The organism is Micromonospora sp. ATCC 39149 (assembly GCF_000158815.1).
Lineage (GTDB): Bacteria > Actinomycetota > Actinomycetes > Mycobacteriales > Micromonosporaceae > Micromonospora.
Window position 1 is genome coordinate 3824375 of sequence record NZ_GG657738.1, and the last position, 57536, is coordinate 3881910.

51 protein-coding genes and 3 pseudogenes (1 of these 54 cut by a window edge) are annotated in these 57536 nt (G+C 72.4%); 38 read left to right on the forward strand and 16 right to left on the reverse strand.

The genetic code is table 11. From position 1 onward, the window contains the following. Window positions 1-551: pseudogene (locus MCAG_RS34900) on the reverse strand (hypothetical protein); the annotation flags it as partial. A gap of 264 nt (window positions 552-815) precedes the next feature. Next, a complete protein-coding gene (locus tag MCAG_RS16365) occupies window positions 816-2291 on the reverse strand; it encodes a C40 family peptidase (RefSeq protein ID WP_007074093.1) in 1476 nt (491 codons plus the stop codon). Window positions 2292-2530: 239 nt separating this feature from the next. On the opposite strand from MCAG_RS16365, the gene mqnE reads away from it, so the two are divergent. The 3 genes from mqnE to MCAG_RS16380 all read left to right on the forward strand — a co-directional run bounded on the left by mqnE (window position 2531) and on the right by MCAG_RS16380 (window position 4495). Further along, window positions 2531-3700 carry an aminofutalosine synthase MqnE gene (gene mqnE, locus MCAG_RS16370; protein WP_007074094.1) on the forward strand — a complete coding sequence of 390 codons (1170 nt, stop codon included), beginning with the start codon at window positions 2531-2533 and terminating at the stop codon, window positions 3698-3700. Between the two features lie 23 nt (window positions 3701-3723). Continuing rightward, window positions 3724-4158: a hypothetical protein gene (locus tag MCAG_RS16375; protein WP_007074095.1), complete on the forward strand. Its 435-nt coding sequence runs from the start codon at window positions 3724-3726 to the stop codon at window positions 4156-4158. A gap of 70 nt (window positions 4159-4228) precedes the next feature. Then, complete coding sequence (locus MCAG_RS16380; RefSeq protein ID WP_007074096.1) at window positions 4229-4495, forward strand: DUF4229 domain-containing protein; 267 nt, start codon at window positions 4229-4231, stop codon at window positions 4493-4495. Between the two features lie 10 nt (window positions 4496-4505). Here the strand turns inward: MCAG_RS16380 and MCAG_RS16385 are convergent, their stop codons facing one another. Continuing rightward, window positions 4506-5846: a C39 family peptidase gene (locus MCAG_RS16385; RefSeq protein WP_007074097.1), complete on the reverse strand. Its 1341-nt coding sequence runs from the start codon at window positions 5844-5846 to the stop codon at window positions 4506-4508. 215 nt (window positions 5847-6061) lie between these two features. On the opposite strand from MCAG_RS16385, the pseudogene MCAG_RS16390 reads away from it, so the two are divergent. From MCAG_RS16390 to MCAG_RS16405, 4 genes and pseudogenes are all read left to right on the forward strand, one after another. After that, a pseudogene (locus tag MCAG_RS16390) lies at window positions 6062-7372 on the forward strand (M14 family metallopeptidase); the annotation flags it as partial. A 368-nt stretch (window positions 7373-7740) separates the two neighbouring features. Continuing rightward, window positions 7741-8685 carry an ABC transporter substrate-binding protein gene (locus MCAG_RS16395; protein ID WP_007074099.1) on the forward strand — a complete coding sequence of 315 codons (945 nt, stop codon included), beginning with the start codon at window positions 7741-7743 and terminating at the stop codon, window positions 8683-8685. A 107-nt stretch (window positions 8686-8792) separates the two neighbouring features. After that, entirely contained in the window at window positions 8793-9878 is a 1086-nt protein-coding gene (locus MCAG_RS16400; protein WP_007074100.1) for an iron ABC transporter permease, read from the forward strand. A 47-nt stretch (window positions 9879-9925) separates the two neighbouring features. Then, window positions 9926-10741: an ABC transporter ATP-binding protein gene (locus MCAG_RS16405; protein ID WP_007074101.1), complete on the forward strand. Its 816-nt coding sequence runs from the start codon at window positions 9926-9928 to the stop codon at window positions 10739-10741. Between the two features lie 119 nt (window positions 10742-10860). Here MCAG_RS16405 and MCAG_RS16410 read toward each other — a convergent pair whose 3' ends face one another. From MCAG_RS16410 to MCAG_RS16425, 4 genes are all read right to left on the reverse strand, one after another. Then, window positions 10861-11664, reverse strand: a complete 804-nt coding sequence (locus MCAG_RS16410; RefSeq protein ID WP_007074102.1) for a VOC family protein — start codon at window positions 11662-11664, stop codon at window positions 10861-10863. A 270-nt stretch (window positions 11665-11934) separates the two neighbouring features. After that, window positions 11935-12669, reverse strand: coding sequence for a hypothetical protein (locus MCAG_RS29720; RefSeq protein ID WP_157548101.1), 735 nt, complete (start codon window positions 12667-12669; stop codon window positions 11935-11937). Between the two features lie 127 nt (window positions 12670-12796). Next, window positions 12797-14806 carry an AAA family ATPase gene (locus MCAG_RS16420; protein WP_007074104.1) on the reverse strand — a complete coding sequence of 670 codons (2010 nt, stop codon included), beginning with the start codon at window positions 14804-14806 and terminating at the stop codon, window positions 12797-12799. Between the two features lie 116 nt (window positions 14807-14922). After that, on the reverse strand, window positions 14923-16200 hold the full coding sequence (locus MCAG_RS16425; protein ID WP_157548528.1) for an amidase: 1278 nt from the start codon (window positions 16198-16200) through the stop codon (window positions 14923-14925). Between the two features lie 97 nt (window positions 16201-16297). Between MCAG_RS16425 and MCAG_RS16430 the strand changes: the two genes are divergently transcribed. The 3 genes from MCAG_RS16430 to MCAG_RS16440 all read left to right on the forward strand — a co-directional run bounded on the left by MCAG_RS16430 (window position 16298) and on the right by MCAG_RS16440 (window position 19204). After that, the gene (locus MCAG_RS16430; protein ID WP_036377310.1) at window positions 16298-16879 is read left to right on the forward strand and encodes a helix-turn-helix transcriptional regulator; all 582 of its coding nucleotides are present in this window, start codon (window positions 16298-16300) and stop codon (window positions 16877-16879) included. 111 nt (window positions 16880-16990) lie between these two features. Further along, the gene (locus MCAG_RS16435) at window positions 16991-18319 is read left to right on the forward strand and encodes an MFS transporter (protein ID WP_036373739.1); all 1329 of its coding nucleotides are present in this window, start codon (window positions 16991-16993) and stop codon (window positions 18317-18319) included. A 33-nt stretch (window positions 18320-18352) separates the two neighbouring features. Next, on the forward strand, window positions 18353-19204 hold the full coding sequence (locus tag MCAG_RS16440) for a menaquinone biosynthetic enzyme MqnA/MqnD family protein (protein WP_007074108.1): 852 nt from the start codon (window positions 18353-18355) through the stop codon (window positions 19202-19204). A gap of 139 nt (window positions 19205-19343) precedes the next feature. Here MCAG_RS16440 and MCAG_RS16445 read toward each other — a convergent pair whose 3' ends face one another. Continuing rightward, window positions 19344-20306: a hypothetical protein gene (locus MCAG_RS16445; protein WP_050777984.1), complete on the reverse strand. Its 963-nt coding sequence runs from the start codon at window positions 20304-20306 to the stop codon at window positions 19344-19346. Next, complete coding sequence (locus MCAG_RS16450; protein WP_036373741.1) at window positions 20306-21289, reverse strand: hypothetical protein; 984 nt, start codon at window positions 21287-21289, stop codon at window positions 20306-20308. The genes MCAG_RS16445 and MCAG_RS16450 overlap by 1 nt, the downstream gene beginning before the upstream one ends. 372 nt (window positions 21290-21661) lie before the next feature. Between MCAG_RS16450 and paaA the strand changes: the two genes are divergently transcribed. From paaA to paaE, 5 genes are read left to right on the forward strand one after another with little or no spacing between them, the layout of a single operon-like run. Further along, window positions 21662-22732: a 1,2-phenylacetyl-CoA epoxidase subunit PaaA gene (gene paaA, locus MCAG_RS16455; protein ID WP_036373744.1), complete on the forward strand. Its 1071-nt coding sequence runs from the start codon at window positions 21662-21664 to the stop codon at window positions 22730-22732. After that, complete coding sequence (paaB, locus tag MCAG_RS16460) at window positions 22729-23019, forward strand: 1,2-phenylacetyl-CoA epoxidase subunit PaaB (RefSeq protein WP_007074112.1); 291 nt, start codon at window positions 22729-22731, stop codon at window positions 23017-23019. Before paaA ends, paaB begins: the two co-directional genes overlap by 4 nt. Then, window positions 23016-23741, forward strand: a complete 726-nt coding sequence (gene paaC, locus MCAG_RS16465) for a 1,2-phenylacetyl-CoA epoxidase subunit PaaC (RefSeq protein ID WP_007074113.1) — start codon at window positions 23016-23018, stop codon at window positions 23739-23741. Before paaB ends, paaC begins: the two co-directional genes overlap by 4 nt. Next, window positions 23735-24211: a 1,2-phenylacetyl-CoA epoxidase subunit PaaD gene (paaD, locus tag MCAG_RS16470; RefSeq protein WP_007074114.1), complete on the forward strand. Its 477-nt coding sequence runs from the start codon at window positions 23735-23737 to the stop codon at window positions 24209-24211. Before paaC ends, paaD begins: the two co-directional genes overlap by 7 nt. Continuing rightward, window positions 24208-25347, forward strand: coding sequence for a 1,2-phenylacetyl-CoA epoxidase subunit PaaE (paaE, locus tag MCAG_RS16475; RefSeq protein ID WP_036373747.1), 1140 nt, complete (start codon window positions 24208-24210; stop codon window positions 25345-25347). The genes paaD and paaE overlap by 4 nt, the downstream gene beginning before the upstream one ends. Window positions 25348-25364: 17 nt before the next feature. On the opposite strand, the gene MCAG_RS16480 is transcribed toward paaE, so the two are convergent. Both MCAG_RS16480 and MCAG_RS16485 read right to left on the reverse strand, forming a co-directional pair. After that, complete coding sequence (locus tag MCAG_RS16480) at window positions 25365-26270, reverse strand: Fic family protein (protein WP_157548102.1); 906 nt, start codon at window positions 26268-26270, stop codon at window positions 25365-25367. 146 nt (window positions 26271-26416) lie between these two features. Then, window positions 26417-26713: a hypothetical protein gene (locus MCAG_RS16485; RefSeq protein ID WP_007074117.1), complete on the reverse strand. Its 297-nt coding sequence runs from the start codon at window positions 26711-26713 to the stop codon at window positions 26417-26419. A 156-nt stretch (window positions 26714-26869) separates the two neighbouring features. On the opposite strand from MCAG_RS16485, the gene mqnC reads away from it, so the two are divergent. The 21 genes from mqnC to MCAG_RS16590 all read left to right on the forward strand — a co-directional run bounded on the left by mqnC (window position 26870) and on the right by MCAG_RS16590 (window position 50802). Further along, window positions 26870-28060: a cyclic dehypoxanthinyl futalosine synthase gene (gene mqnC, locus MCAG_RS16490; protein ID WP_036377311.1), complete on the forward strand. Its 1191-nt coding sequence runs from the start codon at window positions 26870-26872 to the stop codon at window positions 28058-28060. Window positions 28061-28437: 377 nt separating this feature from the next. After that, window positions 28438-29652, forward strand: coding sequence for a hypothetical protein (locus MCAG_RS16495; RefSeq protein WP_007074119.1), 1215 nt, complete (start codon window positions 28438-28440; stop codon window positions 29650-29652). A 90-nt stretch (window positions 29653-29742) separates the two neighbouring features. Then, on the forward strand, window positions 29743-30453 hold the full coding sequence (locus MCAG_RS16500; protein WP_007074120.1) for a demethylmenaquinone methyltransferase: 711 nt from the start codon (window positions 29743-29745) through the stop codon (window positions 30451-30453). Window positions 30454-30548: 95 nt separating this feature from the next. Continuing rightward, window positions 30549-30776: a hypothetical protein gene (locus tag MCAG_RS16505; protein WP_007074121.1), complete on the forward strand. Its 228-nt coding sequence runs from the start codon at window positions 30549-30551 to the stop codon at window positions 30774-30776. Window positions 30777-30910: 134 nt separating this feature from the next. Further along, the gene (locus MCAG_RS16510; RefSeq protein WP_036373750.1) at window positions 30911-32185 is read left to right on the forward strand and encodes a geranylgeranyl reductase family protein; all 1275 of its coding nucleotides are present in this window, start codon (window positions 30911-30913) and stop codon (window positions 32183-32185) included. 137 nt (window positions 32186-32322) lie between these two features. Continuing rightward, window positions 32323-32688: an NADH-quinone oxidoreductase subunit A gene (locus MCAG_RS16515; RefSeq protein WP_007074123.1), complete on the forward strand. Its 366-nt coding sequence runs from the start codon at window positions 32323-32325 to the stop codon at window positions 32686-32688. Window positions 32689-32702: 14 nt separating this feature from the next. Next, on the forward strand, window positions 32703-33380 hold the full coding sequence (locus MCAG_RS16520) for an NADH-quinone oxidoreductase subunit B family protein (RefSeq protein WP_007074124.1): 678 nt from the start codon (window positions 32703-32705) through the stop codon (window positions 33378-33380). A gap of 55 nt (window positions 33381-33435) precedes the next feature. Further along, window positions 33436-34167 (forward strand): NADH-quinone oxidoreductase subunit C, encoded by a 732-nt coding sequence (locus tag MCAG_RS16525; RefSeq protein ID WP_007074125.1) that lies wholly within the window; start codon window positions 33436-33438, stop codon window positions 34165-34167. Further along, window positions 34164-35489 (forward strand): NADH-quinone oxidoreductase subunit D, encoded by a 1326-nt coding sequence (locus MCAG_RS16530; protein WP_007074126.1) that lies wholly within the window; start codon window positions 34164-34166, stop codon window positions 35487-35489. Before MCAG_RS16525 ends, MCAG_RS16530 begins: the two co-directional genes overlap by 4 nt. Beyond that, window positions 35486-36373: an NADH-quinone oxidoreductase subunit NuoE gene (nuoE, locus tag MCAG_RS16535; RefSeq protein WP_007074127.1), complete on the forward strand. Its 888-nt coding sequence runs from the start codon at window positions 35486-35488 to the stop codon at window positions 36371-36373. The genes MCAG_RS16530 and nuoE overlap by 4 nt, the downstream gene beginning before the upstream one ends. Beyond that, on the forward strand, window positions 36370-37686 hold the full coding sequence (gene nuoF, locus MCAG_RS16540; protein WP_007074128.1) for an NADH-quinone oxidoreductase subunit NuoF: 1317 nt from the start codon (window positions 36370-36372) through the stop codon (window positions 37684-37686). Before nuoE ends, nuoF begins: the two co-directional genes overlap by 4 nt. Next, a complete protein-coding gene (locus MCAG_RS16545; protein WP_007074129.1) occupies window positions 37686-40196 on the forward strand; it encodes an NADH-quinone oxidoreductase subunit G in 2511 nt (836 codons plus the stop codon). Before nuoF ends, MCAG_RS16545 begins: the two co-directional genes overlap by 1 nt. Further along, window positions 40193-41545 carry an NADH-quinone oxidoreductase subunit NuoH gene (gene nuoH / locus MCAG_RS16550; RefSeq protein WP_007074130.1) on the forward strand — a complete coding sequence of 451 codons (1353 nt, stop codon included), beginning with the start codon at window positions 40193-40195 and terminating at the stop codon, window positions 41543-41545. Before MCAG_RS16545 ends, nuoH begins: the two co-directional genes overlap by 4 nt. A 1-nt stretch (window position 41546) precedes the next feature. Next, entirely contained in the window at window positions 41547-42188 is a 642-nt protein-coding gene (gene nuoI, locus MCAG_RS16555) for an NADH-quinone oxidoreductase subunit NuoI (RefSeq protein ID WP_007074131.1), read from the forward strand. Further along, entirely contained in the window at window positions 42185-42955 is a 771-nt protein-coding gene (locus MCAG_RS16560; protein ID WP_007074132.1) for an NADH-quinone oxidoreductase subunit J, read from the forward strand. The genes nuoI and MCAG_RS16560 overlap by 4 nt, the downstream gene beginning before the upstream one ends. 58 nt (window positions 42956-43013) lie before the next feature. After that, window positions 43014-43313 carry an NADH-quinone oxidoreductase subunit NuoK gene (nuoK, locus tag MCAG_RS16565; RefSeq protein ID WP_007074133.1) on the forward strand — a complete coding sequence of 100 codons (300 nt, stop codon included), beginning with the start codon at window positions 43014-43016 and terminating at the stop codon, window positions 43311-43313. A 27-nt stretch (window positions 43314-43340) separates the two neighbouring features. Further along, window positions 43341-45284, forward strand: a complete 1944-nt coding sequence (gene nuoL / locus MCAG_RS16570; RefSeq protein ID WP_036373754.1) for an NADH-quinone oxidoreductase subunit L — start codon at window positions 43341-43343, stop codon at window positions 45282-45284. A gap of 64 nt (window positions 45285-45348) precedes the next feature. Beyond that, window positions 45349-46884 carry an NADH-quinone oxidoreductase subunit M gene (locus MCAG_RS16575; RefSeq protein ID WP_007074135.1) on the forward strand — a complete coding sequence of 512 codons (1536 nt, stop codon included), beginning with the start codon at window positions 45349-45351 and terminating at the stop codon, window positions 46882-46884. A 64-nt stretch (window positions 46885-46948) separates the two neighbouring features. Next, window positions 46949-48502, forward strand: coding sequence for an NADH-quinone oxidoreductase subunit NuoN (gene nuoN, locus MCAG_RS16580; RefSeq protein ID WP_007074136.1), 1554 nt, complete (start codon window positions 46949-46951; stop codon window positions 48500-48502). A 90-nt stretch (window positions 48503-48592) separates the two neighbouring features. After that, a complete protein-coding gene (locus tag MCAG_RS16585) occupies window positions 48593-49675 on the forward strand; it encodes a polyprenyl synthetase family protein (RefSeq protein WP_036373757.1) in 1083 nt (360 codons plus the stop codon). Between the two features lie 347 nt (window positions 49676-50022). Beyond that, entirely contained in the window at window positions 50023-50802 is a 780-nt protein-coding gene (locus tag MCAG_RS16590; protein ID WP_036373760.1) for an IclR family transcriptional regulator, read from the forward strand. A 57-nt stretch (window positions 50803-50859) separates the two neighbouring features. Here MCAG_RS16590 and MCAG_RS16595 read toward each other — a convergent pair whose 3' ends face one another. Next, entirely contained in the window at window positions 50860-52986 is a 2127-nt protein-coding gene (locus tag MCAG_RS16595; protein WP_007074139.1) for a PhoX family phosphatase, read from the reverse strand. 299 nt (window positions 52987-53285) lie between these two features. Between MCAG_RS16595 and MCAG_RS16600 the strand changes: the two genes are divergently transcribed. Continuing rightward, a complete protein-coding gene (locus MCAG_RS16600) occupies window positions 53286-53780 on the forward strand; it encodes a sigma-70 family RNA polymerase sigma factor (protein WP_007074140.1) in 495 nt (164 codons plus the stop codon). Then, window positions 53777-54476, forward strand: a pseudogene (locus MCAG_RS36275) (anti-sigma factor). The gene MCAG_RS16600 and the pseudogene MCAG_RS36275 overlap by 4 nt, the downstream one beginning before the upstream one ends. A gap of 94 nt (window positions 54477-54570) precedes the next feature. Here the strand turns inward: MCAG_RS36275 and rarD are convergent. From rarD to eccE, 4 genes are all read right to left on the reverse strand, one after another. Continuing rightward, window positions 54571-55497 carry an EamA family transporter RarD gene (gene rarD, locus MCAG_RS16610; RefSeq protein WP_007074142.1) on the reverse strand — a complete coding sequence of 309 codons (927 nt, stop codon included), beginning with the start codon at window positions 55495-55497 and terminating at the stop codon, window positions 54571-54573. Next, a complete protein-coding gene (locus MCAG_RS16615; protein ID WP_036373768.1) occupies window positions 55494-55982 on the reverse strand; it encodes a GNAT family N-acetyltransferase in 489 nt (162 codons plus the stop codon). The genes rarD and MCAG_RS16615 overlap by 4 nt, the downstream gene beginning before the upstream one ends. A gap of 33 nt (window positions 55983-56015) precedes the next feature. Beyond that, on the reverse strand, window positions 56016-56402 hold the full coding sequence (locus MCAG_RS16620) for a phage holin family protein (RefSeq protein WP_036373770.1): 387 nt from the start codon (window positions 56400-56402) through the stop codon (window positions 56016-56018). 173 nt (window positions 56403-56575) lie between these two features. Further along, window positions 56576-57536, reverse strand: partial view of a type VII secretion protein EccE gene (eccE, locus tag MCAG_RS16625; protein WP_007074145.1) — the 3' portion only. Its footprint extends 758 nt past the window's final position; the window shows 961 of its 1719 coding nt (coding positions 759-1719); its start codon lies beyond the right edge, outside the window — the gene reads right to left on this strand; it ends in the stop codon at window positions 56576-56578.

A 57536-nucleotide genomic window follows, 5' to 3' on the forward strand; every position in this document is an offset into this window, starting at 1 on the left:
GGCACCGGGACGGGGGTGGGCTCCGGCTCCGGGGTCGGTGACACGGGCGGCTCGGCCGGCGTCGGGGGCTCGCCCGGCTCCGGGGGCCGTGCCGGCTCGGGCGGCTCCGGGTTCACGGGTGCGGATCGGTACACCCTGGCGTTGCCGGGCTTCGCCCCACCCGCCCCCTCGATCCCGGCGGCACCGGCCGCCTCGGTGGCGGAGATCCGGTTCAGGCCGGGGACCGAGGCGCTGGCCCGGGCGGACGCGGAACCGGCGACGACGCTCCGCTGGCCCGGCGCGGTTGCGCCGCGCCGGGCGTTCCCCGGGGTGGGCGTCGCGCCGACACCGGCGTCCGGCGTGGCACCTGCGGCGCCCGCGCCGTCTCCGCCGCTTGTCGGGCCGTGGACCACGCCCGCACCGCCCTGGGCGGGCGGTGCCGGCGGCTGACCCGCGCGCGGGCCGGGAACGGGATCGGCGGCCGGGGCGCCCACGCGGTACGTGGTCCCGCTGCTCCCGGCGGTCGGCAACGCGACGCCGTCGGGCGGGACGGTCACGCTGGTGACGCTCACCCGGGCACGTGCCGTCGCGGCGGGCGCCCCGGACGACCGGTCAGTGGGCGTGGTGGCGACCGGAGTGTGCGCCGGGCCGGCCGTGTCGCCGCCGGGGCCGGGCGGAGATCCGGGGCCGGCCGTTCCCGCCGGAACCTCTTGCTCGCCCATGGTCGTCCTCCGTGCCCACGCTCGCCTCCGTGCCCGAGGCGTCGGACCGGAAGTGTATGGGTGTCACGGTGCCACATTCCCGCCCGGCAGCACAGCCGGAGTGGACGGATGCGCTCAGCCGGCCGCGCTTGTCGAGGCCTCCGGCGGGGTGCTGTCGCTCGGTTCCAGGCTGCTGGCCCCAACGGACGGTTCCGGCGACGGGGTCGGGGACTTCGACGGGCTCGGCGAGGGGCTCGGCGTCGTGGGCTTGGGCGTCGGCGTCGTGGGCTTGGGCGTCGGAGTGGTCGGCTTGGGCGTCGGCGTCGTGGGCTTGGGCGTCGGGGTCGTGGGCTTCGGGGTCGGCGTCGTCGGCTTGGGCGTCGGGGTCGTGGGCTTCGGGGCGGGCACCGCGCCGACCACCCGGGTGGCGGCGTAGAGCCGCGACCAGCCCACGGTGCTGATCTTCACCGTCTGGCCCGTGGTCGGGGCCTGCACCATCTTGCCGTTGCCGATGTACATCCCGACGTGGTGGATCGTCGTCCAGCTACTGCCGGAGGCGAAGAAGAGCAGGTCGCCGGGGAGCAGCGCGCTGCGGCTCACCGTGCGGCTCCGGGTCGCGTAGTACTGGTCGCGGGACACCCGGGGCAACTGGTAGTAGCCCGCCGACCGGTAGGCGGCCCACATCAGCCCGGAGCAGTCGAAGGCGTTCGGGCCCTCGGCGGCCCAGACGTACGGGTCGCCGAGCTGGTCCAGGGCGTAGCGGACGGCGGCCAGCGCGGTCGGGCTCGCGGTGAGGCCGTTTTTGCTCTGCCCGTCGACGTACCCCGCGCCGAGCTGCTGTTCGAGGGCCTCCTGCTGGCGCTCCAGCTCGATCAGCTGCGCGGCGTTGTCCTTGCGCAGCTTGAGCAACTTCTTTTCCTGCTCGCGGAGCGACTTCTCCACGGCGGCGTACTGGTCCCGGACCGAGCGCACCCGGGCGTCGGCCGCCAGCCACGCCTGGTAGGCGACCTGCTCGGCGGCGCGGGCGCGGGCCAGTTCGCCGGCGGCGGCGGTCGTCGCGCCCTCGGCCTCCTCGCCCCGGGTGATCTGCTGGAGCAGGTTGAGCCCGTGCAGGTCCTCGGCGAACTCGCCGGGCGGCAGCGCGGCGGCGGCCTTGAGTGCGCTGGCCGCGGCGGCGTCGGCGCCCTCCTGGGCGCGGGCCAGGGCGTCGCGGGCCGCCTTCAGGTCCCGGTCGGCGGTCGCGAGCTGAGCCTCTGCCTCGGTGCGGGTTTGGCGCAGCCCGAGCAGTTGGTCGCCGAGGAGCCCCACCTGGGCCTCGGCGGCCCCGATGGCGGCGGCGAGCGGGCCGTTGCCGAGCGGCGTCACGGGCGTGCCGGGACCGGGGACGACGGCGCCGTTGAGGCCGGGGAGCTGGAACCCGCCGGTCGCGACGGGGCGCGATCCGGTGTCGGGCACCACGTTGGGCAGCGGCGGGTCGGCGTACACGGGAGTGGCGAGCGCGGCCGTGGCGACGGCGCTGAGCAGGGCGGACCAGAGCATCGGCCGGAGCACCGGGGAGAACAGCGGTGCCCTCCGTCGCTGCCGTCGCTGCCCTCGCGTGCTCTGCACCATTCCGCTCCCCGTCCGGCGTGGCTGGGCCGCGCTCGGGTGACGCGGCGGCGTGGGGCGGCACCTAGTGTGGTGCTCCCCACCCTGTCTTACCGCACCGAGGCAACGATGTCGATGGCGTGGCGGGTTACGGCCAGCTGAGAGTCCGGTGAGGTACGTCGCTGCGGTCGACCGGACCGTCGGTGCGTCGGCGACCCGACGTAGGCTCGACGGGACCGCAGGCGGAAGGGACGTGGCTTTCGATGGACGCCGGACTCAAGCGCGAGCTCGAAGCGAAGGTGTACGCGGGGGAGCGGCTGACCCGCTCCGACGGCATCGCCCTCTACGACAGCGACGACCTGACCTGGCTGGGCCGCCTGGCGCACCACCGGCGCGCGGAGCGTAACGGCGACCGGGTGATGTTCAACGTCAACCGGCACCTCAACCTGACCAACGTGTGCAGCGCGAGTTGCGCGTACTGCTCCTTCCAGCGCAAGCCGGGCGAGAAGGACGCGTACACGATGCGCATCGACGAGGCGGTCCGCAAGGCCAAGGAGATGGAGGACGAGCAGCTCACCGAGCTGCACATTGTCAACGGCCTGCACCCGACGCTGCCCTGGCGCTACTACCCCAAGGTGCTGCGCGAGCTGAAGGCGGCGCTGCCGAAGGTAAACCTGAAGGCGTTCACCGCGACCGAGGTGCAGTGGTTCGAGAAGATCAGCGGCCTGAGCGCCGACGAGATCCTCGACGAGCTGATGGACGCCGGCCTGGAGTCGCTGACCGGCGGCGGCGCGGAGATCTTCGACTGGGAGGTCCGCCAGCACATCGTCGACCACGCCTGCCACTGGGAGGACTGGTCGCGAATCCACCGACTGGCCCACTCGAAGGGCATGAAGACCCCGTCGACGATGCTCTACGGGCACATCGAGGAGCCCCGGCACCGCGTCGACCACGTGCTGCGGCTGCGTGAGCTCCAGGACGAGACGGGCGGCTTCCAGGTCTTCATCCCGCTGCGCTACCAGCACGACTTCGTCGACTCGGCGGATGGCAAGATCCGTAACCGGATCCAGGCCCGCACCACGATGGCGTCGCCGGCCGAGTCGCTGAAGACGTTCGCGGTGTCCCGGCTGCTGTTCGACAACGTCCCGCACGTGAAGTGCTTCTGGGTGATGCACGGCCTCTCGGTGGCCCAGCTCTCGCTGAACTTCGGCGTGGACGACCTGGACGGCTCCGTCGTGGAATACAAGATCACCCACGACGCCGACTCGTACGGCACCCCGAACACCATGCACCGCGACGACCTGCTGCACCTGATCTGGGACGCGGGCTTCCGCCCGGTGGAGCGCAACACCCGCTACGAGGTCGTCCGCGAGTACGCCGCCGCCCCGTCGCTGGCGCAGCGCCGGTCCGAGCCGCAGCAGGTGTGGGCCTGAGCGGCCCCGTACCCTCGTAGGTCATGAGCGAGTCGAGTCGGCAGGGCCAGGGCGGGTTCCCCCGGCGGGACGCCGAGGGGCGGATCGTCGCCCTCGGCGACCTGCTCGGCATCAGCCTCGCCGGTCTGGTGATCGGCCTGCTCGCCCTGCTGCTGTTCGACTGGGGCTTCGCCACAGTGGGCGCGGGGGACTTCGGCCGGGCCAACGGCTGGCTGGCGATCATCCTGCCCGCGTGGCTGTACTGGGAGGACTTCCGGGCCTGGGAGTTCGGGGCGGCCCGGGTGGTGGCCGGGCTGGCGGCGGCCGGCCTCGCCGTGTTGGGCGGCCTGCTGGTGGCCGGCCTGGCCGACGGTCTGCCGCCGCTGCTCTCCGGCGGGCTCGCCGCCGCGACCTTCACCCTGGTGTACGCGGTGGTCTGGTTTCCCGGAGTCCACTGGCTGTCCCGCCGGACAGGCTGAAACCCCGCCCGGCGGGGCCAGCCGGGGTGAACCTTCCGACCGGCGTGCCGGCTGGAGAACGGAGTGCGACGTGAGCGCGGCGGTCAAGTACACGCTGGGCCGGATCGGGCTGTTCGTGGTGGTCATCGCGGCGCTCTGGCCGGTCGACCTGAACATCTTCCTGAAGCTCATGCTGGCGTTGGCGTTCTCCGCCGCGCTGTCGTTCTTCCTGTTGCGGGGATGGCGGGACGAGATGGCCGGGGAGATGGCCGGTGCCGCCGAGCGTCGCCGGGCGGAGAAGGAGCGGCTGCGCTCCGCCCTGGCCGGCGACGACGAGCAGCCCGGCGACGATCGGTAGGCGGGGCCGGTCACCAGTTGGTCGAGCCCGGGACCACCGGCCACGGCTTGTCCGCCGGCTTGATCAGGTACGCGACGCCGCCCGACCCGCTGGCCACCGTCCCGTCGGCCCGGTAGCGCTTGGTGCGCAGCCAGATCTGCTCGAACTGTTCCCGCTGATACACGTTGCGCACCTCCGCGTTCGACGACGACGCCGGGTCGTTGACGATCACGTCGCCGTCGGCGGTGAAGCCGACGACCACGAAGAGGTGCCCGGAGGTGCCGTAGTTCGACCCGTCCAGCTCGGTGCCGAGGAAGGACTGCGAGGTGACGACGGGGATGCCGGCGGCGACGAACCGTTCCACCTCGTCGAGCGAGTGCAGCCGGGTCACCCGGGCGTCGATGCCGGGGAAGCTCGCGGCGTACGCGGTGTTGAACGGCCAGTTGCCCGCGCCCTCGTACTCGTAGTCCCAGGTCATCCGGGCGGCGTGGGCCACCTGGGGGTCGGTGTAGCCGGGGGTGACCCAGGCCAGGTCCTCGGCCGACGGGCCCCGGCCGTAGTACTCCAGCACCATCGTGGTCGACGTCGGGCTGCACCAGACCTGGCCGCCGCCGCCCCACTCGGGGTAGTTGCCCCGGTGGATCATCTGGGAGCGGGCGGGGACCGGCAGCTCCTTCCCCCAGGCGATCCCGCCCCGGCTCGGGGTGACGGTGAACCGGTCCGGCACGTTCGAGCTCATCGCGCCGAGCATCCGGACCCGGGGCGAGGCCGCCTCGCCGGGCTTGCGGTAGAGGCTGAGCCGTAGCTGGTACGACCGCAGCAGGACCCCGGCGTCGGCGTCGTCGATGGCGAACGTGTCCGTCCACACGCTCGACCAGGGGTCGCCCTGGCCGTCCAGGGTGGCGCGCATGATGTCCTGGTCGCCGGCGGCCCAGCGGGCCATCACGTACCAGGGGGTCCGGTCGCCGCTGTTGTACGTGCCCTGGAGCTCGACCTGGAGCCAGGTGCCCGCCGGGGTGTCGGCGTTCCACGAGGCGACCAGCTCGGTGGCGTCGAAGCCGATCCGGGTGACCGGCGAGGTCCAGGTGGCGTACTCCCAGGTGGTGGCGGTGCCGCCGTGCTCGTCGGTGAACTCGGTGGTGCCGGCGGGCCGGTCGATGGTGATCCCGGCGCCACGGCCGGGAACCGCCCGGGTGCCCTGGTGGGTGCCGGAGCGCCAGTCGGGGTGGCTGGACCACTCCTGGAACGTGATCTGCTCGTCGTGTTCGACGGGCGGGTGGTGGTCACCGGCGTGGGCGGGGACGGTCGTGCCGGCGAGGGCGAGCGCGGCGACGCCGGTGAGGGCGATCGCGCGAAGGGCTTTGCTGGCCATGGGATCTCCGCGAGGTGAGGCGGGTCAGGCATGCTTGCCGGTCACTATCCCGCCCGGCGAGAAGTTTCGCCATACCTTCTCGTGAGGAAAGTCATTGCCGACGTGAGGATGCGGTCGGGATGGATCACATAGTGAAAGATATTGATTGATCGTGTGGCAGGTGGTGAAGTGTTGGCCACGAGACGGGATCTCCCCGTCCCCCCAGGAGGTTGTCCATGGCCTTCCGCACCTCGACCCGCCTGCGTCGCGCACTGGTGCTCGCCACCGCCGTCGGCCTGGGCCTCACAGTCCTCACCGGGCCGGTCTCCGCATGGCCGACCCCAGAGCCCGCCGCCGAGCCGGTCGCCGCCGAGTACGAGGTGCTCGGCGTCCGTACCCTGGCCGCCCGCAACGCGATCGCCCGCACCGGCGCGGCCGTCAACGCCGCCGAGCACGGCATCCTGCACGTCACGGCGACCGACGCCGAGGTGACGGCGATCAGGTGGCTCGGCTACCAGGTGAAGAAGCAGGTTGCCCCCGCCCAGGACGGCGTCGGCACGTACGCCTTCCCGCCCGCCGACTCGAACTACCACGACTACGCCGAGCTGACCGCCGTGGTGAACAAGGTGGTCGCGGACCACCCGAGCATCGCTCGCAAGATCAGCATCGGCAGGTCGTACGAGGGCCGCGACCTGATGGCCGTGAAGATCTCCGACAACGTCGGCACCGACGAGGCCGAGCCGGAGATCCTGTTCAACTCCCAGCAGCACGCCCGCGAGCACCTGACCGTCGAGATGGCGATCTACCTGCTCAACCTCTTCACCGACAGCTACGGCGGCGACTCCCGGGTCACCAACATCGTCAACACCCGGGAGATCTGGATCGTCCCCACCGTCAACCCCGACGGCAGCGAGTACGACATCGCCACCGGCTCGTACCGGTCCTGGCGGAAGAACCGCCAGCCCAACAGCGGCTCGACGGCGGTCGGCACCGACCCGAACCGGAACTGGGGCTACAACTGGGGCTGCTGCGGCGGCTCGTCCGGCGTCCCGTCGTCCTCGACCTACCGGGGCCCGTCCGCCTTCTCCGCTCCCGAGACGAAGGCGCTGCGTGACTTCGTCAACAGCCGGGTCGTCGGCGGGGTCCAGCAGATCAAGGCGAACATCGACTGGCACACGTACTCGCAGCTCGTGCTCTGGCCGTTCGGCTACACCACGGCGAACACCACCACCGGGATGACGACGGACCAGTACAACACCTTCGCCACCCTCGGCCAGCGGATGGCTGCCACCAACGGTTACACCCCGCAGCAGTCCAGCGACCTCTACATCACCGACGGCGACAGCATCGACTGGATGTGGGGAGCGCACGGCATCTGGGCGTACACCTTCGAGATGTACCCCGGCTCGTCCGGCGCCGGCGGCGGCTTCTACCCGCCCGACGAGGTCATCCCGGCCCAGACCTCGCGGAACAAGGAGGCGGTCCTGCTGCTTTCCGAGTACGCCGACTGCCCGTACCGGGTGATCAACAAGGAGGCCCAGTACTGCGCCTGACCGCTCGTGGTGCGGGGCCCCGGCGGGCCCCGCACCCGTGTCGGCGGCGTTACCTTCAGTGATAGTCCCTAGAACAGCGAGGTGCCCGGGGCGTGCGCTACGGTGGCACCGACCAGACCGCAGCGAAGCCGGTGTGAATCCGGCGCTGTCCCGCAACTGTGATGTCCCACCCGCGGCGTCCGGCCCCCGGCCGCCGTCGACCCAGGCGTCGGCCGACCGGCCGACGCCGACGTGTGTGGGGCGAGCCAGGTCGCCTGCGGCGCGGTCGCGACACGCGCTCTCGAGGAAGGGCGCCTCGCGGACGGGCACCCACCAGGCTCCTGTCGGCGAAGCACCACACTCCTCGACCGACAGGAGGACAAGTGTTCCGACGTACCCCCCGGATCTTCGCCACGACCCTCGCGGTGGCCGCGCTCGCGCTCGGCGCGTGCGCCGAGAAGAGCTCCGACGACGCCTCCGCCCCCGCCACCGGCGGCACCTCGGCCGCCGCCGCCTTCCCGGCCACCGTCGGCAAGCTCACGCTCGACAAGCGCCCCGAGAAGATCGTCTCGCTCTCGCCGACCGCGACCGAGATGCTCTTCGCCATCGGTGCCGGCAAACAGGTCACCGCCGCCGACGACAACTCGAACTACCCGCCGGACGCGCCGAAGAGCGAGCTGTCCGGCTTCCAGCCCAACGCCGAGGCGATCGCCGGCAAGAGCCCCGACCTGGTGGTGCTCGCCAACGACACCAACAAGATCGTCGAGCAGCTCACCACGCTGAAGATCCCGGTGCTGCTCACCCCGGCGGCGGCCACGCTGGAGGATTCCTACCGGCAGATCGCCGACCTCGGCACGCTGACCGGCCACGCCGCCGAGGCCGCCGACGTCGTCACGCGGATGAAGGACGACATCGCCAAGCTCACCAAGGACCTGCCGCAGCGGCCGGAGAAGCTGACGTACTACCACGAGCTGGGCCCGGAGCTGTACAGCGCGACCAGCAAGACCTTCATCGGTTCGATCTACGCCCTCGCCGGCCTGGAGAACATCGCCGACGCGTCGGACGCCGACGGGCGCAACGGGGGGTATCCGCAGCTCTCCCAGGAGATCATCGTCAAGGCGAACCCCGACTTCGTCTTCCTGGCCGACACCAAGTGCTGCAAGCAGAGCCCGGAGACGGTCAAGGCGCGCAGCGGCTGGGCGGGCGTCACCGCCGTCAAGAACAACCAGATCGTCGCGCTCGACGACGACATCGCCTCGCGCTGGGGCCCGCGGGTCGTCGACCTGCTCCGGGCCGTCGTCGACGCCGTCGCCAAGGTGCCGGCGTGACCCTCGACGAGCCGCGCCGTGCCGTTCCCGTGTCGACGTGTCGAGCCGTTCCCGTGCCGGGGCGCGGTGCGGATCGCGGTGAGGGGCGTTAAGAAGGGGCCCCTGCTATGCGGAAAGCGTTAACGGGGGGCCCCTCCTTCACCGCAGGGCAGCCGGCTGGGCTGCGGCCCGGCTGGCTGGCCGCCGGGGTGGCCGCCGTGCTCGTCGCGCTGGTCGCCGGAGTGTCCCTCGGGCCGGTCAGCCTGCCGCCCGGCAGCGTCGCCGCAGAGCTGCTCAACCTGCTGCCCGGGGTACGCCTCGAAAGCGGGCTGAGCGAGCGCGAGATCGCCATCGTCACCGAACTGCGGCTGCCCCGGGTCGTGCTCGGGTTGCTAGTCGGCGGGCTGCTCGCCCTGGCCGGCGGCTGCTACCAGGGCGTGTTCCGCAACCCGCTGGCCGACCCGTACCTGCTCGGGGTGGCGGCCGGGGCCGGGCTCGCCGTCACCGCCGTGATCTCGCTCGGTGCCGGAGCGGGCGGCGCGCTGACCGGGCTCCCGTTCACCATTCCCCTCGCCGCGTTCGTCGGCTCGCTCGGCGCGGTCGCCATGACGTACCTCCTCGGGGCGGCGGGTGGACGGGGGCACTCCACGGCGACGCTGATCCTTGCCGGGGTGGCCGTGTCCGCGTTCCTCGCCGCCGGGCAGACGTACCTGCTCCAGCGCAACTCCGACAGCATCCAGCAGGTCTACTCGTGGCTGCTCGGCCGGCTGGCCACCGCCGGCTGGCACGACGTCCGGCTGGTCCTGCCGTACTTCCTGCTCACCACCGTCGTGGTGCTGCTGCACCGGCGCGAGCTGGACGTGCTCTCCGTCGGCGACGACGAGGCCAGCAGCCTCGGCCTGCACCCCCAGCGGTCCCGTTACCTGCTGATCGCCGCCGCCTCGCTCGGCACCGCCGCCGCCGTCTCCGCGTCCGGGCTGATCGGCTTCGTCGGGATCATCGTCCCGCACACCGTGCGGCTGCTCGCCGGGTCCAGCTACCGGGTGATCCTGCCGCTGTCCCTGCTGTTCGGCGCGGCGTTCCTGGCGCTGACCGACGTGGTCGCCCGGACCGCCGCCGCCCCCGCCGAGGTCCCGATCGGCGTGGTCACCGCGCTGCTCGGCGGCCCGTTCTTCGTCCTGGTGCTGCGTACCGCCCGCCGGGTGCTGACGTGAGCGCCCCGCCCCCCGGTGGCCCGTCGCCGGTCCCGCCCGCCGGTGGCCTGTCGCCGGTCGCGCCCCCCGGCGGCCCGCCGTCGTGCGCCGCGCCCGCCGTCGAGGTGCGGGACCTGCGGGTCAGCCTCGACGGCGCGCCGATCCTGGCCGGGGTCGACCTCACCGTCGACAGGGGCGAGTGGGTCACCGTGATCGGCCCGAACGGCGCCGGCAAGTCGACCCTGCTGCGCGCCCTCGGCGGCCTGCTGCCCGCGCCGGGCGCGATCCGGATCTTCGGTACGCCGAGCGAGGCGCTGCGCCGCCGCGACCGGGCCCGGATGGTGGCCACCGTCGCGCAGTCCCCGGTCGTCCCGGCCGGCATGACGGTCTTCGACTACGTGCTGCTCGGCCGCACCCCGTACATCCCGCCCCTGGGCCGGGAGTCCGCCGCCGACCTGGCCGCCGTGCGGGACGTGCTGGGCTGCCTCGACCTCGACGGCTTCGGCCGCCGGGAACTGGCCACCCTCTCCGGTGGCGAGCGGCAGCGGGTCTTCCTGGCCCGAGCACTCACGCAGGGGGCGACCCTGCTGCTGCTCGACGAACCGACCAGCGCCCTGGACATCGGTCACCAGCAGGAGGTGCTGGAACTGGTCGACCAACTCCGCCGCGAGCACGACCTCACCGTCCTCGCCACCATGCACGACCTCTCGCTCGCTGGCGAGTACGCCGACCGGATGGTCCTGCTCGCGGACGGCCGGGTTGCCGCCGCCGGCCCGCCGCGTGACGTCCTCACCGAGGACCTTCTGGCGAGGCACTACCGCGCCTCCGTCCGGGTCCTCCCCGGCGAGCACGGCCCCCTGGTGGTCCCCGTCCGCCCCCGCTGAGGTGTAAGGAAGGGCCCCCTATTAACGCTTTCGGTATAGGAAGGGTCCCCTGCAAACACCTAAACCACCCGCGCCCGCCGAGGGGCCATGAGGCTGTTCCGTGCGGGCGAGGATGCCGGTCAGCGCGGAGGGCGGGCGATGACGGAGAAGAGGGCGCCCTGGGGGTCGCACAGCGCGGCGAGGCGACCCTGCGGGGTGTGGCGGGGCGGGACCAGGACGGACCCGCCCAGCTCGGCGGCCCGGGCGGCGGTGGCGTCGGCGTCGCAGACGGCGAAGTAGACGGCCCAGTACGCCGGCAGGTCGGTCGGGAAGTCGTCGGACAGCGGTGGCGTCATCCCGCCGACGATCCGCTCGCCGCACCGCCATCCGGTGTAGGAGGTGCGGTCGAAGTCCCCGCCGGTCGCCGGCGTGACCGGCATTGCCGGCTGCTCCTCCTCCGGACGCCAGCCGAAGACCAGCTCGTAGAAGACCTTCGCGCCCTCCGGGTCCGGGGTGACCAGCTCGTTCCAGCTCATCGCCCCGGGAACGTCGAACAGTTCCGCCCCGGGATGGGCCATCGGCTGCCAGACGCTGAACACCGCGCCGGCCGGGTCGGCGAAGACCGCCATCCGCCCCTGGTCGAACACGTCGAACGGGGCGACCAGTACCTGCCCGCCGGCCGCCTCGACCCGGGTGGTGACCAGATCCGCGTGGTCGGTCGCCACGTACGTCGACCAGATCGGCACCTGGTCGGCGGCGGCCGGCGGTCCGGCACCGGCCACCGCCCGCCCGTCGAGCAGGAACGTGGTGTAGCCGGCGGCCTCCGGCTGCGGCGCGATCCGGGTGGTCCAGCCGAACAGCTCCGAGTAGAAGCGCCGGGCATCCGTCAGGCCCGGCGTGGCGAGGTCGGCCCAGCACGGCGTGCCCGGCGGGACGCTGCTCACACTGACCCCTCTCGGCAGGGGCGGCCCCCGGCGGGACGCCCTGCCCGCATCCTGGCACCACCACCCGGCCAACGGGCGGGAATAGGACGAATCGCGCCGCCCGGGCGGCGGCCGACCGTGGTGGGCGCGCGTGCGTACGGTCAGACGATCTGGGCCACCACGATCGCCGTCTTGCTCGGTAGCGCGTACCCGATGGCGAGCCCCATCAGCGTGAACGGCACGGAGATCAGCCCGATCACGGCCGCGGGGTGGTCGCGTCGGGTGCGGGGCTCAGCGCGGCAGGGGCCGGGCCAGCGCCGGGCCGCCCGGCAGCGGGGTCGCCGGCAGCGGGGCCGGCGTCCGGGCCGCGCCCGCGCCCCGCGCGTTGGCCGAGCCGGACAGGGCGGTGACCAGGAACGCGCTGGTCGCGGCCCCGATGGGGTCGGGCTCGCCGGGCACCTGGTAGTGAGTGACGTTCGTGCCGAGGGTCACCTGACGGGAGCCGTCGGGGGCGTGCAGCGAGATCGTGGCGTGCCCGAAGACCAGCCCGTCGTGCCCCCAGAACCGACCGCCGGGCAGCGCCAGCCACAGTAGACCGAGGCCGTACCCGCCGGCCTCCGGACAGCGCGGGGTCGAGCGGCACGGTGGTCCGCATCCGGGCCAGCTCGGCCGGGCGCAGCAGCCGGCGCCCGAGCAACGCCACGGTAGAAGCGGTTGAGGTCGGCCGCCGTGGAGATCAGCGCCCCGGCGGTCCACGCCCATCGGTCGACCGGTGTCGAGGTCGGCGACGCCGCTCGCGCCGCGCCACCACCGGTCCCGGCCGTCGAGGGCCTCGGCGAGCGCCCCCACCATGCCGGCTTCGGTGATCGCGTCGAGTCCGGCGTCGAGCGCGTCGGCCGGCAGCCGCCCCGCTGCCGTCCCCGGGTGGGTGGGCGCGGCCGTTGCCGGAGCGGCGGTCAACAGGGGCATCGCCGCCAGCGCCGTGCCGGCCCCAGCGAACAGGAAACCACGGCGCGACAGGTGCATGCCGCCTCCCTTGTGGGCGAAGTACACCCATCGTCACCGATCGCCGCAACCCGCCCCCCACGCGCGGTGGCTCGGCCCGTAAGAAGGGGACCCTTCTCTACCGCAGGCGTTAACAGGGGGCCCTTCCTTACAACGGGGCGGGGAGCGGGGCGGTGTGCAGCACCGTCAGCCGGGAGACCGCCCGGGTGAGCACCACGTACAGCCGGTGCAGGCCGCGCGGCTCGGCCGCCACGATCGCCGCCGGCTCGACGGTCACCACGTGGTCGTACTCCAGGCCCTTGACCAGCGTCGCCGGGACCACGGTGACCCGGGTCGAGGCCGCCACGTCGTCGGCGGTCGCCGTGTCGATCCCGGCGTCGGCCAGCGCCGCCCGCAGCCCGCCGACCGCGTCGTCGGCGGCGATCACCCCGATCGAGCCGTCGTGGGCGAGCGCCGCCCGCACCTCGGCCACCGTCGCCGCCACCAGGTCGGTCGCGGTACGCACGTCCAGCGCGCCGTCGCGGCGCAGCGACTCGGCCGGGGGTACGTTCACCGCCAGCGCCGGCAGCAGCCGGTTGGCGAACGCCACCACGGCCGCGGGGACCCGGAAACCGACGCTCAGCGGCACCACCGTCGCGTCCGGCTTGCCCAGGTGGGCCAGAGACTCCCGCCAGTCGCGGGCGGCCCACGGCGCGGTGCCCTGCGCCAGGTCACCGAGCAGGGTGATCGATCCGTGTTCGCTGCGCCGGGCGATGGCCCGGCACTGCATCGGGGAGAGGTCCTGCGCCTCGTCGACCACCACGTGCCCGAAGCCGGCGGGGCGCTCCAGCAACCCGGCCACCTCGTCGATGAGCACCGCGTCGGCGGCCGTCCATCGCGTGACCTTCGGGGTGCGGGGCGGCTTCGCCCAGGTCAACAGCGCCTGTTCGGCCTCGGTGAGCACGCCGTCGGCCGCCGCCGCGAGCGCCGCCGGGTCGGCGAGCAGGGTGTGCACCAGCCCTTCCGGGGTGAGCGCCGGCCAGACGGCGTCCAGGAAGTCGGCGACCGGGCGGCATCTGCCCATCCGGCGCAGCCAGGCGTCGCTGGGCGACTCGGCCCGGCGGGCCTCGGCCTGGCGTTGCAACAGGCCCACCACCCGGGCCCGGACCCGGTCCCGCCCGGTGGCGTACGGCAGCCCCTCCCGGCGGGTCTCCTCGACCACCCGGTGCAGCGGGTCGAGGCCGATCCGCCAGCGGAACGACCCGTCGGAAACCATGATCGGCTCGGTCGGGGCGGCGATGCGGGCCGCGACCGACCGACGCAGCACCTCGGCCATCCGCGCGTCGTGCTTGAGCGCCGCCACGGCCGGGTCCTCGGCCGCGCGCACCGGCACCCGGGCGATCAGGTCCTCCACGGTCGCCTGCTCGACCTCGACCTCGCCGAGCGCCGGCAGCACCGCCGCGATGTACGACAGGAAGGCCCGGTTCGGTCCCACGATCAGCACCCCGGACCGGCGCAGCCGCTCCCGGTGCAGGTAGAGCAGGTACGCCGCCCGGTGCAGGCCGACGGCGGTCTTCCCGGTGCCAGGCGCGCCCTGCACGCAGATCGACGCGGCCAGGTCGGCGCGGACCAGCTCGTCCTGCTCCGGCTGGATGGTGGCGACGATGTCGCGCATCGGGCCGACGCGGGGGCGTTCGATCTCGGCGGTGAGGATGCGGCTGGCCGTGCCCAGCTCCTCACCGCGGTCCAGGTGCTCGTCCTCGAAGCTGGTCAGCGTTCCGGCGCTGAACCCGAACCGGCGGCGCACGGTCACGCCCTGCGGGTCCCGGGCACTGGCCCGGTAGAACGACCGCGAGATCGGGGCCCGCCAGTCGAGCACCATGGGCTCGCCGAGATCGTCGGTGACGTGGCGGCGGCCGATGTGGTGCTCCTCGTCGCCGAACGTGAGCCGGCCGAAGAACAGCGGGGTGTCGGGCTGGTCGGCCAGCTCGGCGACGCGGCGGGACAGGGTGCGCCCCAGGGTTTCCGCCGTGTACGCGTCGCCGGCGACGTTGTGGCCGGTGGCGAAGAGGGCCTCGGTCCGTTCGCGCATGCGGGTCAGCGCGGCCCGGGACGCGTCCAGGTGGGCCCGTTCGGCGGCCAGTTCGGTGTCCAGTGACATGGGGGCGTGCGGGGTCATCCGACCTACTCCTCGGCGCGGGGGACAACGCTGCCGCTCGCGTTTCCGGCACGGGGGCCGGCGCGGGGACGTCCGCTGCGGTGCTTGACACCGCGGCCGTCGGCGGGGCGAACAGTTTACTCCGCGCCGCCGCGCCGGTCAGCGGGTTTATTCGGCCCCGCCTGCCCCGGCCCCGCCTGCCCCGGGCCGGGCGGCGGCCAGGGGCGCAGCGCCTCCAGCGCGGCGGCCGTCCGGATGAGCAGGTGCTCGTGATGGTGGGGGGCGACGATCTGGAGGCCCACCGGGGTGCCGTCGGGGGCGAACCCGGCCGGCACGCTGGCAGCGGGGTGCCCGCTGACGTTGAACGCCCAGGTCAGCGCCACGCTCATCCGGTCGCCCGGCCCGGCGTGGCCGTGCGCCGGGTCGGGGGTCGTCGGGGTGAGCAGCACATCGGCAGCGGCGAAGAGCCGCGCCAGACGCGCGTCGTTGCCGGCCCGTACGGTCGCGGTGGCGGCCCGGCCACCGGGTGCCCGCAGGGCCCGCCAGGCCGGCGCGGGGTCGGCGAGGACCAGGTCGTGCTCGACCCACCGGAGGATCCCCGCGTCCGCGAGCCGGTCGGCGGCGGCGACGGCGGGGCCCACGACGGCGGGGGCGACCTCGGCATAGCCCAGCGTGGCGGACCAGACCGCCCGGAGGGGCCCGCCGCGCGCCGGGTCGAGGTGGCCGGCGAGGCGGGTGCCGAGAACGGCGTCGAGGTACGCGGCGGCGTCGACGACCGTGCGGGCCAGCGGGCCCGGCGCGTTGAGCCCAGCCGCGTCGCGGGCGGGCAGCCGCCCATTGGTGACCTTGATGCCGACCACGCCGCACCAGGCGGCGGGGATGCGCACCGATCCGGCCCCGTCGTTGCCGGTGGCCAGGGGCACGAGCCCGGCGGCGACGGCGGCTGCGGAACCGGCCGACGATCCGCCGGGCGTGCGGTCGGCGCGCCAGGGGTTGGTGGTGGGGCCCCGGTCGGTGTGACCCCACGTCTGCCAGGGCGTGCCCCGGGGGACGGCGGTGGCCCCGATCGGGATGCAGCCGGCGGCGGCCAGTCGGCGGGCCTGGGGCGAGTCGACGCCCTCGGTGGCCTTGACGCCGAGCGGCACGCCGGCCAGCGGCAGCGGACCGGCGGCGAGGCTGCGCTCCAGCTCGCGGGCGGCGTGCCGGGCCCGCTCCGGCCACGTCTCGCGGAAGGCCCGCAGCGCGGCGTCGGCGGAGCCGATGCGGGCCAGGGCCGCCTCGACGACCTCGAGGGGGCGAAGCCGGCCGGCGTTGACCAGCTCCGCGAGCTCGACGGCGGCCCAGGGGGCGGCGGACTCACCGGAGGCGGCGGGATCGTCAGGGGCTGCGGTGTCCTCAGGGGCTGCGGTGTCCATCGTGGCGGCCTCGCTCGGCACCGTGCTGGCGGTCGTGCCGCCGAGCGTAGCGGCGGGGCCGATGGCAGGGGCGTGCGGCGGGCGGGATCATGGGCACATGACCGAGGCACGGCCCGAGCGGCAGCGGGTGACGATCAGCGATCCGCAGGTGATGCGGGCCCTGGCCCACCCGGCCCGGCTTGCGATCATGGAGCATCTCGCCTCGATCGAGTCCGGGGCCACCGCCACCGAGTGCGCGCAGATTGCCGGTCTGTCGCCGAGCGCGACCAGCTACCACCTGCGTGCGCTGGCGAAGTTCGGCCTGGTCGAGCAGGCCCCGAGCCGGGGGGATGCCCGGGAGCGGGTGTGGCGGGCGTTCAGCCCGTCGTACAACGTGGAGGCGGGGCGGGCGGCCGGCTCCGAGGCGCGGGCGGCCGAGTTGGCCCTCGTGGAGGCGCACCTAGCCCGGGACGCGCAGCGGACCCGGGACTGGTTCCGCCGGGCGCCCGAGGAGCCGGCGGAGTGGTACCGCGCCGGGTGGTTCAGCGACACTGTGCTGCTGCTCACCGCCGAGGAGTTGTTGGCGCTCAACGAGGCCGTCCAGGACCTGATGGCACCGTACCGGCGTCGGGTGCGGACGGACCCACCCTCCGGGGCGCGCCCCGTGGCAGTGCAGTACCGGTCGGTGCCCGTCGACTGACTGGCCGCTCGGTGCCCGTCGGTTGAACGGCCCCGCTGCCGGCGGCAGCGGGGGGCCACCCGCGCGACGAGGGGATTGCCCTACCCAAGTGTGAAGGATTATTTTCGAAGTATGTCCTTCGCTCCCGGTCGGTCGCGCTGGTCCGACGTCTGGCTCGCCACCGCCGCCCGGGGCGTCTCCAGTTGCGGGGACTTCCTCGCCGCGAGCGCCCTCACCCTCGCCCTCCAGTCCGCCGGTGCCGGCGGCCCGGCCGTGGCGGGGCTGCTGATCGCCGCGAGCCTGCCGCTCGTCGCGCTCGCCCCGCTGACCGGCCGGCTCGCCGACCGGGTGGACTCCCGTGCCCTGCTGGTCGCGGCCGGCGTGGTCCAGGCGGCGATCTGCCTCGCCCTCGCGTACGCCGAACATCCGGCCCTGGTGACCGGCCTGGTGGCGCTGCTGGCCGCCGGCCTCGCGGTAACCCAGCCGGTGCTCGCCGCCCTCGTTCCGGCGATGGTCACGCCTGGGGACCTGCCCCGGGCCAGCGCCCTGCACCAGACGGCCGGCACCCTCGGCGCGCTGGCCGGTCCGGCGCTGGCCGGGGTGCTGGTGGGGCAGTTCGGCGCTCGCGTGCCGCTGCTCCTCGACGCCGTCAGCTACCTCGCTCTGGTGGCCGCCGGCCTGCTGATCCGCACCCGCCGGGGCGGTGCCCGGACGGTCCGCGACGTCCACCCGGTGCCCGCCGGTGCGGTCGGTGACGGGCACCCGACGCCCGCCTGCGGCGACGGGTCGGCCCCACGCTGGCGACTGCGCCCGGATCGGCTGCTGTTCGCGATGGTGGCCTCGCTCGCCGGGGTGGTCGGCGCGGTCGGAGCGATCAACGTGATCGAGGTGTTCTTCATCCGGGAGACACTGGGCAGCTCCACAACCGTCTATGGGCTGGTCACGGGGGCCTGGACACTCGGCATCGTGGCCGGGGCGTGGGCGCTCGCCCCGCTGGCTCGCCGGCTCACCGACGACGGTCGACTGCTCGGCACGGGGCTACTCCTGCTGGGCGGGTGCTGCCTTGCGGTCCTGGGCTCCGCCGCAGTGCCGTCCGCGTGGCTGCTGATGCCGATCTGGCTGATCGGCGGGGTGCTCAACGGCGGGAACAGCGTCGTCAGCAACGTGCTGCTCGCCCGCCGGGTGCCCGAGGCGGCGCGCGGTCGGGCGTACGCCGTCTTCGGCGCGTCGGTCCAGGGCGCGAGCATGGTCGGCCTCGCGGCCGGCGGCCTGCTGCTCGACCTGGCCGACCCCCGTCCGCTGGTGGCGGCATGCGGCGTCGCGGGGCTGCTCGTGGTGGCCGCGTTCGCTGTCCCGGTCGTTCGGGCCGGCCGCTCCGAACGGTCCGCCGCCACCCACGCGGCGACCCCGGCCGGTAGGCCGCCAGGTGCGGGATTGGCCACTCCGGAGGCCGCCCGCTGAGCCCCCGACGGCCAACGGGGATACGGTCGCAGCATGGCTGACCGCATCGCCCGTCCCCGGGTCGGACACATCCAGTTCCTGAACTGCCTGCCGATCTACTGGGGTCTGATGCGCTCCGGCGCCCTGATCGACGTCGACCTGCACAAGGACTCGCCGGACCGGCTGAGCGCCGCCCTGGTCGCGGGCGACCTGGACATCGGGCCGATCTCGCACGTCGAGTACCTGCGCCACGCCGACGAGCTGCTGCTCCTGCCCGACCTGGCGGTGGGCAGCGACGGCCCGGTGCTCTCGGTCAACGTGGTGTCCACGAAGCCCCTCGCCGAGCTGGACGGCGGCCGGGTCGCCCTCGGCTCGACGTCCCGCACCGGCGTGCTGCTCGCCCGGCTGCTGCTCGGCGAGCGGTACGGGGTGCGCCCCGACTACTTCCGCTGCCCGCCCGACCTGACGCAGATGCTGCTGGAGGCGGACGCCGGGGTGCTGATCGGCGACGTGGCGCTGCGGGCGCTGCACGAGGCGCCCCGCCGTGGGCTGGAGGTCACCGACCTCGGGCAGGCCTGGCGGGACTGGACCGGGCTGCCGATGGTCTTCGCCGTCTGGGCGGTACGCCGGGACTTCGCCGCCGCCCATCCCGGCCTGGTGAAGGAGGTGCACGAGGCGTTCCTGCGCTCCCGCGACCTGTGCCTGGCCGAGCTGGACCGGGTCGCCGAGGCCGCTGCCCGGTGGGAGCCGTTCGACGCGGCAACCCTGGCCACGTACTTCCGGGCGCTGGACTTCTCGCTCGGAAAGCGGCAGGTGGCCGGGCTGCGGGAGTTCGCCCGCCGGGCGGCCGAGGTCGGCGAGGCCCCCGCCCTGCCGGCGGACGGCCCGCAGTTCTTCGCCGGCTGACGGCGCGACCCGGCTGACGGGGCGTGCCCTGAGCTGACGGCGCGACCCGGGCTGACGGGGCGTGCCCTGAGCTGACCGCGCGACCCGGGCGGGCACGCCGGCAACCGCCCGCCGCTCGACGGCGGTCACCGGCCGCGCGTCAGGTGCCCGAGCGCAGCACCGCTTCGGTGATCTTCTGGCAGTTCTTCATGCCGTACTCGTAGCCCATGTTGATCGGGTAGCGGACCATCACGCCCATCGTCCAGTTGTCGCCGATGGCGAGGCAGTTGATGTGCATCTCCTGCTCCCTGGTCCGGTCGATCCAGCCGTTCTTGATGGCGATCTTCTTCTGCTCGGCCGCCGGGAACGCCTTGCGGATGCCGAAGTCACCGGAGCCGCGCACCAGCCGCATCTCGTTGATCAGCCACTTGGTCCACTCCGGCCCGGCGGCCCGACCGTCCTTGATGCACGCCCCGAGGCGGGCGGTGTCCCGGGGGGAGAGGTTCGTCCGGCTCCAGCCGCCGTCGGCGGCGGTGCTGCTGTCGGTGGTCTTGCAGATGGAGATCATGCGCTTGATCGACGCGGACCGGCCCACCGAGTTGTAGAACTGCTCGGCGCGGGTGTTGTCGCTGTCCCGGATGATCCTGGTGGCGTCGGCGAGCTTGGCGTCGCTGGGCTTCTGCCCCGCCTCGTCGGCGCGGCGCAGATAGTCGGCGACGATCCAGGACTTGATCAGCGATGCGGTGGTGCTCGTCTCGGCCATGTTCTTCGAGCCGAAGATCTTCCCGGTGCGGGTGTCCAGGACGCTCCAGGCGTACCAGCCCTCGATGTCGAGGTCGATCTGCTTGTCCGCGAACGGCAGCGGCTCCAGCGACGGCGAGGGGCTGGGCGAGGCCGGGGGGCGTGAGCGGCGGTCCGAGGTCGCGTTGGCGGCGCGGTCGACCGGCGCGGACGGGGCGCCCCACTGGGCGGCGGCGGCCGACGACAGCGGGGAGCCCGGCAGCAGCCGCAGCGACACCAGCACCAGCCCGATCAGGACGGCCGCGATCGCGATCAGCCGCAGCGGCGACGCCTCGCCGCCCGCGGAGCCCCCGCCGCCGTCCCGCCGCCGGCTGCCCGCCATCAGAGCTTCCCGATCGGCTGCTGCGGCACCTTGAGGGCGGCACCGGGCTGCGGGGTGACCAGCTGGGTCGCGACGCTGGCGCAGACCTTCGCGCCGTACGACAGCCCGTTCTTCTGCGGGTAGCGCAACATGACCGCGAGGCTCCACTTCTCGGTGACCGCAAGACAGTTCACGTGCCAGTTGCCGTCGTAGTTCAACGGGGTCCAGCCGTTCTTGATGCTGACCGGTCCCTGGGCCTTGATCGCGGCAGGTAGGCCGTCGACGATCCCCCACTTCCCACCGCCGGACTTTAGCCGCTGGTCCTTGATGCCGCCGCGAACCTTGCTCATCTCGTCCAGCACCCACTTGGTCCACTTCGGCCCGGCCGCCTTGCCGTTGGCAATGCAGTCGCCAAGCCGGACGGCGTCGCGGGGGGACATCCGGGTGAAGCTCCAGTAGCCCTCGTACCCCGCGACGTTGCCGCGCTTGGTGTCGGTGAGGCCGCAGATGCTGATGGCCCGCTTGATCACCGGATTCGGCTGGCCGTTCGGGTACGTCTTGTACGAGCCGCCCGCGGCGGACCAGACGGCGTTCGCGGCATCGTCGTTGCTGTCCCGGATGGCGAGGCTCGCCTGTTTCTTCAGCGTGGCCGAGGGCGCCTTGTCGCCGAGCTGTCGCAGGTAGTCGGCGACGATCCAGGCCTTGATCATCGACTCGGTCGAGCTGGTGCTGGTGAGGTTCTTCGAGCCGGAGATCTCGCCGCTCTCCCGGTCCATCAGTGCCCAGGAGAAGAACTCGCCGGAGAAGTTCACCGAGACGGGCCCGGCGCGCAGGGTCGGCGGTGGCGGGGCGGTCGGCTCGGGGGCCGCCACGCTCTCCGCGCCGCCCCCGCCGGATCCGCCGCTGTCGTCACCGGAGAGCTTGGCGTACGCGGCGGGCACCAGCATGGCGCTGCCGAGGAGGACCGCCACGACGGCGAGCACCATGGCCACGCGAGGTCGCATGAGTGGGTGAGCTCCAGATGTCAGGGCCGGGGGGCCGGCTGTTTTCCGAGCGAGCTCGACCTGATCGCCGTGGGCCGGGGGAGTGGCCTGCGTCATACCCGGCGATCGCCAGCAGCCGATCGGTGTGACCGGGAAAGTTTACGTCCGGACAGCCGCCACGCCAGAACCCGACGCCTGTCAAGTTGCTATGAAGGCGGGATTATGGCCGCATATGCCCTGATTGGTGGAGTTCACCTCTGCTTAGTGAGCCATGTCATAGCTGTGCGCCGACCTGCGGCAATGCCGAAGCGGGTCGTTTCGTCACGGAAGGTTAGTTCCGAATTCTATGACACCCTCTGGCGTCCGGGATCGCAAGCTGTAACACTTGTGGTCATGTATGGCAACGACTTCTCCGCCCCGCAGGACGCGTCCGGCGGTGGCCTGCTCGGCGAGGTGGAGGCGGCGGAGGCGGAGCTGCGGGAGGCGGCGGCCCGGCAGCGGGGCGGTGCCGCCCCCGGTCCGGACGCCGACCTCGCGGCGTACTTCGCCGACGTGATCGACGCCGACCAGAAGATCGAGCCCCGCGACTGGATGCCCGAGGCGTACCGCAGGACGCTGATCCGACAGATCGCCCAGCACGCGCACTCCGAGATCATCGGGATGCAGCCGGAGGGAAACTGGATCAGCCGGGCCCCCTCGCTCAAGCGCAAGGCGATCCTGCTGGCCAAGGTCCAGGACGAGGCCGGGCACGGCCTCTACCTGTACGCCGCCGCGGAGACCCTCGGCGTCAGCCGGGACGAACTGGTCCAGCTCCTGCTCGACGGGCGGCAGAAGTACAGCTCGATCTTCAACTACCCGACCCTGAGCTGGGCCGACGTGGGCGTGATCGGGTGGCTCGTCGACGGCGCCGCGATCGTCAACCAGGTGCCGCTGTGCCGTTGCTCCTACGGGCCGTACGCCCGGGCCATGATCCGGGTCTGCAAGGAGGAGTCCTTCCACCAGCGCCAGGGCTTCGAGATCCTGCACACCCTGGCCCACGGCACCCCCGGCCAGAAGGCCATGGCCCAGGACGCGGTGGACCGCTGGTGGTACCCGTCGCTGGCCATGTTCGGCCCGCCCGACGGCGACTCCACCCACTCCGCCCGCTCGATGGCCTGGAAGATCAAGCGGTTCTCCAACGACGAGCTGCGCCAGCGCTTCGTCGACATGTGCGTGCAGCAGGCCGAGATCCTCGGCCTCACCCTGCCCGACCCCGACCTGCGCTGGAACGAGCAGCGTCAGGCGTACGACTTCACCGAGCCGGACTACGCCGAGCTGATGCGGGTGATCTCCGGCGAGGGCCCGTGCAACCGGCAGCGAATGGAGCACCGGCGCCGCGCCCACGCCGAGGGCGCCTGGGTACGCGAGGCCGCCGCCGCGTACGCGGCCAAACGGGCGCAGGCGAAGGAGGCGGTCGCGGCATGAGTGCCACCGACAACACGCCGCTGTGGGAGGTCTTCGTGCGGGCCCGGCGCGGGCTGTCGCACACCCACGTCGGCAGCCTGCACGCCCCTGACGCCGAGCTGGCCCTACACAACGCCCGGGACCTCTACACCCGCCGCCAGGAGGGGGTGTCGATCTGGGTGGTGCCGGCCGCCGCGATCACCGCGTCCAGCCCCGACGAGAAGGACGCATTCTTCGACCCGGCGGCCGACAAGGTCTACCGCCACCCCACCTTCTACGAGGTGCCGGACGGGGTGGCCCACCTGTGACCGGCCCCTTCGACTTCGCCCTCGCCCTCGGCGACGACGCGCTGGTCGCCGCGCAGCGGCTCGGCGAGTGGACCAGCCGCGGCCCGGAGATGGAGGAGGACGTCGCGCTGGCCAACATCGCCCTCGACCAGCTCGGCGCGGCCCGGCTCCTGCTCACGTACGCGGGCGAGCTGGAGGGCGCCGGCCGCGACGAGGACGCGCTGGCGTACCTGCGCGGCGACCGCGAGTTCCGCAACTGCCTGCTGGTCGAGCTGCCCAACGGCGACTTCGCGGTGACCATGGCAAAGCTGCTGCTGCTGTCGGCGTACCAGCTCCCGCTCTACGCCGCGCTGGCCGGCTGCGCCGACGAGCGGCTCGCCGCGATCGGGGCCAAGGCGCGCAAGGAGTCCGCGTACCACCGGGACCACGCCGCGCTGTGGGTGCGGCGGCTCGGCGACGGCACCGCCGAGTCGCACCGCCGGATGCAGGCCGCCGTGGACCAGGTCTGGCCGTACGCGCACGAGCTGTTCGCGCCGTGGCCGGGCGCGCCGGTCGACCCGGCCACCCTGCGGGGCGACTTCGACGCGTACGTCGGGCCGGTGCTGGCCGAGGCGACCCTGACCCGGCCGGCGGACGGCTGGGCCCCGGCCGGCGGACGGGACGGCCTGCACACCGAGCACCTGTCGTACCTGCTGGCGGAGATGCAGGTGTTGCACCGCGCCCACCCGGGGGCGAAGTGGTAGACCCGAGGGAGGCCGTGGCGGCGGTGGTGGACCCGGAGATCCGGGTGATCACCATCGACGAGCTGGGCATCCTGCGGGCGGTCGAGGAGGACCGGGCTACCGGCCGGGTCACCGTGACCATCACCCCCACGTACACCGGCTGCCCGGCGATGGACGTGATCCGGGCCGACATCCGCCGGGCGCTGGCCGCCATAGGGCACCCGGACGCCGAGGTCCGCACGGTCTACAGCCCGGCCTGGAGCACCGACTGGATCTCCGCCGCCGGCCGGGCGAAGCTCGCCGCCGCCGGCATCGCCCCGCCGCCGGCGACCCGGGCCGGCACCGTCGTGCCGCTGACCCTCGCCGTCCGCTGCCCGCGCTGCGGGGCGGCGGAGACCGAGCAGGTCAGCCGGTTCGGCTCCACCGCGTGCAAGGCCCTGTGGCGCTGCCGAGCCTGTCGTGAACCCTTCGACCACCTGAAGGCGCTGTGACTGTCACGATCACCCGTCCGGTCCGCCGCCGGCCGGCCTTCCACCCGCTGCCCGTCGCCGCCGTCGACCGGCTCACCGCCGACGCCGTGGCGATCACCTTCGCCGTGCCCGAGGAGCTGCGGGCGGCGTTCGCGTTCTCCGCCGGCCAGCACCTCACCGTGCGGCTTCCCGCTGGAGGCGGGCTCACCGGCTCCACGGGTGCTGACGGGGCGGACGTGCGCCGGTCGTACTCGATCTGCTCGACGCCCGACGACCTGGCCCGGCACGGCCGGCTGCGGATCGGGGTGCGGGAGGTCCCCGGGGGCGCGTTCTCCGCGTACGCCTGCCGGGCGTTGCGGCGCGGCGACACCGTCGAGGTGCTGCCCCCGCTGGGGCACTTCACCACGGCGTTCGACCCGGGCCGGGCCCGCCGCTACGGCGCGGTGGTCGCCGGCTCCGGCATCACCCCGGTGCTCGCGCTGGTCGCCACGGCCCTGGCCGTCGAGCCGGCCAGCACCTTCACCATCGTGTACGGCAACCGCACGGCGAACTCGGTGATGTTCGCCGAGGAGCTTTCCGACCTGAAGGACCGGTACCCGACCCGGCTGCACCTGGTGCACGTGTTGTCCCGGGAGCGGGGCGAGTCGCCGCTGCTGTCGGGGCGGATCGACGCCGAGCGGCTAGGGCGTCTGCTGGGCACGATCGTGCCGGGCGACGCGATCGAGGAGTGGTTCCTCTGCGGCCCGTACCCCATGGTGGTCGACGCGAAGGCGGTGCTCGCCGCACGGGGCCTGCCGGAGTCGGCGGTGCACACGGAGCTGTTCCACGTCGCCGAGGCGCCCGCCCCGCCGACGCGCCGCCCCGCCGACGCGCCCGGGGCCGGTGCAGAGGTGACGATCGTGCTGGACGGCCGATCGTCGACCTTCACGATGGGCCGCGAGGAGCGGGTCCTCGACGCGGCGCTGCGGGTGCGCGGCGAGCTGCCGTACGCGTGCAAGGGCGGGGTCTGCTCCACCTGCCGGGCGAGGGTGGTCTCCGGCGCGGTGACGATGGCCCGCAACTACGCCCTGGAGCCGGACGAGGTCGCCGCCGGGTACGTGCTGACCTGCCAATCCACCCCAACCACCGACACCCTCACAGTCGACTACGACGCCTGACGCGGCCGTTCGGAACGTCAGCGCCGGTACGGGTCGGTGATCTCCCGGGGCCGCAGCGCTGGAGCGGCGAGTTCGCGCAACGTAGTGGATGCGACGTAGTACCTGCCGCGGGTCTGACCGTGCTGCTGGAGGAATCCCGCCTTCACCAGGGCGCGAAGGTCGCGAACGGCCTGGTCGTCGGTGAGGGTTTCGTCGCGCTGGTAGACGGTGCGGCGCACCCTGCCGCCGGTCGCCGCGAGTTGTAGGGCGCTGACCACGCGCTCGGGGAGCCCGTCCTGGCGTGCCCGGACGTCGAGCAGTTCCCACAGTCGGGCGGCCTGGTCGATGCGCTGCCGAACCAACTGCGCCTGCTGGTGGTGGGCGCTCAGGCAGAACCGGACCCACGGGCCCGTGTCGTTCGCCGGCTGCCAGCCCGGGCCGCCCACCTCGCCCAGCACGTCGTAGTAGGCGTAGGCGTTCCGACCGTTGCCCAGCCACTCCTCGATGGAGGAGAACTCGGGTGCGAGGACGCCGTCGCGGGCGAGGACCAGGGTGTGCAGGCACCGCGACATGCGCCCGTTCCCGTCGCGCCATGGGTGGATCTTGACCAGGTTCAGGTGCGCCATCGACGCGCGCACGAGGAGTGGGCTGGCGGGTTCCCCGTCGGCCAGCCAGTCGACCAGTTCGGAAACCAGGGACGGCACCTCGTCGGCGTCCGGGCCCGTGTAGACGCGCCGGCCCGTGTGGGCCTCGTCGACGTAGATGTCACCGGGGCGGTACCGCCCCGGCCACTTGGCCAGCTCGTGTCGCATCATCATGAAGTGCAGGGCGTTGAGGAGCATGTGTTGCCAGGCGTACTCCCGGGAGTGGCCGAGCTGCTGCACGTAGGTGAGGGCGTCCCGGTACCCGGTGATGACGTCCCAGGTGCCCGGACTGGTTTCCATCGGGTCTTCCCGGTCACTGCGGCGACGGCGTCGTCCAGGCCGACCTGGTAGCCCTCGATCGAGTTGGAACCCTGGATGGCGTGGGCGATCAGGGACCTGCGCAGGCGGAACGCCGAAATGATTAAAGGATTCTCGGCTGCGGGGGGTCAGGCATCCTCGCGTACGTGTGCCGTCCAGCAGGTGAGGTCGGAGTGGTGCTCGGTGAGGATGATCGGTTCGCCGCAGGCTTCCTCGATCATCTTGGCTGCGTCGTCCAGGTGTGCCGGCTGGTGATCCCAGTCGTCGTCCCGGAACAGGTGCAGGCCGACCTCGCCCCGGTCGTCGCCGAGCGCCTCGGCGGCCTCGGGTGACACCAGCACGACGGTGTAGCGGGACGCCTCCCGCTCCGCCTCGGTGGGTGACGGCCGCCCCGCACGGCCCTGCCGGCCGAATCGGGCGATCACCGAGGGGATCGGGCCGGGCGAGTCCGCCGGGTCGCAGGCTGGTCGCGGTCCTACAGGCGGGGCAGCTCCAAAGGACGCAGACAGAGGGGTGCCGTCCGGTTGCCGGCCCGGACCACCCTGCGGGCCTGGACCGCCGGTCGGCGTACCCTCGAACGCGTGACGGTGAGCCGGGAGATCGACGACATCCTGCAACGCGGCGCGGACGGCGGGCGGATCACGCCCGAGGAGGCCCTGCTGCTCTACACCGAGGCGCCCTTCCACGCTCTCGGCGAGGCGGCCGACGCGGTGCGGCGGCGGCGCTATCCCGACAACATCGTCACGTACCTGATCGACCGCAACATCAACTACACGAACGTCTGCGTGACGGCGTGCAAGTTCTGCGCCTTCTACCGTGCCCCCAAGCACAAGGAAGGGTGGACCCACCCGACCGAGGAGATCCTGCGCCGCTGCGGCGAGGCGGTCGAGCTGGGCGCCACCCAGGTCATGCTCCAGGGCGGCCACCACCCCGACTACGGCGTGGAGTACTACGAAAAGCTGTTCTCCTCGGTCAAGCAGGCGTACCCGCAGCTCGCCATCCACTCCATCGGGCCGAGCGAGATCCTGCACATGGCCAAGGTCTCCGGCGTCAGCCTCGACGAGGCCATCGCGCGGATCAAGGCGGCCGGGCTGGACTCGATCGCGGGGGCCGGCGCGGAGATGCTGCCGGACCGGCCGCGTAAGGCGATCGCCCCGCTCAAGGAGTCCGGCGCGCGCTGGCTGGAGGTCATGGAGCTGGCCCACCGGCAGGGCCTGGAGTCGACCGCCACGATGATGATGGGCACCGGCGAGACCAACGCCGAGCGGATCGAGCACCTGCGGATGATCCGTGACGTGCAGGACCGCACCCGGGGCTTCCGGGCGTTCATCCCGTGGACGTACCAGCCGGAGAACAACCACCTGAAGGGCCGCACCCAGGCGACGACCCTGGAGTACCTGCGCCTGGTCGCGGTCTCCCGGCTCTTCTTCGAGACCGTCCCGCACCTACAGGCGTCCTGGCTGACCACCGGCAAGGACGTCGGTCAGCTCGCCCTGCACATGGGCGTGGACGACCTCGGCTCGATCATGCTGGAGGAGAACGTGATCTCCTCGGCGGGCGCCCGGCACCGCTCCAACCTGCACGAGCTGATCGGCATGATCCGCTCGGCGGACCGCATCCCCGCCCAGCGGGACACCCTCTACCACCGGCTCGCGGTGCACCACACCCCCGCCGACGACCCGACCGACGACCGGGTGGTGTCGCACTTCTCGTCGATCGCGATGCCGGGCGGCGGTGCCGGGAAGTCGCTGCCGCTGGTCGAGGCGAGCTGACGCTGCGCGCTGCGGCGGGCACGGTGGGCGAGGACGGGCCCCCCGGTCGGTGGGTGATCCGATCGGCGGTCCGGACAGTTCTGTTGGTCCTGTCGGACCTGGTGTGCGTCCTATCCCGCCAAAGGGTCGCGCAGGTCACCCCAGGTCGCTAACGTCCCCCGCGACGTGTCCGAGGTTCAGTCCTCCATCGGCCCGTGGGGGCCGTTCACATAATGCACCGCAACGAGGGCGGGATGGGCGACCATCCCGCCCTCGTTGTCGCGACGAGTGGTGGCCGGACAGATGAACAACCCATGCCGTTGCTGGCGCAAACGATCTACCTCGGATAACGTCCGCTCGGTTCCGCAACCTTCCTCCTTCCCAAACCCGGGGGATCCATGACCTCGTTTTACCGTTCGGCGCTGGCCCGTGCCGGTGCCGCGGCGCTGCTGGCCGCCGGTGGCCTGGCCACCGTGGCGGCCCCGGCGCAGGCGGCCGACCAGGCCGACCTGGCACTCGTCCCGCTCAGCCAGAACCTGGCCAGGGGCGTGGAGGCGGCCAAGGCCAAGCCGTTCAAGTTCACCGTCGACAACACCCGCAGCTCGGCGGCGGCCCGGGACGTGCGGGTCACTGTGGAGACGAAGGAGCTGACCCGGCGGGTGGGCTTCGTCGTCCCCGAGGGCTGCGACGTCTCCGGCACCACGTTCACCTGCCTGCTCGGCGACCTCGCCGGCGGCACCACCGAGGACTTCGGCATCCCGCTGTTCAGCACGGGCGGACGGGGCAAGGGCGGCGCGCTGACGGTGACGATCGCCTCGGCCACCGCAGACCCGAACACCGACGACAACACCGAGACGGTCGACATCACCGTCACCCGCCCCGGCTACGACCTCACCTCCTGGGTGCAGGACGGGTACGCCAACGTCGTGGTCGACGGGGCGCAGAACAGCGAGCCCGAGCTCAAGCCGATCCCGCGCGGCGGGACCGCCCCGCTGGACTGGGCGGTCTACAACGACGGCAGCCGCAAGGCGACAGGCATCTTCTACGCCCTCGCCCTGCCGGCCAAGGTCAGCTTCGCGAAGCTTCCCGAGAACTGCGTCGAGCAGGAGATCGGCGGGCTGGCCCAGGCGTTCTGCGAGGACGCCGGCGCGGTGGTGGAGCCGGGCGAGTACTACACCGACGAGGTACGGGTGAAGGTCGCCGAGGACGCGGCCGAGCCGGTCCTGCGCATCGGTGAGCTGTACGCGTACGGGCTGGACGGGGCGGAGGGCGCCCCCGAGGAGGAGCCCCGCGTCGCCTCCTCGGCGCAGCGCCGTGCCTTCACCGAGACGGACGAGGTCGACAACCAGGCGGTGTTCGACGTGTTCGTGGACCTGGCCGTCCAGCCGACCCCGACCCCGACGCCGACCGCCACGCCCTCCGGGCAGCCGACGGCCAGCCCCTCGCCGAGCACCGGCGGTGACGACGGCGGGCTGCCGGTCACCGGCGTGCAGGCGGGCCTGATCGGTGGCGTCGGCGCGGCCGTGCTGGTGGTCGGCGGCGTGCTGCTGATGCTGGCCCGTCGTCGCCGGGTGGTGCTGGTGACCCCGCAGGACGAGAAGTCCACCGACTGACGCGGTCGCGGCACGGCACGACTGGTACGGGCGGGGTGGGCGACCACCCCGCCCGTACCGCGTCCGGGCGGTGGCTGGCAGAGTGGAGGGGTGAGCCGTACCCCGCAGGGCCAGCGCGCCAGCCTGGACAAGCAGCCGCACGAGGTCGCCGCGATGTTCGACGGGGTGGCGGCCCGCTACGACCTGACCAACACGGTCCTCTCCTTCGGGCAGGACCGGTCGTGGCGGCGGGCCACCCGGGCGGCCCTCGGGCTCGGCCCCGGCGACCGGGTGCTGGACGTGGGTGCGGGCACCGGCGTCTCCACGGAGGAGATGGCGCAGTCCGGCGCGTACGCGGTCGGTGCCGACCTCTCCCTCGGCATGCTGTCCGCCGGCAAGCGGTCCCGCCCGGCGGTGCCGTTGCTGGCCGGGGACGCGTTGCGGCTGCCCTTCGCCGACGCCAGCTTCGACGCGGTGACCATCTCCTTCGCGTTGCGTAACGTGTCGGACACCAACGCCGCCCTGCGCGAGCTGGCCCGGGTCACCCGGCCCGGCGGCCGGCTGGTGGTCTGCGAGTTCAGCACCCCGGTGAACCCGGCGTTCCGGACGGTCTACCTGTCGTACCTGATGCGCTCGCTGCCGGCGGTGGCCCGCACGGTGTCCAGCAACCCGGAGGCGTACGTCTACCTGGCCGAGTCGATCCGGGCGTGGCCCGACCAGTCGGCCCTCGCGGCGCGGATCGGCGCGGCCGGCTGGGAGCGGGTGGCGTGGCGCAACCTCACGGGTGGCGTGGTGGCCCTGCACCGCGCGACCCGCGCCTGACCCGTCCCGCGTCCGCCCGTCCCGCGCCCGCCCAGCTTGTGCGTCTCTTCCCGATTGTGGCGAAATAGAGCGCTTTGCTCGCTTAGACTCCCTCCATGACCGGAGCAGAGCAGGCGGGCGACGTGCCGCCGGACGACGAGACGGCGGAGCTGGTCGCCCAGCTCAGAGAGTTGGCCGGCGCGAATCCCGCCGACGTCCGTCGGGTGGTGGCCGACGTGCTGGCCGCGCTCGACCGGGTGCCCGGGAGCGCGCTGCGCGAGCATCTGCCCGAGTCGATCCGGGCCGACGCCGGGCTGGATGTCACCGCCCCCGCCCCGCGCTGACCGCCGAAGTGGACCTTGGTGGCCCTCACCTCGACAAGTTAGGGCCACCTAACCGGGCGTGGATGTTACGCCGGTCATAGACTCCTCCCGACTGGCTTGTGAAGCATTTCACGAGCATGCGGGAGGAGGCGCAGATGACCGCGGTGGAGAACGACGCCGACGTGATCGTCGTGGGCGCCGGTCCCGGTGGCTCGGCGACGGCGTACCACCTGGCGCGGCACGGCGTACGGGTGCTGCTGCTGGAGAAGACCGAGTTCCCCCGGGAGAAGGTCTGCGGCGACGGGCTGACCCCGCGCGCGGTCCGGCAGCTCATCCGGATGGGCGTGGACACCTCGCCCGAGGCGGGTTGGCTGCACAACCGGGGCCTGCGGGTGATCGGCGGCGGCATCCGCCTGGAGCTGGACTGGCCCGACCTGGCCAGCTTCCCCAGCTACGGGCTGGTGCGCACCCGGCTGGACTTCGACGACCTGCTCGCCCAGCGCGCCGTCTCGGCCGGGGCGAAGCTGCGCACCGGCGTCACCGTGGCCGGCCCGGTGCTCGACGCCGACGACCGGGTCGTCGGCGTGCAGGCCGAGGTCGGTCCGGAGAAGGAGCCCGCCACCTTCCGCGCGCCGCTGGTGGTCGCCGCGGACGGCGTCTCCGGCCGCTTCCCGCTCGCCCTCGGGCTGGCCAAGCGGGAGGACCGGCCGATCGGTGTGGCCGTCCGGCGGTACTACCGCTCGCCCGCCAAGCACGACGACGACTACCTGGAGTCCTGGCTGGAGCTGCGCGGCAAGGGCAGCGACGCGCTGCTGCCCGGCTACGGCTGGATCTTCGGCCTCGGCGACGGGCGGGTCAACGCCGGCCTCGGCATCCTCAACTCCTCCACCGCCTTCGGCAAGACCAACTACCGGCGGCTGCTCACCGACTGGCTGGCCAACACCCCGGAGGACTGGGGGATGACCGACGAGGCGAACGCCGAGGGGCCGATCCTCGGCGCGGCGCTGCCGATGGGCTTCAACCGGGTGCCGCACTACACCCGGGGCGTCATGCTGGTCGGCGACTCCGGCGGCATGGTCAACCCGTTCAACGGCGAGGGCATCGCGTACGCGATGGAGTCCGGCGAGCTGGCCGCCGAGGTCGCGGTGCAGGCCCTCGCCCGGCCGGCCGGCGCCGAGCGGGAGCGGGCGCTGATGGCGTACCCGCAGGAGTTGAAGGCCCGCTTCGGCGGCTACTACCGGCTCGGCGGGATCTTCGTGAAGCTGATCGGCCGTCCGGAGATCATGCGGATCGCCACGAAGCACGGCATGCCGCACCCCGCCCTGATGCGCTTCGTGCTCAAGTTGCTGGCGAACCTGACCGACCCGCGCGGCGGGGATGCGATGGACCGGGTCATCAACGCGATGACGAAGGCGGCGCCAGCCGTCTGAACCAACGGTCGGCTGGTCGACGACGACCCGCCGGCCGGCAGGGATCGACCCCCGCCGACAGCCGTCGTGAGGGACGTGAATAGTGTGATTTTGGCCCACCACCGCCGAGGGCAGGGAAGGACGAGCAGGAGACCACGATGACGCTCTCGCCTTACGCACCCATTGTCGGGCTGTTCGCCCTCGCCGCGGCGTTCTCGCTGTTCTCCGTGGCCGCCGCCCGCTTCGCCGGCCCGCGCCGGTACAACAAGGCCAAGCTCGAGGCGTACGAGTGCGGCATCGAGCCCAGCCCGCAGCCCGTCGGGGGCGGCCGGTTCCCGGTCAAGTTCTACCTGACGGCGATGCTCTTCATCGTCTTCGACATCGAGATCATCTTCCTCTACCCCTGGGCGGTCTCGTTCGACGCCCTGCCGATCTTCGGCTTCGTGGAGATGGTCCTGTTCATCGTCGCGGTCTTCGTTGCGTACGCCTACGTGTGGCGGCGCGGCGGCCTGGACTGGGACTGAGGGAGGTACGTCAGATGGGTATCGAGGAGAAGCTTCCCGCCGGCGTCCTGCTCACCTCCGTGGAGAAGCTGGTCAACTGGTCGCGGAAGTCGTCCGTCTGGGGCGCCACCTTCGGCCTGGCCTGCTGCGCCATCGAGATGATGGCCGCCGGTGGCCCGCACTACGACATGGGCCGCTGGGGCATGGAGGTGTTCCGCGCCTCGCCCCGCCAGGCGGACCTGATGATCGTGGCCGGCCGGGTGAGCCAGAAGATGGCCCCGGTCCTGCGCCAGATCTACGACCAGATGGCCGAGCCCCGTTGGGTGCTGTCGATGGGCGTCTGTGCCAGCAGCGGCGGCATGTTCAACAACTACGCCATCGTGCAGGGCGTCGACCACATCGTCCCGGTCGACATGTACCTGCCGGGCTGCCCGCCCCGGCCGGAGATGCTCATCGACGCGATCCTCAAGCTCCGCGAGAAGATCATGTACGAGCCGCTGGGCCCGAACGGCCGCAAGATGCTCCAGGCCCGCCAGGAGCGCGGTGACGTCCCCGTCGTGCCGTACGGCTCGATGCCGTCGTCGTACCGCAACGACAAGGCCCGGCGCGCCGAGTGGACCCGGGCGGTCCGCGAGGGGCGCGAGGAGCAGTTGCGGATCGAGAACTGGATGAACGCGCAGAACCACCTCCACCCGCACGGGGGCCCCAAGTGAGCGCGAGAAGTGCAGCGGAGCGGAGCCCCGCAGTCGCGATCGGAGGGCAGGCACAGTGACGAGCGACAGGAACAGCACCGGCGGCGTGCCCGTACCGGTGACGCCGGCCGGCGCCAGCAGCGGTGCCCCGGCCGAACACCCGCCGTCCAGCCCGGCCGGGCGTGGCATGTTCGGCACCCACGGCTCCGGCGACGTCTCCGGCTTCGGCGGCCTGGTCCGCCAGCGCCAGCCGATCGAGGAGGCCCCCCGGCCGTACGGGGGCTACTTCGACGAGGTCCGCGACGCGCTGGAGGAGGCGTACCCGTACTTCGGCGACGCGATCGAGAAGGTCGTGGTCGACCGGGGCGAGTTGACCCTGCACGTGCGCCCGGAGCGGATCGCCGAGGTCTGCCAGGTGATGCGCGACGATCTCGCGCTCCGCTTCGAGCTGTGCTCCTCGGTGTCCGGGGTGGACTACCTCGGCGCGGACGAGCGCCGGCTGCACGTGGTCTACCAGCTCACCTCGATGACCTACCGCCGCCGGGTGCGGCTGGAGACCGCCGTCTCCGCCGAGGCCCCGCACCTGCCGAGCGTCACCGCCGTCTACCCGACCGCCGACTGGCAGGAGCGGGAGACGTACGACATGTTCGGCATCGTCTTCGACGGCCACCCCAACCTGACCCGGATCCTCATGCCGGACGACTGGGAGGGGCACCCGCAGCGCAAGGACTACCCGCTCGGCGGCGTGCCCGTCGAGTACAAGGGCGCGGAGATCCCGCCGCCGGACCGACGGAGGTCGTACCAGTGACGACGTCGAACTACGCCACCGAGCGCAAGACGACCGAGGGCAAGGTCTTCACCGTCACCGGTGGGGACTGGGACCAGGTGGTCTCCGGCACGGACCCGATCAACGACGAGCGGATCGTCGTCAACATGGGTCCCCAGCACCCGTCCACCCACGGCGTGCTCCGGCTGATCCTGGAGCTGGAGGGCGAGACCGTCCGGGAGGCCCGGTCGGTCGTCGGGTACCTGCACACCGGCATCGAGAAGAACCTGGAGTACCGCAACTGGGTCCAGGGCTCGACGTTCGTGACCCGGATGGACTACCTCTCCCCGCTGTTCAACGAAACGGCGTACAGCCTCGCGGTGGAGAAGCTGCTCGGCATCACCGACGACATCACCGAGCGGGCCACCACCATCCGGGTCCTGATGATGGAGCTGAACCGGATCTCGTCGCACCTGGTCTGGCTGGCCACCACCGGCATGGAGCTGGGCGCGATCTCGATCATGCTGTACGGCTTCCGCGAGCGGGAGTACATCCTCGACATCTTCGAGACCATCACCGGCCTGCGGATGAACCACGCGTACATCCGGCCGGGCGGCGTGGCGCAGGACGTGCCGGACGACGCGATCGTCAAGATCCGCGAGTTCCTGAAGATGATGCCGAAGAAGCTCAAGGAGTACGAAGACCTTCTCTCCGGCCAGCCGATCTGGGTCGAACGCACCAAGCACGTCGCGGTGCTCGACGTGACCGGCTGCCTGGCGCTGGGCATCACCGGCCCGGTGCTGCGCTCCGCCGGCCTGCCCTGGGACCTGCGCAAGACCATGCCGTACTGCGGCTACGAGACGTACTCCTTCGACGTGCCGACGCACCCGGACGGCGACGTCTGGGGCCGCTACCAGGTGCGGCTCGCCGAGATCCGGGAGTCGCTGAAGATCGTGGAGCAGGCGCTGGACCGGTTGAGGCCGGGCCCGGTGATGGTGGCCGACCGCAAGATCGCCTGGCCGGCGCAGCTCGCCATCGGCGTGGACGGCATGGGCAACTCGCTGGAGCACGTCGCCAAGATCATGGGTCAGTCGATGGAGTCCCTGATCCACCACTTCAAGCTCGTCACCGAGGGCTTCCGGGTCCCGCCGGGCCAGGTGTACGTCGGCATCGAGTCGCCCCGCGGCGAGCTGGGCGTGCACGCGGTCTCCGACGGTGGCACCCGGCCGTACCGGGTGCACTACCGGGAGCCGAGCTTCGTCAACCTCCAGGCCCTGCCGGCGATGGCCGAGGGCGGCCTGATCGCCGACGTGATCGCCGGCGGCGCCTCGCTGGACCCCGTGATGGGTGGTTGTGACCGATGAGTGTTTTCACCGAGCAGACGCGGGAGCGGGCGCGCGAGATCATCGCCCGGTACCCGGCCGACCGGTCCCGGTCGGCGCTGCTGCCCCTGCTGCACCTCGTGCAGTCGGAGGAGGGGTACGTCTCCCCGTCCGGCGTCGAGTTCTGCGCCGAGGTGCTCGGCCTGAACAAGGCCCAGGTCGGCGCGGTCGCCACCTTCTACACGATGTACAAGCGCAAGCCGACCGGCGACTACCTGGTCAGCGTCTGCACCAACACCATGTGCAACGTGCTCGGCGGGCAGGAGGTCTACGACACCCTGGCCGAGCACCTGGGCGTCGGGCACGACGAGACCACCGCCGACGGCACGGTCACCCTGGAGCACGCCGAGTGCCTCGCGGCGTGCGACTACGGCCCCGTCATGACGGTCAACTACGACTTCTTCGACGGCGTCGACCCGCAGACCGCGCTCGGCGTGGTCGAGGAGCTGCGCTCCGGCGGCCGGCCGATGCCGACCCGGGGCGCCCGGCTCTGCACGCTGAAGGAAATGTCGGTGCAGCTCGCCGGCTTCGCCGACGAGCGCGAGGGCGCGGTCGCCGACGGCGGTCCGGGCGAGCCCACCCTGCGGGGCCTGCGACTGGCCGAGCAGCACGGCATCTCGGTGCCGGGCTACGACCCGAACACCCCGATCCGGAGCAAGGCCGAGGCCGACCGGGCCGCCGCCGAGGCGAAGGCACAGGCCGACGCCGACAAGGCCGCCGCCGAGGCCGAGGCGAAGCGGGCCGAAGCCGCCAAGGCCCAGGCCGCCGGGGTCGCCGCGAACCCGCCGGCCAGCGACGGCAAGCCCGCCGGCGACGACGCCGACGCCCAGGAGCGCTCCCTCAAGGAAGCGGAGGCCCAGCAGTGACGACTCCCCGGCCGGAGACCCTGGCCAAGCTCACCCCGGTGCTCACCAAGCGCTGGCTGTCGCCGGACGCCTGGCGGATCGGCACCTACGAGAAGCTCGACGGCTACGCAGCCCTGCGCAAGGCGCTCAAGGCCCACCCGGACGACCTGATCCAGCTCATCAAGGACTCCGGGCTGCGCGGTCGCGGCGGCGCGGGCTTCCCGACCGGCCTGAAGTGGGGGTTCATCCCGCAGGGCGACGGCAAGCCGCACTACCTGGTGGTCAACGCCGACGAGGGCGAGCCGGGCACCTGCAAGGACCTGCCGCTGATGACCCACGACCCGCACTCGCTGGTCGAGGGCGTGATCATCGGGTCGTACGCGATCCGGGCCAGCCGGGCGTACATCTACATCCGGGGCGAGGCCGTGCACGCCGCGCGCCGGCTGCGCAACGCGGTCCAGGAGGCGTACGCCAAGGGCTATCTCGGGCGCGACATCCTCGGCTCCGGGTTCGACCTGGAACTGGTGGTGCACTCGGGCGCCGGAGCGTACATCTGCGGCGAGGAGACCGCGCTGCTGGACTCGCTGGAGGGCTTCCGGGGTCAGCCCCGGCTGCGCCCGCCGTTCCCGGCGACCCACGGCCTGTACGCCAGCCCCACAGTGGTCAACAACGTCGGCACCATCGCCAGCGTGCCGTACATCGTGCTCGGCGGGGCCGACTGGTGGAAGACCATGGGCACGGAGAAGTCCTCCGGGCCGATGATCTACTCGCTCTCCGGCCGGGTCGCCAACCCGGGCCAGTACGAGTGCACGATGGGCGTCACGCTGCGCGAACTGCTGGAGCTGGCCGGCGGCATGCAGCCGGGCCACAACCTGCGGTTCTGGACCCCGGGCGGCTCGTCCACCCCGCTGCTCACCGCCGAGCACCTGGACGTGCCGCTGGACTTCGAGGGGGTGGCGGCAGCCGGCTCGATCCTGGGCACCACGGCCACCCAGATCTTCTCCGACCAGGACTGCCCGGTCTACGCGACGTACCGGTGGCTGGAGTTCTACCACCACGAGTCGTGCGGCAAGTGCACCCCGTGCCGCGAGGGCAACTACTGGATGGTCCGGGTCTACCGGCGGATCCTCGCCGGCCAGGGCACCCACGAGGACCTGGACACCCTGCTCGACACCTGCGACAACATCCTCGGCCGCTCGTTCTGCGGCCTGGGTGACGGTGCGACCAGCTCGGTGACCTCGTCGCTGAAGTACTTCAAGCAGGACTACCTCGACTACATCGAGGGACGTACCGCGCCGAAGCTGTCGGACAAGCAGCTGGTGGGAGCGCACTAATGACCGACGTAGCGAAGAAGACCGAGACCGTCACGCTCACCATCGACGGCGTCGAGGTCACCGCACCCAAGGGCGCGCTGCTGATCCGGGTCGCCGAGCAGCTGGGCACCGAGATCCCGCGCTTCTGCGACCACCCGCTGCTGGCCCCGGCCGGCGCGTGCCGGCAGTGCCTGGTCGAGGTGGAGGGCCAGCGCAAGCCGGTGGCCTCCTGCACCCAGACCGTCGCCGAGGGCATGGTGGTCCGCACCCAGCTCACCTCGCCGGTCGCCAAGAAGGCGCAGGAGGGGGTCATGGAGCTGCTGCTCATGAACCACCCCCTCGACTGCCCGATGTGCGACAAGGGCGGCGAGTGCCCGCTACAGAACCAGGCGATGTCCACCGGCCGCACGGACTCCCGGTTCCACGAGCACAAGCGGGAGTACCCGAAGCCGCTGCCGATCAGCACCCAGGTGCTGCTCGACCGCGAGCGCTGCGTGCTCTGCCAGCGCTGCACCCGGTTCTCCGAGGAGATCGCCGGCGACAAGTTCATCGACCTGATGGGCCGCTCGTCCGCCGAGGAGATCAACATCTACCGGGACGAGGCTTACGGGGAGGAGGGCGACTCCGGCGACGTCCCGTTCAACTCGTACTTCTCCGGCAACACCGTGCAGATCTGCCCGGTGGGCGCGCTCACGGGCGCGCAGTACCGGTTCCGGGCCCGCCCGTTCGACCTGGTCTCCAGCCCGAGCGTGTGCGAGCACTGCTCGGCGGGCTGCGCGCAGCGCACCGACTGGCGGCGCGGCAAGGTGACGCGCCGGCTGGCCGGCGACGACCCGCAGGTCAACGAGGAGTGGAACTGCGACAAGGGCCGCTGGGGCTTCCAGTACGCCCGCGCGTTCGACCGGCTCACCACCCCGCTGGTGCGCGACGCCGAGACCGGTGAGCTGCGCGAGGCGTCGTGGAGCGAGGCGCTGACCGTCGCCGCCGAGGGGCTCGCCGCCGCCCGGGACTCCGCCCGGGGCACAGCGGTGCTGACCGGCGGTCGGCTCACCGTCGAGGACGCGTACGCGTACGCGAAGTTCGCCCGGGTCGCGCTGCACACCAACGACATCGACTTCCGGGCCCGGCCGGTCTCCCGCGAGGAGTCCGACTTCCTGGCCAGCTCGGTCGCCGGGCGCACCGACGTCACCTACACGGACGTGGAGAACGCCCCCGCGGTGGTGCTGGTCGGCCTGGAGCCGGAGGAGGAGTGCCCGATCCTCTTCCTGCGGCTGCGCAAGGCGTACCTGAAAAAGACGCTGACGGTGTACGCGATCGCGCCGTTCGCCACCCGCGGCCTGGAGAAGCTCGGGGCCAAGCTGGCCCGGGTGGTGCCGGGCGAGGAGGCGAGCGTGCTCGCCGAGCACGCCACGGTGGCCGAGGCGCTGAGCACCCCGGGCGCGATCCTGATCGTCGGTGAGCGGCTGGGCGAGGTGCCCGGCGGCCTGTCGGCGGCGGCGGACGTCGCCCGGCGTACCGGCGCGAAGCTGGCCTGGGTGCCGCGGCGCGCGGGCGACCGGGGCGCGGTCGACGCCGGCTGCCTGCCGAACCTGCTGCCCGGCGGACGGCCGGTCACCGAGCCGGCCGCCCGGGCCGAGCTGGGCGAGGTGTGGGACATCCCGGCCGGCGTGATCCCGAGCCAGGCCGGCCGGGACACCGACGCGATCCTCGCGGCGGCGGCCGGCGGTCAGCTTGGCGCGCTGGTGGTGGCCGGGGTCGACCCGGCCGACCTGGCCGACCCCCGGCTGGCCGAGCAGGCCCTGGACGCGGTGCCGTTCCTGGTCAGCCTGGAGCTGCGGATGAGCGCGGTGGCCCGCCGGGCGGACGTGGTCCTCCCCGTCGCCCCGGTGGCCGAGAAGGCCGGCAGCTTCCTGGACTGGGAGGGGCGGCTGCGCCCCTTCGAGGTGGTCCTGCACACCTCCGCGATGACCGACGGTCGGGTGCTGGACGCCATCGCCGCGCTGCTCGACGTGCGGCTCGGCACCGGCGACGTGCTCAGCGTCCGTCGTGAGCTGGGCGGCCTGCCGCCGACCCGGGCCGACCGGCCGTCCGCGCCGTCGGTGCAGCCGGCCACGGTGCCGCAGCCCGGCGCCGGGGAGGCCGTGCTGGCCACCTGGCGCCAGCTCATCGACCTGGGCAGCCTCACCGACGGCGACGAGCACCTCGGCGGCACCGCCCGCCCGCCGGTGGCCCGGCTGGGCAAGGGCACCGCGGAGGCGCTCGGCGTCGCCGACGGTGACCCGGTGACGGTGGGCACCGACCGGGGGGCGATCACCCTGCCGGCGGCGATCACCGAGATGCCCGACGGCGTCGTCTGGCTGCCGACCAACTCACCCGGCTCCACCGTCCGGCGCGGCCTCGGCGCGACGTCGGGTTCGGTGGTGCGGATCGCCGCCTCCGCAGCGACGGAGCCGGCCACGACCGGCCCGGTCGCCGCCGACGCGGCCGGCCGCCCGGGTCCCCTCCTCAACTCCGGGGGTGTTTCCCAGTGAACGCGGTCTACCTCGCGCAGGACCCGACGCTGGCCGACTTCGGCAAGGACCCATGGTGGCTGGTCCTGATCAAGGTCGTCTTCGCCTTCGCCTTCGGTCTGCTGGCCACGCTGCTCGGCGTGTGGTTCGAGCGGCGGATCGTCGGCTACATGCAGGTGCGGCCCGGCCCCAACCAGGTCGGCCCGTTCGGCCTGCTCCAGACCCTCGCCGACGGCCTGAAGATGGCCTTCAAGGAGGACATCCTCCCGAAGGCGGCGGACAAGGTCGTCTACTTCTTCGCCCCGACCATCTCGGTGATCTGCGCGGTCACCGCGCTGTCGGTGGTGCCGTTCGGCCCGATGGTGAGCATCTTCGGCCACCAGACGCCGTTGCAGGTCACCGACGTGCCGGTGGCGGTGCTGGTGCTGCTGGCCTGCTCGTCGATGGGCGTCTACGGCATCGTGCTCGGCGGCTGGGCGTCCGGCTCGACGTACCCGCTGCTCGGCGGCCTGCGCTCCAGCGCCCAGATGATCTCGTACGAGGTCGCGATGGGGCTGAGCATCGTGGCGGTGTTCATGACCGCCGGGACGATGTCGACCAGCGGGATCGTCGCCGCCCAGGGCGACGCGACTCGGCTGACCATCGCCGGCGTCGAGGTGCCGGCTCCCGGCTGGTACGCGATCCTGCTGCTGCCGAGCTTCATCATCTTCTTCATCGCCACCGTCGGTGAGACGAACCGGGCGCCGTTCGACCTCCCCGAGGCCGAGTCCGAGCTGGTCGCCGGCTTCATGACGGAGTACAGCTCGCTGAAGTTCGCGCTCTTCATGCTCAGCGAGTACGTGGCGATGGTGACCATGTCCGCGGTCACCACGACGCTGTTCCTCGGCGGCTGGCGGGCTCCCTGGCCGATCACCCTCTGGGCGGGGGCGAACTCCGGCTGGTGGCCGATGCTGTGGTTCTTCGGCAAGGTCCTGGTCCTGGTCTTCGTCTTCGTCTGGCTGCGGGGCACCCTGCCCCGGCTCCGGTACGACCAGTTCATGCGGTTCGGCTGGAAGGTGCTGCTGCCGATCAACCTGGTCTGGATCCTGGTCCTGTCCGGCCTGCGCTCGATCGAGGGTTGGCAGACCCGGGACCGGCTGCTCGCCACGGGCCTCGGCGCGGGCGTGCTGCTGCTGGTGACGCTGCTGTGGCCGAGCCGCAAGAAGGCGCCGCAGCCGTCGTTGCAGGAGCAGGTCAACAGCCGTCCACACGGCAGCTTCCCGCTGCCACCGATGGACCTGCAAGTGCCACCGAGCCCGCGCACCAAGCGCGTGGTCGCCGAGCGGGAGCCGGCCAACGTCGCCGCCGGCTCGGACTCCAGGGAGGTGTGACGTGGGCGCGATCACCGGAACGTTCAAGGGCTTCGGGGTCACCTTCTCGCACATGTTCAGGAAGGTCGTCACGACCGACTACCCGTTCAAGCCGCCGGTTTCGGCGCCGCGCTACCACGGGCGGCACATCCTCAACCGGCACCCGGACGGCCTGGAGAAGTGCATCGGCTGCGAGCTGTGCGCCTGGGCCTGCCCGGCCGACGCTATCTACGTCGAGGGCGGGGACAACACCGAGGAGAACCGGCTGTCCCCAGGTGAGCGGCATGCGTCCGTCTACCAGATCAACTACGCCCGCTGCATCTTCTGCGGGCTCTGCATCGAGGCCTGCCCGACCCGGTCGCTCACCATGAGCAACGAGTACGAGCTGGCCCGGGACAACCGGCAGGATCTGATCTTCACGAAGGAGCAGTTGCTCGCGCCGCTGCTGCCGGGCATGGAGCAGCCGCCGCACCCGATGCGGCTCGGAGACAGCGAGAAGGACTACTACATCGGCGCGCTGAGCAACCCGGGCACCTCGGCCGGGGCCGAGCACGCGGCCAACAGCCCCGGCCGGTACCAGGTCGAGGAGCACCCCGGGGTGACCTTCCCCGGTGCCGAGCAGCAGGCCCAGCGGGCGGCGGCGGGCAAGGGGGACGAGGCATGACCACGCAGACGGTGCTCGCCGCGGCGGGCGGGGTCTCCGGCGGCGAGGAGGTCACCTTCTGGATCCTCGCCCCGCTGGCGCTGCTCGGCGCGATCGGCATGATCGCCGCACGCAACGCGGTGCACTCGGCGCTCTGGCTGGTGCTGACCATGCTCTGCCTGGGCGTGTTCTACGTCCTGCAGGCCGGGCCGTTCATCGGCATGGTGCAGATCATCGTCTACACCGGCGCGATCATGATGCTCTTCCTGTTCGTGCTGATGCTGGTCGGCCGGGACGCCTCGGACTCGCTGATCGAGACGCTGCGCGGCCAGCGGATCGCCGCCGTCGTGCTCGGCCTCGGCTTCGCCGGCCTGGTCGGCGGCGGCCTCTACCGGGGGCTCGGCGGCGTCTCGGCGGTCGGCCTGGAGCAGGCCAACGCCGAGGGGAACGTGCAGGGCATCGCCCGGCTGCTGTTCACGAAGTACGTCTTCGCCTTCGAGCTGACCTCGGCGCTGCTGATCACCGCGGCGGTCGGCGCGATGGTGCTGGCGCACATCGAGCGGCGCCGGGAGGACAAGATGGACCAGATCGCCACCATGAAGGCCCGCTTCGCCCCGGGCAACTACCCCGGCCCGAAGCCCGGCCCGGGCGTCTTCGCCACCTCGTCCTCGGTGGCCACCCCGGCCCGCCTGCCCGACGGCCGGCTGACCGAGCGCAGCATCCCGGAGATCCTGCCGGCCCGGGAGCTGACCGCCGAGGAGACCACGCTGAAGGGGACGGACCGGTGAGCGCGAGGAGTGCAGCGAAGCGGAGCCCCGCAGTCGCGAACGAAAGGCTGGCCCAGGCATGACGCCGGACTACTATCTCGTGCTCGCCGCGGTGCTGTTCACCATCGGCGCGGTGGGGGTGCTCGTCCGCCGGAACGCGATCGTGCTGTTCATGTGCGTCGAGCTGATGCTGAACGCGGCCAACCTGACCCTGGTCACCTTCAGCCGGATCAACGGTGACCTGAACGGCCAGATCATGTCGTTCTTCGTGATGGTGGTGGCCGCGGCCGAGGTCGTGGTCGGCCTCGCGATCATCATGTCCATCTTCCGGACCCGGCGCTCGGCCAGCGTCGACGACGCCAACCTGCTCAAGTACTAGAGGGGCCCTGCGGTGGGAGAGATTCTGATGAACGCCCCGGCTGAGCCGGCAGGTGCCGTCGCCTACGCTCCGGCGAGCGGGCTGCTGGGCAGCTTCTGGCTGCTGGTGGCGATCCCGCTGGCCAGCGCGGCGATCCTGCTGCTGCTGGGCCGGCGGGCCGACCGGTGGGGGCACTGGCTCGGGGTGGCCGCGATCGGTGCCTCCTTCGTGCTCGGCCTGACCTACTTCTTCCAGCTGCGTGGCCTGGAGAACAAGTCGGCCGAGCTGAGCCTGTGGGACTTCATCGCCGTCGGCGACTTCAAGGTGGACTTCGGCCTGCTGTTCGACCCACTGGCCGCGGTCTTCGTTCTGCTGATCACCGGGGTGGGTTTCCTCATCCACCTGTACGCGGTCGAGTACATGGCGCACGACGAGGGACGCCGACGGTTCTTCGGCTACTTCAACCTCTTCGTGGCCGCGATGCTCCTGCTGGTGCTCGGCAACAACTACGTGATGCTGTACTTCGGCTGGGAGGGCGTCGGCCTGGCGTCGTACCTGCTGATCTCCTTCTGGTACGGGCGGCCGAGCGCGGCCACCGCCGGCAAGAAGGCGTTCCTGATGAACCGGGTCGGTGACGCGGGCCTGGCCATCGGCATCTTCATCATGTTCGCCACCCTCGGCACCACCCAGTACGACGAGGTGTTCAACGGGGTCGGCTCGCTGACCTCGACCACGGTGCTGGTGCTCGGCCTGCTGCTGCTGCTCGGCGCGGCCGGCAAGTCCGGCCAGTTCCCGCTCCAGGCGTGGCTGCCGGACGCGATGGAGGGCCCGACGCCGGTGTCGGCGCTCATCCACGCCGCCACGATGGTCACCGCGGGCGTCTACCTGATCGCCCGGTCGAACCCGGTCTTCTCGGCCAACTCGACGCTCCAGCTCGTGGTGGTCAGCGTCGGCGCGCTGACCCTGCTGCTCGGCTGCGTCATCGGCGCGGCCAAGGACGACATCAAGCGGGTGCTCGCCTGGTCGACGGTGAGCCAGATCGGCTACATGTTCCTCGGCGTCGGCCTCGGCGGCGGGGCGTACGCCCTGGCGATCATCCACCTGCTGGCGCACGGCTTCTTCAAGGCCAACATGTTCCTCGGCGCCGGCTCGGTGATGCACGGCATGCACGACCAGGTGGACATCCGCCGCTTCGGTGGCCTGTCGAAGTACATGAAGATCACCTGGATCACGTTCATGATGGGGTGGCTCGCCATCATCGGCCTCCCCCCGCTGTCCGGCTACTTCTCCAAGGAGCCGATCATCGCCGCCGCCTTCTCGCGGGACGACTGGACGGCCTGGCTGTTCGGCGGGGCGGCGCTGCTCGGCGCCGGGCTCACCGCGTTCTACATGACCCGGCTGTTCGTGCTCACCTTCCACGGCCCGAAGCGGTGGACCGAGGACATCGAGCATCCGCACGAGTCGCCGAAGCTCATGACGATCCCGCTGATCCTGCTCGCGATCGGCTCGGTGGTCGCCGGTGGCCTGATGGTGTGGAACGACGGCCTGGCCTCCTGGCTGACGCCGGTGCTGGGCGAGGCCGGCGAGGAGCACCACCCGGTGCTGTCGCACACGTTGATCACGATCCTGTCGCTGGTCGTCACGGTCGCCGGTGCGGGGCTGGCCTGGTCGCTGTTCCGCAACGGCACGGCCACGGAGCCGCAGCCGGCGGGTGTGCTGGTCACCGCCGCCCGGCGCAACCTCTACACCGACGCCTTCAACGAGGCGGTCTTCGAGAAGCCGGGGATCTTCCTCACCCGGGCGCTGGTCTTCCTCGACAACCGGGGCGTCGACGGGCTGGTCAACGGCCTCGCCGCCGCGGTGGGCGGGGGCTCCGGCCGGCTCCGGCGGCTACAGACCGGCTTCGTCCGGTCGTACGCGACGTCCATCCTGACCGGCGCGCTGCTGGTGGTGGCGGCGTTCCTGGCCGTGCAGGCGGGGTGGCTGGCGTGAACGACCTCTCTACGGCCGCCCCCGCCGGCGGACCACGCTGTGACGACGGAGGTAAGGCCGCATAATGTCCAACTTCCCGTTCCTCTCGGTGCTGACCGTGGCGCCGCTGGTCGGCGCGCTGGTCGTGGCCGTCCTGCCGCGCCGCCGGCCGGACCTGGCCAAGCAGGTGGCCTTCGGTTGGTCGCTGCTGGTGCTGGCCCTGTCGGTGGTCATGTGGCTGGAGTTCTCCACCGGCGGTGAGCGGCTCCAGTTCCGCGAGTCGTACACCTGGATCCCGCAGTGGGACGCCCGGTTCACCTTCGCCGCCGACGGCATCGCGCTGGTGATGCTGATGCTGATCGCGGTGCTGGTGCCGCTGGTGATCCTGGCGTCCTGGCACGACGCCGAGTCGTCCAAGCGCTCGGTGCCGGTCTACTTCGCCCTGCTGCTCGTCCTCGAATCTACGATGATCGGCGTCTTCGCCGCCGCCGACGTCTTCCTGTTCTACGTGTTCTTCGAGGTCATGCTGGTGCCGATGTACTTCCTGATCGGCAGCTACGGCGGCCACCAGCGGCAGTACGCAGCGGTGAAGTTCTTCCTCTACTCGCTGGTCGGCGGCCTGTTCATGCTGGCCGCGGTGATCGGCCTGTGGGTCGTCGGCGGGAAGACCTTCGACTGGCAGGCGCTGACCCAGGTGGACATCTCCACCGGGACCGAGCGCTGGCTGTTCCTCGGCTTCTTCCTCGCCTTCGCGATCAAGGCGCCGTTCTTCCCGTTCCACACCTGGCTGCCGGACGCCGGTGGGGCCGCCCCCGCCGGGGCCGCCGCGCTGCTCGTCGGCGTGCTGGACAAGGTCGGCACGTTCGGGATCCTGCGGTACTGCCTGCCGCTGTTCCCGGAGGCGTCGAAGTGGTTCGCGCCGTGGGCGCTCGCGCTCGGGGTGATCGGCATCATTTACGCCGCACTGCTGGCGGTCGGCCAGAACGACCTGAAGCGGCTGGTGTCGTACACCTCGATCGCGCACTTCGGGTTCATCGGGGTCGGCATCTTCGCCTTCACCACCCAGGCCGGCACGGGCGCGGTGCTCTACATGCTCAACCACGGCCTCGCCACCGGCCTGCTCTTCCTGGTCGTCGGCATGCTGGTGGCCCGGCGCGGCTCGGCCCTGATCAGCGACTTCGGCGGCGCCGGAAAGCTGGTGCCGCTGCTGGCCGGGGTGCTCTTCTTCGCCGGCCTGGCCTCGCTGGCTCTGCCCGGCACCGCGCCGTTCGTCTCGGAGTTCCTGGTGCTGATCGGCACCTTCACGGTGAACAAGCCGGTCGCGGTGATCGCCACGCTCGGCATCATCCTGGCCGCCGCGTACGTGCTGTGGATGGTGCAGCGGACCACCCAGGGCACCCTCAACCCGGCCCTGGCCGAGGTCGAGCCGATGCGCCGCGACCTCAACCTGCGCGAGAAGGTCGTGGTCGCGCCGCTGATCGCGCTGATCGTGCTGCTCGGCTTCTACCCCAAGCCCGTCACCGATGTCATCAACCCCGCCGTCCGGGCCACCATGGAGGACGTCGGCAGGACCGATCCGGCCCCTGAGGTCGGCGGGGTCGTGCAGGAGGCTCACCGGTGAGCGCGAGGAGTGAACGAGCGGAGCGAGTGAGCCCCGCAGTCGCGAACGAAAGGCGGCACGCGAAGTGACCGAGCTCAAGTTGCCGTCGATCGACTACGCGGCGCTCGCGCCGATCCTGATCATGTTGAGTGCCGCCCTGCTGGGCGTGCTGGTCGAGGCGTTCGTGCCCCGCCGGCACCGGCATCCCGTGCAGCTCTCGCTGGGGCTGCTCTCGGTGCTCGCCGCGCTGGTGATGGTGATCTTCAACGCCGACGACCGGCTGATCACCGCCGGTGGGGCGCTCGCCGTGGACGGGCCGACGCTGTTCCTGCAGGGCGCGATCCTGGTCCTCGCCGCGATGTCGCTGCTGCTCATCGGCGAGCGCTCGGTGGAGCGGGGCGGGGCGTTCGTCGCGCACGCCGCCGTCACCGCCGAGTCGGTAGAGGACCGGCGGCAGGCCGAGGGCAGCAACGGCGCGACCGAGGTCTACCCGCTGGCCAGCTTCGCCATCGGCGGCATGCTGATCTTCGTGGCGGCGAACGACCTGCTGACCATGTTCATCGCCCTGGAGGTCTTCTCCCTGCCGCTCTACCTGCTCTGCGCGCTGGCCCGCCGCCGGCGGCTGCTGAGCCAGGAGGCGGCGATGAAGTACTTCCTGCTCGGCGCGTACGCCTCGGCGTTCTTCCTGTTCGGCGTGGCCCTGGTGTACGGCTTCACCTCCGGCATCCCGGGCCGCCCGGCCGGCGTCGACTTCGCCACCATCCACGCGGCGGTGACCGAGTCCCCGGCCAGCCAGGTGCTGCTCTTCGCCGGTATGGCGCTGCTCGCCATCGGCCTGCTGTTCAAGGCCGCCGCCGCTCCGTTCCACGTGTGGACCCCGGACGTCTACCAGGGCGCCCCGACGCCGATCACCGGCTTCATGGCGGCCTGCACGAAGGTGGCCGCGTTCGGCGCCCTGCTGCGGGTCTTCCACGTGGCGTTCTCCGGGGCGGCGTGGGACTTCACCCCGGTCCTCGGCGCGGTGGCGGTGCTGACGATGCTGGTCGGCGCGGTGCTGGCGGTCACCCAGACCGACATCAAGCGGCTGCTGGCGTACTCGTCGATCGCCAACGCCGGGTACCTGCTGGTCGGGGTGCTCGCGCCGAGCAAGGACGGGCTCGCCGGCACGATGTTCTACCTGGCCGCGTACGGGTTCTCGGTGCTGGCCGCGTTCGCGGTGGTGACCCTGGTCCGCGACGCGGACGGGGAGGCCACCCACCTGTCCCGCTGGGCGGGGCTGGGGAAGCGCTCGCCGTTCTTCGCGGCGATCTTCACCTTCATCCTGCTCGCCTTCGCCGGTATCCCGCTGACCAGTGGGTTCATGGGCAAGTTCGCCGTCTTCGCCCCGGCCCTGGACGCCGACCAGGCGTGGCTGGTGGTGGCCGGCGTGCTGACCAGCATGGTGCTGGCGTTCCCGTACCTGCGGGTCGTGGTCATGATGTGGCTGTCCGAGCCGGGGGAGTCCACCCCGACGGTGGCCGTGCCGGGCGGGCTGACCTCGGCGGCCCTCATGATCGGCGTGCTGGCCACGCTGGTCTTGGGCGTCGTGCCGGGCCCGCTGCTCGACCTCGCCAACGGCGCCGCCGAATTCGTCCGATGACCGACGTTTCCCCGCGACGGGGCCGGTACGCGACAGCGGGCCGGCCCCGTCGCCGCGTCCCCCGCCCGGAGCAGGTCGAACGGGTGTGGCATGGTGGATAGCGTGGTGAATCCGGCTGGCGAGCGTTCAGGTGCCACCGGCTCCGCTCGGCGGGGTCGGGAGAGCACGGGTCAGTTCAGCGCGCTCGGCCTCCACTTGGCCGATCCGCGCGTCGAGGCGTCCGTGCTGGGCGTGCTGGAGTCCGTCGAGGCGGAGCTGCGGGCCAGCGTGGCCAGCGCCGACCCGCTGGTGACCGAGGCCGCCCGGCACCTCGTGGAGGCCGGCGGGAAGCGGTTCCGCCCGCTGCTGGTCGCGCTGGGCGCCCAGTTCGGCGATCCGACCGACCCGCAGGTCGTCTCCGCCGCCGTGGTGATGGAGCTCACCCACCTGGCGACGCTCTACCACGACGACGTGATGGACGAGGCCGCCGTGCGGCGCGGCGCGCCGAGCGCCAACTCCCGCTGGACCAACTCGGTGGCGATCCTGGTCGGCGACTACCTCTTCGCCCGCGCCGCGGACATCTCGGCGGACCTGGGGCCGGAGGCGGTGCGGTTGCAGGCGCGTACGTTCGCCCGGCTGGTGCACGGCCAGATCGCCGAGACGGTCGGTCCCCGAAACGGGCAGGACCCGGTCTCCCACTACCTGCACGTCATCGCCGAGAAGACCGGCTCGCTGATCGCCACCTCGGCCCGCTTCGGCGGCCTGTTCGCCGGGGCCTCCGCCACGCACACCGAGGCCCTGGCGGGGTACGGCGAGACGATCGGCGTCGCCTTCCAGCTCTCCGACGATCTGCTCGACATCGCCAGCGAGTCGGTGCAGTCGGGCAAGACCCCCGGCACGGACCTGCGCGAGGGCGTGCCGACCCTGCCGGTGCTCTACGCGCTCGCCTCGGACGACGCCGACGCCGCCTCGGTGCGGCTGCGGGAGATCCTGGCCACCGGCCCGCTCGTCGACGACGCCCTGCACGCCGAGGCCCTGGGCCTGCTCCGCGAGTCCCCGGCGCTCAAGCGTGCCCGGGAGACTGTCCGCAGCTACGCGGAGGACGCCCGGGAGCGGCTGGCCACGCTTCCGGACAATCCGTCCCGCCGCGCCCTGGAATCCCTCTGCGACTACATCGCCGACCGCACCAGCTGACCCCCGCCCCACCCGGCCCGCTTGAGCTGGTCAACGGGTCGCGTCTGCGTGGGCCCCGATCCCGACACACCCCTTGACTACGAAGGTGGATGCGGGAGGGTGGGGTGAGAGGCGGCGGGTGGCGGTGGGCATGAGGCCCGCTGAGAGGAGCATCGGGCGGCGGCGTGGGGCGCGGAGGGCTGGCGGCGCGTCGTGGTCCCGCGACCTACGCGAGCCCGCCTCGGACAACTGACCGTGTCGCTTGAGGCACTGACCGTCTAAGATGATCTGGCACCGTCGACCCCAACAGGCATTTCGCCGAACGCCTGGATTTCATATGGTGTAAGTCCCCGGCGGCGGAGGTGGTTGTGCGCGACCCCTTGGCGGAACCTTCGGATCTCATCCGAAGTGTGTCCCGCGCGCTACGCGTGCTCGAATCGGTCGGTCGCGCCCCGAAGGGGCTGACCGTCAAGCAGATCGCGCGGCGCTGTGAGCTGACCGTGGCCACCACGTACCATCTGGTGCGCACGCTGGCGTACGAGGGCTACGTGATCCGTCGGGAGGACGGCACGTACATCGTGGGGTTGGAGATCGCCGACCGTTACCGCGAACTCGTCACCGCGTTCCGCGGGCCGGCAGCCGTCGGCGACTGCCTGCGCCGCGCCGCCCTGGACACCGGCTACAGCCACTACCTGGGGCGCTTCGTGGGCGGACAGGTGGCTGTCACCGCCGTGGCGGAGGGGCACCGCTCCCCGTACCTGGAGGACCTGGTCCCCGGCTTCGACGAGGGGGCGCACGCTACCGCGCTCGGCAAGGCCCTACTGGCCACCCTCACCGCCGAGCAGCGCTTCCGCTACCTGCGGGAGTACGGCATGCGCCCGTTCACCAACGCCACCCTCACCAGCCCCGAGGCGTTCGAGGCGGACCTGGCGGCCGGCGACCGCCGGGGGATGCAGCTCGAACTGGGGCAGTTCCGGCAGGGCGTGGCGTGCGCCGCCGTGCTGGTCGTCCCCGACAAGGACATGGAACGGCGGATGGTGTTGGCCTGCGCGCTGCCGGCCAGCGAGATGATGACCTCCGCCCGGGTGGTCCGGGCCAAGCTGCTGACCGTCGCACGCGCCGTCGCCGACGCCGTCGCCGAGACCTGAGACGGGGACGGGCCCCCTCCCTGGTGGGGAGGAGGCCCGCCGCGACGCCCAGCGGAATCAGCTGCCGATCGGGCCGCCGTCCAGCCGCCAGGTGACGACCACGCCGGGCTTGGCGTGGTCACCGTCCGGCCAGGTCGAGGCCGGGTTCTCCACGGTCGCCCCGGTGAGCTCACCCGGGTGCTGCACCGCCACGAACACCGACCGGTTGTCGTCGGTGATGAACGGGCCGCAGGCCTCTGCGCCCAGCGGCACCGTGAGGAACTGCTTGAGGTGCCCCCGCTCCGGGCCCTCCACTGCGGTGGCGAACAGGCCGTCGTTGCTGCCCAGCGCGTTGCCGTCGGTGGAGATCCAGAGATTGCCGGTGGCGTCGAAGGCGACGTTGTCCGGGCAGGAGATCGGGGAAACCTTCGTTCGGTCGTACCCGGCGAAGTGGGTCGAGGGGTCGGTCGGGTCGCCGCAGACGATCGGCAGCGACCAGGCGAACGTCTCGGCGGCGTTGTTGTTGCCGTCCTCGACCAACTCCAGGATCTGGCCGTGCTTGTTGAGGTTGCGCGGGTTGGCCTCGTCGGCCGGGGCCTTGCCCGCCTTGCCGCGGTCGGTGTTGTTGGTCAGCGCCAGGTACACCTTGCCGGTCAGCCGGCTCGGCTCGACGTCCTCCGGGCGGTCCATCTTGGTCGCACCGACCTTGTCGCCGGCCAGCCGGGTGAAGGTGAGCACGTCCGCGGCGGTCATTCCGTCGACGTACGAGCGGTTGCCGCTGACCAGCTTGATCCAGCGGCCCCGGCCGTTGAACGCCCCGTCGGCGGGAAGCTTGCCCGAGCCGTCGATCTCGGCGGCCGAGTTGCCCTCGAGCTGCGCCACGTACAGGGTGCCGGACTCCAGCAGGGTCAGGTTGTGCTTGCGGGCCACCCACGAGTCGCCGGCCATGAACTTCTTGTCGGAGACGAACTTGTACAGGTAGTCGAACCGCTCGTCGTCGCCCATGTACGCCACCACGTGGCCGCTGCGGGCGACGATGACGTTCGCGCCCTCGTGCTTGAACCGGCCCAGGGCGGTGTGCTTGCGCGGCCGGCTCTCCGGGTCGAACGGGTCGATCTCGACGACCCACCCGAAGCGGTTCGCCTCGTTCGGGTGCTTCGCCAGGTCGAAGCGCTCGTCGGCGCGGTCCCACTTGCGGTTGCCGTTCGGGTACCGTTCGGTGATGTTGATGCCGTAGCGGGCCAGCTTCGGCTTCAGCTCCTCCGGCGCGGCGTCACCGCCGACGAAGTACTGGTTGAAGTTCTCCTCGCCGGAGAGCACGGTGCCCCACGGGGTGACGCCGCCCGCGCAGTTGTTCAGCGTGCCGACCACCGTCCGGCCCTTCGGGTCGGCGGCGGTACGCAGCGACGCCGAGCCGGCGGCCGGGCCGGTCAGCTCGAACTTCGTGGCCAGCGCGGTGACCCGCCGGTTGTACGGCCGCCGGCCGCCTTCCACGGGCCGCCACTGCCCGGTGCCGTCGACCCGCTCCAACTCGACCACGGACATGCCGTGCGCCGCCATGGCCACCTTCACCTGCTCGACGGTGAGCGCGTCCAGGCTGGTGAAGCCGGGGAACATCAGGTCCTCGTTGGTGTACTCGTGGTTGACCACGAGCAGCGCCCGGCGGCCCCGCTTGTCCAGCGGCAGCACGCCGACGAAGTCGTTGTTGTAGCCGAACTGCTTGGCCTGCTTCGCGGCGGTCTGTGCGTGCAGGTCGAACTCCGGTGCACCCGGCACCACCGGGTCGCCCCAGCGGATCACGACGGAGTGGTCGTACCCGTTGGGCACGACCAGCGCGTCGAGCTTGTTCGGCGGGATCGGCCGGAAGGTCAGCGCGCCGCTGCCCACGCCGCCCGCCGGGCGGCCGAACCCGGCTGCCTCCGGCACGACCGGGTTGGCCGGCGCGGCGGACGCGGCACCCGCGCCGGCCAGCGCCCCGACGGTCGCGCCGCCGAAGCCGAGTACGAGCGCACCGACCGCGCCGGCCCGGACCACGCCGCGCCGGGACACCTCGGCGTTCACGATCTCGCCGAGGTACGGGTTGTCGGAGGTGTTGGGCACCGGGTGGTCGCAGGCGTTGCCGCACCGGTAGAGACAGGTCATGGCGTCACGGCTGCCGTGGCGGGTGGCGCCCAGCAGGGGGAGCAGCCGGGGACGGTCGCTCATCGGGAGGTGCCTCCAAGGAAGTCGGTGCACGCCGGGGTCAGCCCTCCGACGTGCGTACCCGGCGGACGCTAGGAGGGCGTGGTGAGCGCGGGTCGGCCCGAACATGAACCGGATGTGAACACCTGCGCCGGCAGTTCCCCGCCGACCTGCGCCTGACCTCCCCGCCGACCTGCGGGATGAACCGATCGGAGTCACCGCACGTACTGTCGGGCGAACGCATCGCTGGACGCGTTCGACAGCGGGAGCCGCTGGACTCCGGCGACAGCGAGGAGGTCGTCATCAGCGACCACGACGCCCAACTGCTGCGCGCGCTGCACGACGAGCATGCCGACGCGCTGTACGCGCACGCCCTGCGGCTGGTCAACGGCGATCGGACCCGGGCCGAGGACCTGGTGCAGGAGACGCTGCTGCGGGCCTGGCGGCACCCGGAGTCGCTCGACCCGACGCGCGGGTCGGTGCGGGCGTGGCTGTTCACCACCGCCCGGAACCTGGCCATCGACGCGTGGCGGCGACGCTCCACTCGGGTCGGCGAGATCTACACCGACGAGCTGCCGGAACCCCCGGATACGGTCGACGAGGCCGAGCGCGCGGTGGAGGCGTGGACGGTCGCCGAGGCGCTGAACCGGCTCAGCCCCACCCACCGGGAGGTGCTGATCGAGTGCTTCTACCAGGGGCGTTCGGTGGCGGAGGCGGCGTCCCGGCTGGGCGTACCGCCCGGCACGGTGAAGTCCCGCACCCACTACGCGCTGCGCTCGCTGCGGCTGGCGCTTGCCGAGATGGGGGTGACGGGGTGAGCCGTTGCGAGTTCGCGCACGACGACGGTGCGTACGTGCTGGGCGCGCTCGCCCCCGCCGACCGGGCCGCCTACGAGCGGCACCTCGCCGGCTGCGCGTCCTGCCGGGACGCGGTGGCCGAGATCGCCGTGCTTCCCGGGCTGCTCGGCCGGCTCGACCCGGCGGGGCTGGAGCAGTTCCTGGAGCCGCCGGCCGAGATCTCCCGGGTGCCCGCGCTGCTCGACGCCGCCCGTCGCCACCGTCGCCGCGAGCGGTCGGCCGCCCGCCGCCGGTACGCCCTGACCGCGCTGGCCGCCGCCGTACTGGCGCTGCTCGCCGGGTTCGGCACGGCCACCCTCCGGCCGGCCGTCGAGGTCACCCCGACGCCCACCCCGCAGGTCGCGCTGGCGTCCATGCGGCCGGTAGCCGGCACGGTGCCGGTGCACGCCGAGGTGGGGCTGACCGGCACGCCGTGGGGCACCGAGGTCACCATGCGCTGCGGGTACGACCGGCGGGCCGGGCACCGCGAGGCGTACACCTTCCGGCTGGTGGCGCACGGCCCGGACGGCGCGACGGAGCAGATCGGCTCCTGGCTGGCCGCCCCCGGCGACGAGCTGCGCCTGAACGCCACCACCCACTTCACCGACGGCGAACTGGTCCGCCTGGAGCTTCTCCGCGCCGACGGCACCCCCGGTCCTCGCCTACGACGCCCGCTAACCCCTCACCCCTCGACCACCCCCACCCCACCCCCCCGCCCCCACCCCACCCCCGCTCTCCGCGATCTTGCACTTGCGGCCCTGGTGAACCGGGATCAATGCCGCGAAACAGGGGCCACAACTGCAAGATCGGCGGGGGGTCGGGGGTGGGGAGGCGGGTGGCGGAGGGCGTCGGTGGTGAAGGCCAGCAGGGCCAGCCAGACCAGGGCGAAGCCGGCGAGCCGGGCCGGGGGCATCGGCTCGTGGAAGATCAGCACCCCGCAGCCGAGCTGGAGGATCGGGGCGAGGTACTGGAGCATGCCCAGCGCGGTCAGTGGCAGCCGGTTCGCCGCGCCGGCAAAGAGCAGCAGCGGGATCGCGGTGGCCGCGCCGGCCAGCACCAGCAGCGCGGTGTGCCCGGCCGAGACGTGGCCGAACGTCAGGCCGCCGGTGGCGCCGAGCCAGCCGAGGTAACCGAGGGCGGGCAGGGCCAGTGCCGCGGACTCCGCGAACAGCCCCTCCGCCGGCGGCAGCCCGAGCCGCTTCTTGACCAGCCCGTACCCGGCGAAGCTGACGGCCAGGGCGAGCGCGAGCCAGGGCAGCCGGCCGTAGTCGACGGCGAGCACGGCCACCGCCGCCGTGCCGATGCCCAGCGCCACCCACTGCCCGCGGCGCAGCCGCTCCCGCAGCACGGTCACCCCGAGCAGCACCGACACCAGCGGGGTGATGAAGTAGCCGAGGGCCGTCTCCACCACCCGCTCCGAGTTCACGCCGTAGATGTAGGTGCCCCAATTGACCGCGATCAGCGCGGCGGCCACGGCGATACCGGCCAGCGCCCGGGGCCGGCGTGCCAGCGTACGTAGGAAGCCGACGTTGCGCAGCGCGGCGAGCAGTAGCGCCACGAACAGCACCGACCAGACGATCCGGTGCGCCAGGATCTCCAGGGGGCCGGTCGGCCTGAGCAACCTGAGGTAGAGCGGGAAGAACCCCCAGAGCAGGTACGCGCCGATGCCGTAGAGATATCCGAGCCGGAGCGGGGTCACCCCTCCACCGTAAGGAATGAACCCGCCTCTGGCTCCTTTCCGGTGACTCGGTTCACCCGTCCGTCGTGCTCCATCCAGCGACCCGGGTCGACCGGGGCGAAGCCCACCCTGGCGTACACGCCGTGGGCGTCGACGGTGGCCAGCACGATCCGGCGTACGCCGAGGGTGGCCAGGTGGTCGCGGACCGCACCGGCCAGCCAGGTGCCCAGCCCGCGACCACGGGCCGACCGGTCCACGTAGACGTCGCAGAGCCAGGCGAACGTCACGCCGTCGGTCACCACCCGGGCCACCGCCACCTGCCGGCCGTCGCCGGGTCGGTAGACGCCGAACGGCAGCGAGCCGGCGAACGCCCGCCCGACGGTTCCACGGTCGCGCCCCAACGCCCAGTACGCGTCGGTGGAGAGCCAGTGGTGCACGAGGTCGAGGTCGAGCCGAGCCGGGTCGGTGCTGATCTGGTGGCCGTCTTCGCGGGTCAGGGTGAACACACCTGCGACGCTAGCGCGGCCGCCCCGGTGGGCTCAGTCGCGGTCGAGGACCGCGCCGAGGAGCCAGGTGACCACGCCGACGAGCAACGCGCCGAGCACCGCCTCCGGCCAGAAGCCGTCGACGTGGAACGGCAGCCCGGCCTCGCCCGCGATCCAGCTCGTCAGCAGGAAGAGCAGGCCGTTGACCACCAGCGCGATCAGGCCCAGGGTCAGCAGGTAGAAGCCGCAGCCGACAGTCTTGACGATCGGCTGGAGCACGGCGTTGACGACGCCGAAGATGACCGCGACGAGAAGCAGCGTGGTGATCGCCTCGGTGACCGAACCCGTGTCGAGCGTGATGCCCGGGATGAGCAGGGTGGCCAGCCAGAAGGCCACCGCCGTGCCGCCCAGCCGGATCAGAAGACCCTTCAGGAAACCCATGGCCACGGATCGTGCCACGCAGCCGCCACCGGGGGAACCCGCCGATCGCGCCGGCCACCGTCAACCCCGGCCCGGCCGGCCGATCAGCTGCGACTCGATGGGGGTCGGCGAGAGCAGCGCCCAGCGCAACGCCCGGCGGTTCACCACCGCCACCATGTCCTCCCGGATGCGGGTCAGCCACTCGGCCGAGCCACCGAGGCCGAGGGCGGCACCGGCCAACGCGGCCTCGGCGGGGCGCAACGGTTGCAGCACGACCAGGTCGGCCCGGCCCAACTGGTCGACGTCGGAGGGGGTGAGGCCGTCCCGGACCACCAGGGTGGACTGCCAGGCCGGCCCGGGACCGGCGTCGGCGGGCACCGGACCGGCGTCCCACCACGAGCAGCACCGGGCGCAGCGGGCGAACCGGCCACCCCGTCCACCGCCCGCCCCGGCGGCAGCACCGGGATCGGCCCGTCGGGCGTGCCGACACCCCGGACGAAGGGCTCCCACACCCGGGGCCGGGTCGTCTGGACCGCCACCCGGGCACCCAGTGCCAGCGCCCGCAGGGCCACGAGCTGGGCGGCACGCACCCCGCCGACCAGCATCAGCCGGGTGCCCTCCGGCCGGAACAGCCGGATCGTCACCGCCGCGCCGCGCCGGTTGGCGCCGACCATCAGCCCGGCGGCACCGACCGGCAGCTCCAGCTCGTCGAGGACCGCCGGGTCGGCGGCAGCGCCCGGGACGGCGAGGGCGAGCGGCAGCGTGCCGGCCAGCGCCGGAAGCTGCTGGCCGTCGAGCCGGTCGACCTCCGCGCCCGCGTCGTCGGCCAGCCGCCGCAACGCCTGTGCCGCCGTCGCCAGCTCGGTCGGGGCCCAGGCGGCCAGCCGTACGGTCAGCTCGGCCGGCGCGGTCACGCCGCCGATCCCGGTGCGCGGCCCCACGCAGAGCGAGACCGTGGTCGCGGCGGCCGGCAGGGTGAGCAGCCGGGGCACCAGCCGCCGCCCCGCGTCGGTCCGAGGGTCCGGCCCGCGCCGCACCCGGAAGGTGGCCTGGAACAGCTTCCCGGTCCGCACAACCGGCCAGGACTCCAGCACCGGCCCGCCGCCGTCGTGATGGGCCAGTTCCATGAGTACGCGCAGCGCGGCGTGCTCGCCG

Coding starts and splice junctions, on each gene's coding strand:
- nuoE (WP_007074127.1), top strand. CDS start 35,486: ATGAGTGTTTTCACCGAGCAGACGCGGGAGCGGGCGCGCGAGATCATC.
- MCAG_RS16595 (WP_007074139.1), bottom strand. CDS start 52,986: ATGAGCGACCGTCCCCGGCTGCTCCCCCTGCTGGGCGCCACCCGCCAC.
- MCAG_RS16375 (WP_007074095.1), top strand. CDS start 3,724: ATGAGCGAGTCGAGTCGGCAGGGCCAGGGCGGGTTCCCCCGGCGGGAC.
- MCAG_RS16385 (WP_007074097.1), bottom strand. CDS start 5,846: ATGGCCAGCAAAGCCCTTCGCGCGATCGCCCTCACCGGCGTCGCCGCG.
- MCAG_RS16575 (WP_007074135.1), top strand. CDS start 45,349: ATGTCCAACTTCCCGTTCCTCTCGGTGCTGACCGTGGCGCCGCTGGTC.
- MCAG_RS16510 (WP_036373750.1), top strand. CDS start 30,911: ATGACCGCGGTGGAGAACGACGCCGACGTGATCGTCGTGGGCGCCGGT.
- MCAG_RS16520 (WP_007074124.1), top strand. CDS start 32,703: ATGGGTATCGAGGAGAAGCTTCCCGCCGGCGTCCTGCTCACCTCCGTG.
- MCAG_RS29720 (WP_157548101.1), bottom strand. CDS start 12,669: ATGCACCTGTCGCGCCGTGGTTTCCTGTTCGCTGGGGCCGGCACGGCG.
- nuoL (WP_036373754.1), top strand. CDS start 43,341: ATGAACGCCCCGGCTGAGCCGGCAGGTGCCGTCGCCTACGCTCCGGCG.
- MCAG_RS16400 (WP_007074100.1), top strand. CDS start 8,793: ATGCGGAAAGCGTTAACGGGGGGCCCCTCCTTCACCGCAGGGCAGCCG.
- MCAG_RS16435 (WP_036373739.1), top strand. CDS start 16,991: ATGTCCTTCGCTCCCGGTCGGTCGCGCTGGTCCGACGTCTGGCTCGCC.
- MCAG_RS16425 (WP_157548528.1), bottom strand. CDS start 16,200: ATGGACACCGCAGCCCCTGAGGACACCGCAGCCCCTGACGATCCCGCC.
- nuoK (WP_007074133.1), top strand. CDS start 43,014: ATGACGCCGGACTACTATCTCGTGCTCGCCGCGGTGCTGTTCACCATC.
- paaB (WP_007074112.1), top strand. CDS start 22,729: ATGAGTGCCACCGACAACACGCCGCTGTGGGAGGTCTTCGTGCGGGCC.
- MCAG_RS16620 (WP_036373770.1), bottom strand. CDS start 56,402: ATGGGTTTCCTGAAGGGTCTTCTGATCCGGCTGGGCGGCACGGCGGTG.
- MCAG_RS16445 (WP_050777984.1), bottom strand. CDS start 20,306: ATGGCGGGCAGCCGGCGGCGGGACGGCGGCGGGGGCTCCGCGGGCGGC.
- MCAG_RS16545 (WP_007074129.1), top strand. CDS start 37,686: ATGACCGACGTAGCGAAGAAGACCGAGACCGTCACGCTCACCATCGAC.
- MCAG_RS16450 (WP_036373741.1), bottom strand. CDS start 21,289: ATGCGACCTCGCGTGGCCATGGTGCTCGCCGTCGTGGCGGTCCTCCTC.
- MCAG_RS16585 (WP_036373757.1), top strand. CDS start 48,593: ATGGTGGATAGCGTGGTGAATCCGGCTGGCGAGCGTTCAGGTGCCACC.
- mqnE (WP_007074094.1), top strand. CDS start 2,531: ATGGACGCCGGACTCAAGCGCGAGCTCGAAGCGAAGGTGTACGCGGGG.
- paaA (WP_036373744.1), top strand. CDS start 21,662: ATGTATGGCAACGACTTCTCCGCCCCGCAGGACGCGTCCGGCGGTGGC.
- MCAG_RS16505 (WP_007074121.1), top strand. CDS start 30,549: ATGACCGGAGCAGAGCAGGCGGGCGACGTGCCGCCGGACGACGAGACG.
- MCAG_RS16560 (WP_007074132.1), top strand. CDS start 42,185: ATGACCACGCAGACGGTGCTCGCCGCGGCGGGCGGGGTCTCCGGCGGC.
- MCAG_RS16440 (WP_007074108.1), top strand. CDS start 18,353: ATGGCTGACCGCATCGCCCGTCCCCGGGTCGGACACATCCAGTTCCTG.
- MCAG_RS16495 (WP_007074119.1), top strand. CDS start 28,438: ATGACCTCGTTTTACCGTTCGGCGCTGGCCCGTGCCGGTGCCGCGGCG.
- MCAG_RS16420 (WP_007074104.1), bottom strand. CDS start 14,806: ATGACCCCGCACGCCCCCATGTCACTGGACACCGAACTGGCCGCCGAA.
- MCAG_RS16515 (WP_007074123.1), top strand. CDS start 32,323: ATGACGCTCTCGCCTTACGCACCCATTGTCGGGCTGTTCGCCCTCGCC.
- MCAG_RS16430 (WP_036377310.1), top strand. CDS start 16,298: ATGACCGAGGCACGGCCCGAGCGGCAGCGGGTGACGATCAGCGATCCG.
- MCAG_RS16480 (WP_157548102.1), bottom strand. CDS start 26,270: ATGGAAACCAGTCCGGGCACCTGGGACGTCATCACCGGGTACCGGGAC.
- MCAG_RS16365 (WP_007074093.1), bottom strand. CDS start 2,291: ATGGTGCAGAGCACGCGAGGGCAGCGACGGCAGCGACGGAGGGCACCG.